Source organism: Cellulosimicrobium sp. 4261, assembly GCF_040546915.1.
Lineage (GTDB): Bacteria > Actinomycetota > Actinomycetes > Actinomycetales > Cellulomonadaceae > Cellulosimicrobium > Cellulosimicrobium cinnabarinum.
Map to the genome: position 1 here is coordinate 1 of NZ_JBEPOQ010000019.1, position 57341 is coordinate 57341.

The 57341-nt window shown below is 75.0% G+C and carries 53 protein-coding genes; 10 read left to right on the forward strand and 43 right to left on the reverse strand.

Annotated features, from left to right (window positions below):
* Positions 1–135: 135 nt before the first annotated feature.
* Positions 136–1119, reverse strand: coding sequence for a 30S ribosomal protein S2 (gene rpsB, locus ABIE39_RS17135; protein ID WP_034652460.1), 984 nt, complete (start codon positions 1117–1119; stop codon positions 136–138).
* Positions 1120–1716: 597 nt separating this feature from the next.
* On the opposite strand from rpsB, the gene ABIE39_RS17140 reads away from it, so the two are divergent.
* Entirely contained in the window at positions 1717–2253 is a 537-nt protein-coding gene (locus tag ABIE39_RS17140) for a peptidoglycan DD-metalloendopeptidase family protein (RefSeq protein ID WP_175009605.1), read from the forward strand.
* 97 nt (positions 2254–2350) lie between these two features.
* Here ABIE39_RS17140 and ABIE39_RS17145 read toward each other — a convergent pair whose 3' ends face one another.
* From ABIE39_RS17145 to ABIE39_RS17300, 32 genes are all read right to left on the reverse strand, one after another.
* A complete protein-coding gene (locus tag ABIE39_RS17145) occupies positions 2351–3247 on the reverse strand; it encodes a tyrosine-type recombinase/integrase (protein WP_354052790.1) in 897 nt (298 codons plus the stop codon).
* 273 nt (positions 3248–3520) lie between these two features.
* On the reverse strand, positions 3521–4900 hold the full coding sequence (gene dprA / locus ABIE39_RS17150; protein ID WP_354052750.1) for a DNA-processing protein DprA: 1380 nt from the start codon (positions 4898–4900) through the stop codon (positions 3521–3523).
* A 31-nt stretch (positions 4901–4931) separates the two neighbouring features.
* Positions 4932–6470, reverse strand: a complete 1539-nt coding sequence (locus ABIE39_RS17155; RefSeq protein ID WP_175009606.1) for a YifB family Mg chelatase-like AAA ATPase — start codon at positions 6468–6470, stop codon at positions 4932–4934.
* A complete protein-coding gene (locus ABIE39_RS17160; protein ID WP_021483325.1) occupies positions 6470–6829 on the reverse strand; it encodes a YraN family protein in 360 nt (119 codons plus the stop codon). The genes ABIE39_RS17155 and ABIE39_RS17160 overlap by 1 nt, the downstream gene beginning before the upstream one ends.
* Before the next feature lie 113 nt (positions 6830–6942).
* Entirely contained in the window at positions 6943–7242 is a 300-nt protein-coding gene (locus ABIE39_RS17165; protein ID WP_024840525.1) for a DUF2469 domain-containing protein, read from the reverse strand.
* Between the two features lie 50 nt (positions 7243–7292).
* Positions 7293–8027 carry a ribonuclease HII gene (rnhB, locus tag ABIE39_RS17170; protein ID WP_354052792.1) on the reverse strand — a complete coding sequence of 245 codons (735 nt, stop codon included), beginning with the start codon at positions 8025–8027 and terminating at the stop codon, positions 7293–7295.
* A gap of 92 nt (positions 8028–8119) precedes the next feature.
* On the reverse strand, positions 8120–8935 hold the full coding sequence (gene lepB, locus ABIE39_RS17175; protein WP_502914890.1) for a signal peptidase I: 816 nt from the start codon (positions 8933–8935) through the stop codon (positions 8120–8122).
* 143 nt (positions 8936–9078) lie between these two features.
* Positions 9079–9438 (reverse strand): 50S ribosomal protein L19, encoded by a 360-nt coding sequence (rplS, locus tag ABIE39_RS17180; protein WP_074809982.1) that lies wholly within the window; start codon positions 9436–9438, stop codon positions 9079–9081.
* A 274-nt stretch (positions 9439–9712) separates the two neighbouring features.
* Positions 9713–10531 carry a tRNA (guanosine(37)-N1)-methyltransferase TrmD gene (gene trmD / locus ABIE39_RS17185; protein ID WP_175009607.1) on the reverse strand — a complete coding sequence of 273 codons (819 nt, stop codon included), beginning with the start codon at positions 10529–10531 and terminating at the stop codon, positions 9713–9715.
* 1 nt (position 10532) lies between these two features.
* Positions 10533–11123, reverse strand: coding sequence for a ribosome maturation factor RimM (rimM, locus tag ABIE39_RS17190; protein WP_354052752.1), 591 nt, complete (start codon positions 11121–11123; stop codon positions 10533–10535).
* 137 nt (positions 11124–11260) lie between these two features.
* Positions 11261–11500: an RNA-binding protein gene (locus ABIE39_RS17195; RefSeq protein WP_061268928.1), complete on the reverse strand. Its 240-nt coding sequence runs from the start codon at positions 11498–11500 to the stop codon at positions 11261–11263.
* Positions 11500–11937, reverse strand: a complete 438-nt coding sequence (rpsP, locus tag ABIE39_RS17200; protein ID WP_021482888.1) for a 30S ribosomal protein S16 — start codon at positions 11935–11937, stop codon at positions 11500–11502. Before rpsP ends, ABIE39_RS17195 begins: the two co-directional genes overlap by 1 nt.
* Before the next feature lie 179 nt (positions 11938–12116).
* On the reverse strand, positions 12117–13238 hold the full coding sequence (locus ABIE39_RS17205; RefSeq protein WP_175009609.1) for an amidohydrolase family protein: 1122 nt from the start codon (positions 13236–13238) through the stop codon (positions 12117–12119).
* 147 nt (positions 13239–13385) lie between these two features.
* Complete coding sequence (ffh, locus tag ABIE39_RS17210; protein ID WP_074809977.1) at positions 13386–14999, reverse strand: signal recognition particle protein; 1614 nt, start codon at positions 14997–14999, stop codon at positions 13386–13388.
* A 111-nt stretch (positions 15000–15110) separates the two neighbouring features.
* The gene (locus ABIE39_RS17215; protein ID WP_354052754.1) at positions 15111–16958 is read right to left on the reverse strand and encodes a [protein-PII] uridylyltransferase; all 1848 of its coding nucleotides are present in this window, start codon (positions 16956–16958) and stop codon (positions 15111–15113) included.
* Between the two features lie 16 nt (positions 16959–16974).
* Positions 16975–17313, reverse strand: a complete 339-nt coding sequence (locus ABIE39_RS17220) for a P-II family nitrogen regulator (RefSeq protein ID WP_209827574.1) — start codon at positions 17311–17313, stop codon at positions 16975–16977.
* Positions 17310–18623 (reverse strand): ammonium transporter, encoded by a 1314-nt coding sequence (locus tag ABIE39_RS17225; RefSeq protein ID WP_354052756.1) that lies wholly within the window; start codon positions 18621–18623, stop codon positions 17310–17312. Before ABIE39_RS17225 ends, ABIE39_RS17220 begins: the two co-directional genes overlap by 4 nt.
* Positions 18624–18772: 149 nt before the next feature.
* Positions 18773–19954 (reverse strand): signal recognition particle-docking protein FtsY, encoded by a 1182-nt coding sequence (gene ftsY, locus ABIE39_RS17230; protein ID WP_175009612.1) that lies wholly within the window; start codon positions 19952–19954, stop codon positions 18773–18775.
* 29 nt (positions 19955–19983) lie between these two features.
* The gene (locus ABIE39_RS17235) at positions 19984–20367 is read right to left on the reverse strand and encodes a hypothetical protein (RefSeq protein WP_074809973.1); all 384 of its coding nucleotides are present in this window, start codon (positions 20365–20367) and stop codon (positions 19984–19986) included.
* A 150-nt stretch (positions 20368–20517) separates the two neighbouring features.
* Positions 20518–24072 carry a chromosome segregation protein SMC gene (gene smc / locus ABIE39_RS17240; RefSeq protein WP_354052758.1) on the reverse strand — a complete coding sequence of 1185 codons (3555 nt, stop codon included), beginning with the start codon at positions 24070–24072 and terminating at the stop codon, positions 20518–20520.
* Between the two features lie 135 nt (positions 24073–24207).
* A complete protein-coding gene (gene ndk / locus ABIE39_RS17245) occupies positions 24208–24660 on the reverse strand; it encodes a nucleoside-diphosphate kinase (protein WP_074809971.1) in 453 nt (150 codons plus the stop codon).
* Positions 24661–24738: 78 nt separating this feature from the next.
* Positions 24739–25233 carry a DUF4233 domain-containing protein gene (locus ABIE39_RS17250; RefSeq protein WP_342779604.1) on the reverse strand — a complete coding sequence of 165 codons (495 nt, stop codon included), beginning with the start codon at positions 25231–25233 and terminating at the stop codon, positions 24739–24741.
* 4 nt (positions 25234–25237) lie between these two features.
* Entirely contained in the window at positions 25238–26956 is a 1719-nt protein-coding gene (locus ABIE39_RS17255) for a DHA2 family efflux MFS transporter permease subunit (protein ID WP_175009614.1), read from the reverse strand.
* A 134-nt stretch (positions 26957–27090) separates the two neighbouring features.
* Positions 27091–27789, reverse strand: coding sequence for a TetR family transcriptional regulator (locus tag ABIE39_RS17260; RefSeq protein WP_175009615.1), 699 nt, complete (start codon positions 27787–27789; stop codon positions 27091–27093).
* 65 nt (positions 27790–27854) lie between these two features.
* A complete protein-coding gene (gene dhaM / locus ABIE39_RS17265; protein ID WP_354052761.1) occupies positions 27855–28592 on the reverse strand; it encodes a dihydroxyacetone kinase phosphoryl donor subunit DhaM in 738 nt (245 codons plus the stop codon).
* The gene (gene dhaL, locus ABIE39_RS17270; protein WP_061269007.1) at positions 28589–29233 is read right to left on the reverse strand and encodes a dihydroxyacetone kinase subunit DhaL; all 645 of its coding nucleotides are present in this window, start codon (positions 29231–29233) and stop codon (positions 28589–28591) included. Before dhaL ends, dhaM begins: the two co-directional genes overlap by 4 nt.
* A gap of 69 nt (positions 29234–29302) precedes the next feature.
* The gene (dhaK, locus tag ABIE39_RS17275) at positions 29303–30298 is read right to left on the reverse strand and encodes a dihydroxyacetone kinase subunit DhaK (RefSeq protein WP_175009618.1); all 996 of its coding nucleotides are present in this window, start codon (positions 30296–30298) and stop codon (positions 29303–29305) included.
* A gap of 144 nt (positions 30299–30442) precedes the next feature.
* Positions 30443–31864, reverse strand: coding sequence for a glutamate ligase domain-containing protein (locus ABIE39_RS17280; RefSeq protein WP_175009619.1), 1422 nt, complete (start codon positions 31862–31864; stop codon positions 30443–30445).
* Positions 31861–35313: an isoleucine--tRNA ligase gene (ileS, locus tag ABIE39_RS17285; protein WP_354052795.1), complete on the reverse strand. Its 3453-nt coding sequence runs from the start codon at positions 35311–35313 to the stop codon at positions 31861–31863. The genes ABIE39_RS17280 and ileS overlap by 4 nt, the downstream gene beginning before the upstream one ends.
* A 245-nt stretch (positions 35314–35558) precedes the next feature.
* Positions 35559–35810 carry a hypothetical protein gene (locus tag ABIE39_RS17290; protein WP_137280294.1) on the reverse strand — a complete coding sequence of 84 codons (252 nt, stop codon included), beginning with the start codon at positions 35808–35810 and terminating at the stop codon, positions 35559–35561.
* A gap of 356 nt (positions 35811–36166) precedes the next feature.
* On the reverse strand, positions 36167–37735 hold the full coding sequence (locus ABIE39_RS17295) for a molybdopterin-dependent oxidoreductase (RefSeq protein WP_354052764.1): 1569 nt from the start codon (positions 37733–37735) through the stop codon (positions 36167–36169).
* Between the two features lie 88 nt (positions 37736–37823).
* Positions 37824–38663, reverse strand: a complete 840-nt coding sequence (locus ABIE39_RS17300; RefSeq protein ID WP_354052766.1) for an SDR family oxidoreductase — start codon at positions 38661–38663, stop codon at positions 37824–37826.
* A 195-nt stretch (positions 38664–38858) separates the two neighbouring features.
* Here ABIE39_RS17300 and ABIE39_RS17305 point away from each other — a divergent pair, with 195 nt between their 5' ends.
* Genes ABIE39_RS17305 through ABIE39_RS17315 form a run of 3 tightly spaced genes read left to right on the forward strand, consistent with a single transcriptional unit; the run spans position 38859 to position 41823 of the window.
* On the forward strand, positions 38859–39914 hold the full coding sequence (locus tag ABIE39_RS17305; protein ID WP_209827553.1) for a putative F420-0 ABC transporter substrate-binding protein: 1056 nt from the start codon (positions 38859–38861) through the stop codon (positions 39912–39914).
* Positions 39911–41005 carry a putative F420-0 ABC transporter permease subunit gene (locus tag ABIE39_RS17310; protein ID WP_186810471.1) on the forward strand — a complete coding sequence of 365 codons (1095 nt, stop codon included), beginning with the start codon at positions 39911–39913 and terminating at the stop codon, positions 41003–41005. Before ABIE39_RS17305 ends, ABIE39_RS17310 begins: the two co-directional genes overlap by 4 nt.
* A 14-nt stretch (positions 41006–41019) precedes the next feature.
* Positions 41020–41823, forward strand: coding sequence for a putative F420-0 ABC transporter ATP-binding protein (locus ABIE39_RS17315; protein WP_502914891.1), 804 nt, complete (start codon positions 41020–41022; stop codon positions 41821–41823).
* Positions 41824–41830: 7 nt separating this feature from the next.
* Here the strand turns inward: ABIE39_RS17315 and ABIE39_RS17320 are convergent, their stop codons facing one another.
* From ABIE39_RS17320 to ABIE39_RS17335, 4 genes are all read right to left on the reverse strand, one after another.
* Complete coding sequence (locus ABIE39_RS17320; RefSeq protein ID WP_354052769.1) at positions 41831–42256, reverse strand: TIGR03667 family PPOX class F420-dependent oxidoreductase; 426 nt, start codon at positions 42254–42256, stop codon at positions 41831–41833.
* A 2-nt stretch (positions 42257–42258) separates the two neighbouring features.
* Positions 42259–42702, reverse strand: coding sequence for a CoA-binding protein (locus tag ABIE39_RS17325; protein WP_354052771.1), 444 nt, complete (start codon positions 42700–42702; stop codon positions 42259–42261).
* 66 nt (positions 42703–42768) lie between these two features.
* Entirely contained in the window at positions 42769–43236 is a 468-nt protein-coding gene (locus ABIE39_RS17330) for an anthrone oxygenase family protein (RefSeq protein WP_354052773.1), read from the reverse strand.
* Positions 43233–44171 (reverse strand): Rossmann-fold NAD(P)-binding domain-containing protein, encoded by a 939-nt coding sequence (locus ABIE39_RS17335; protein WP_354052775.1) that lies wholly within the window; start codon positions 44169–44171, stop codon positions 43233–43235. The genes ABIE39_RS17330 and ABIE39_RS17335 overlap by 4 nt, the downstream gene beginning before the upstream one ends.
* 137 nt (positions 44172–44308) lie before the next feature.
* On the opposite strand from ABIE39_RS17335, the gene ABIE39_RS17340 reads away from it, so the two are divergent.
* Positions 44309–45259, forward strand: a complete 951-nt coding sequence (locus ABIE39_RS17340; RefSeq protein ID WP_074809959.1) for an AraC family transcriptional regulator — start codon at positions 44309–44311, stop codon at positions 45257–45259.
* A gap of 6 nt (positions 45260–45265) precedes the next feature.
* Here ABIE39_RS17340 and ABIE39_RS17345 read toward each other — a convergent pair whose 3' ends face one another.
* Positions 45266–45769: a metallophosphoesterase family protein gene (locus ABIE39_RS17345; RefSeq protein ID WP_354052777.1), complete on the reverse strand. Its 504-nt coding sequence runs from the start codon at positions 45767–45769 to the stop codon at positions 45266–45268.
* A gap of 50 nt (positions 45770–45819) precedes the next feature.
* Here ABIE39_RS17345 and ABIE39_RS17350 point away from each other — a divergent pair, with 50 nt between their 5' ends.
* The 4 genes from ABIE39_RS17350 to ABIE39_RS17365 all read left to right on the forward strand — a co-directional run bounded on the left by ABIE39_RS17350 (position 45820) and on the right by ABIE39_RS17365 (position 48604).
* On the forward strand, positions 45820–46242 hold the full coding sequence (locus tag ABIE39_RS17350) for a PNPOx family protein (RefSeq protein ID WP_209827542.1): 423 nt from the start codon (positions 45820–45822) through the stop codon (positions 46240–46242).
* 7 nt (positions 46243–46249) lie between these two features.
* The gene (locus tag ABIE39_RS17355; RefSeq protein WP_209827540.1) at positions 46250–46843 is read left to right on the forward strand and encodes an HhH-GPD-type base excision DNA repair protein; all 594 of its coding nucleotides are present in this window, start codon (positions 46250–46252) and stop codon (positions 46841–46843) included.
* A 61-nt stretch (positions 46844–46904) separates the two neighbouring features.
* A complete protein-coding gene (locus ABIE39_RS17360; protein ID WP_354052780.1) occupies positions 46905–48134 on the forward strand; it encodes an AI-2E family transporter in 1230 nt (409 codons plus the stop codon).
* A gap of 104 nt (positions 48135–48238) precedes the next feature.
* Positions 48239–48604, forward strand: a complete 366-nt coding sequence (locus ABIE39_RS17365; protein WP_175010205.1) for a VOC family protein — start codon at positions 48239–48241, stop codon at positions 48602–48604.
* A 30-nt stretch (positions 48605–48634) separates the two neighbouring features.
* Here ABIE39_RS17365 and ABIE39_RS17370 read toward each other — a convergent pair whose 3' ends face one another.
* The 4 genes from ABIE39_RS17370 to ABIE39_RS17385 form a co-directional block, all read right to left on the reverse strand.
* Entirely contained in the window at positions 48635–49024 is a 390-nt protein-coding gene (locus ABIE39_RS17370; protein WP_209827529.1) for a hypothetical protein, read from the reverse strand.
* A 63-nt stretch (positions 49025–49087) separates the two neighbouring features.
* A complete protein-coding gene (gene cofE / locus ABIE39_RS17375; RefSeq protein ID WP_354052782.1) occupies positions 49088–50011 on the reverse strand; it encodes a coenzyme F420-0:L-glutamate ligase in 924 nt (307 codons plus the stop codon).
* A complete protein-coding gene (locus ABIE39_RS17380) occupies positions 50008–51006 on the reverse strand; it encodes a TIGR03557 family F420-dependent LLM class oxidoreductase (protein ID WP_021482522.1) in 999 nt (332 codons plus the stop codon). Before ABIE39_RS17380 ends, cofE begins: the two co-directional genes overlap by 4 nt.
* A 99-nt stretch (positions 51007–51105) precedes the next feature.
* Positions 51106–53034, reverse strand: coding sequence for a DUF4914 family protein (locus ABIE39_RS17385; protein ID WP_354052784.1), 1929 nt, complete (start codon positions 53032–53034; stop codon positions 51106–51108).
* A gap of 207 nt (positions 53035–53241) precedes the next feature.
* Here ABIE39_RS17385 and valS point away from each other — a divergent pair, with 207 nt between their 5' ends.
* Entirely contained in the window at positions 53242–56049 is a 2808-nt protein-coding gene (gene valS / locus ABIE39_RS17390) for a valine--tRNA ligase (RefSeq protein ID WP_354052786.1), read from the forward strand.
* Between the two features lie 76 nt (positions 56050–56125).
* Here valS and ABIE39_RS17395 read toward each other — a convergent pair whose 3' ends face one another.
* Positions 56126–57325 carry a baeRF2 domain-containing protein gene (locus ABIE39_RS17395; RefSeq protein WP_175010211.1) on the reverse strand — a complete coding sequence of 400 codons (1200 nt, stop codon included), beginning with the start codon at positions 57323–57325 and terminating at the stop codon, positions 56126–56128.
* Positions 57326–57341 lie beyond the last annotated feature (16 nt).

The window sequence follows — 57341 nt, forward strand, 5'->3', positions numbered from 1 at the left end:
GGTGGGGCCGTGTGGGTTGTTGGCGTGGTGTTCCCCCCCCCGCCCCGGGGGGGGGGGGCGGGGCGGGCCCCGCGGGGGGGGCGGGGGGGGGGGGGGGGGGGGGCCCCCCCCCCCCCCCCCCCCCACCCCGGGACGTCACTTGGTCTCGTCGGCCTCGGCGTCGGCGACCACGGCCTCGGCGTCCGCGACGACGGCAGCCTCGGCGGCGGCCTCCTCGACGACCTCGGCGGTGGCGTCGCCCGGCTCCTCGGCGGCGACCTCGGCGGCAGCCTCGGCCACGCCCTCGGCCGCGGCGGCCTCGACGTTCGCCTCGGCGGCCTTCTCGTCCGCCTCGAGCTGCTGCTCGGCGCCGGCGAGGAGCTCGCGCTCCCACTCGGCCAGCGGCTCGGCGGAGGCGCCCGCCTCGGCCTCCGCGCCCGAGCGGCCCGAGTGACGCTGGAGCAGACCCTCGGCGACGGCGTCCGCGATGACACGCGTGAGCAGCGTCACGGAGCGGATCGCGTCGTCGTTGCCCGGGATCTTGTAGTCCACGACGTCGGGGTCGCAGTTGGTGTCGAGGATCGCGACGATCGGGATGTGGAGCTTGCGCGCCTCGTCGACCGCGAGGTGCTCCTTGTTCGTGTCGACGATCCACACGGCGGAGGGGACCTTCGCCATGTCGCGGATGCCGCCGAGCGTGCGGGCGAGCTTGTCCTTCTCGCGACGCAGGACGAGGAGCTCCTTCTTCGTGAGCGCCGAGCCGGCGACGTCGTCGAAGTCGATCTCCTCGAGCTCCTTGAGGCGCTGGAGACGCTTGTGCACCGTGGTGAAGTTCGTGAGCATGCCGCCGAGCCAGCGGTGGTTCACGTAGGGCATCCCGACGCGCGCGGCCTGCTCGGCCACGGGCTCCTGGGCCTGCTTCTTGGTGCCGACGAAGAGGATGGAGCCGCCGTGCGCGACGGTCTCCTTGACGAACTCGTACGCGCGGTCGATGTACGACAGCGACTGCTGGAGGTCGACGATGTAGATGCCGTTGCGCTCGGTGAAGATGAAGCGCTTCATCTTCGGGTTCCAACGGCGGGTCTGGTGCCCGAAGTGGACACCGCTCTCGAGGAGCTGGCGCATGGTCACGACGGCCATGACACGTCCTTTCGCCGTGCGGCCCGGGATCCACCCGGTGCGCGCACGCTTCTGGCGGCCCCTCCCGTGGGACGGGCCGCGGTGCGGTTGTCGGTGACGACCCTGGTGGTCGCACCCCTGGCGCCACCCGTGCCGACGCCTGCGACGCACCGTGGACGGTGCGAGCAGGACCGACGCCGGACGCGGCCCCGCCCGGGACCCGGACGGACCGGGAGACGAGGGCGAGGACGTGACGCGCGAAGTCGACCGGCTCCGTCCTCGGCCGAGGTGGTCCCTCGGGCCGGGCACGGCGAACGCGCCGGTCGCAGCGGCAAGTCTACCCGACGGCAGAGCCGACCACAGCCGCCGTCGTGCGCCGTCGCACGGACCGCTCGTCCACAGCCGGGGCCGCCGCGCCCGCGCCTGCTCGCGTTCCTCCGGCACGCTGGCGCAGTGACCGTCGACCACGCCCGTGTCCCGTCCGCCCGCTCGTCCGCCCGCGCGTCCGGCCGTCGCCCGGCGCATCCGCCCGATCGGCCGCGGGGCGGTGGCGTCGGGCGCTCGCACGGCCACCTGGCCGGCCTCCCGCCCGGCCGCGCCACCCGGCGTCGTGCCCGGGTGCGCGGGGCCGTCCTGGCGCTCGGCGTGATCGTCACCCTCGGCACGCCCGTCGCCGGGGCGGCGACGGCCCCGGACGCCGGGTCTGGAGCTGCGTCGACCGGGTGGGTCCCCCCGCTCGACCGGGACGTCGCCGATCTGGGCGTGCTCGCACCGTTCGACCCGCCCGAGCACGACTGGCTGCCAGGACACCGCGGCGTCGACCTCGCGGCCGCCCCCGCCGAGACCGTCCTCTCGCCTGCTCCCGGCGTGGTGTCGTTCACCGGGCCCGTGGCGGGCCGCGACGTGGTCGTCGTCCTGCACGACGACGGGCTGCGCACCTCGCTCGAGCCGGTGACGGCGTCGGTCGGGCGCGGCGAGCGTGTCGCGCCCGGCTCCGTGCTCGGCACGGTGCAGCGCGCGGAGAGCGCCCCGGGGAGCCACTGCGCCGCCACGTGCGTGCACTGGGGCGTGCGTCGCGGCGAGCGCTATCTCGACCCGCTGGCTCTCCTCGGCGACCGGCCCCCGATCGTGCTGCTGCCCCTCGGTGAGGGCTGACCGGGCCGTCCGCGACGACGCGCTCACGCGCGCGGGAACCCCGGTCGTGCCGCTCCCCCCTCGGCGACGGCCGACCGGGGCTCCCACGAGGACGCGCTCAGGCGCGCGGAAACGCCTGCTCGAACGAGCTGCGCAGCCGCTCCGCCGTCACGTGCGTGTAGCGCTGCGTCGTCGCGAGCGAAGAGTGCCCGAGGATCTCCTGCACGCTGCGCAGGTCCGAGCCTCCCGCGAGGAGGTGCGTCGCGGCGCTGTGCCGCAGGTCGTGCGGAGCGACGTCGTCGACGCCCGCGGCCGCCGCGAGGCGGTGCACCGCCTCGCGGACCTGCCGCTGCCCCCAGCGTCCGCCGCGGTCGCCCAGCAGGAGCGCGGGGCCCGAGCGCGCGGTGACGAGGGCGGGCCGGCCCACGTCGAGCCAGCGGGTCACCGCGCGCGCCGCCGGCACGCCGAACGGCACGACGCGCTCCTTGTCGCCCTTCCCGAGCACGCGTACCACCCGCTGCGCGAGGTCCACGTCGTCGACGTCGACCCCCGCGAGCTCGCCGACGCGGATCCCCGCCCCGTAGAGGAGCTCGACGGCGACCCACTCGCGCAGCCGGGCCGGCTCGCCCTCGACGGCGGACTCGCGTGCGGCGTCGAGCATGCGCGCCGCCGCGTCGACCGCGAGGACGGTCGGCAGGGTGCGGGGCACGCGCGGGCTCGCGAGCCGCGCCGCCGGGTCGGAGTCGACGCGTCCGGTGCGCCGCGCCCAGTCGAAGAACGCCCGCGCCGCCGCACCACGTCGGGCGAGGGTCGCGCGAGCCAGCCCGCGCTCCGACTGCGTGGTGAGCCACGCACGCAGCGCCGCGAGGTCGACGTCACGCGGCACCGACGCACCGTGGCGGACGGCGTGCCGAAGCAGCGACTCGACGTCGCCGGTGTAGGCGCGGACCGTGTGCGCCGACGTCCCCTGCGCCACCTCGAGGTGCACCGCGAAGTCCGCGAGCGCGGCACGCATCGCCTCGGGCAGCGCGACGCCGGGCGCCGCGGTGCGCTCGTCCGCGGCACGTTCCTCGGTGGGGTCGGCTCGTGTCACTCCCCCAGTCTCGCGCGCGGCGGGCCCGGGCCCGCGGAGGCGCTCCGCTCACCGTGCACTGCTCACCACCCGTGGCTCACGGCGCACCGCCTACGACAGTCTGCCCGCGAGGCGCCGCGCGGCGCGAGGCACGAGGCGGCGCGAGGCGCGAGGCACGAGGCGGCGCGAGGCACGAGGCGGCGCGAGGCGCGCGGCTCATGGCTCACGCACCCGCCGCCAGCCGACAGGCGCCCGCTCGGCGAGGCCGCGGGCCTCGAGTCTCCCCAGCGCACCGACCACGTCCGTCACGGCAAGACCGGCGGCGCGAGCCATCGCCTCGGTCGTGGCTCCGGCACGCAGCGGGAGCGCGTCCCAGGTACGTGTCTCGACAGGGTCCAGGTCGTCGTACGGGGCGGAGTGCGCCGCACGCCACGAGCTCGGGGCGGGTGCGGCCGGTGCCGCGTCCCGCGCGAGGTCGCCCGCGAGCTCGACGACCTCGTCCACGTCGGTGACGCACACCGCCACGCCGTCGCGCAGCAGCCGGTGGCACCCGGTCGACGCCATCGACGTCACGGGCCCGGGCACGGCACCCACCGGTCGCGAGAGCTCCGCGGCGCGCGACGCCGTGCTGAGCGAGCCCGAGCGCCAGGCCGCCTCGACGACGACCGTCGCGCTCGCGAACGCCGCGATCAGCCGGTTGCGCAGGAGGAACCGCACCCGGCTCGGGACCGATCCGGGCGGGACCTCCGAGACGACCGCGCCGCCCGCCTCGACGACCGAGCGGAGCAGGTCGGCGTTCCCGGCCGGGTAGAACCGGTCCACGCCGCCCGCGAGGAACGCGACCGTCGGTCCGCCGGAGAGGATCGCCGCCCGGTGCGCCGCCGCGTCGATACCGTACGCACCGCCGGACACGACGGTGAAGCCCCGCGCCACGAGCCCCGCCGCGATCTCACCCGTCACGTGGCGGCCGTAGTCGGTGCAGGCGCGGGCGCCGACCACCGCGACCGAGCGCGCGGCGAGGTCCTGCACCCCCGCGCTCCCTCGCACCCACAGCGCGAGCGGGCGCACGGGGCCGAGGTCGTCGAGGCCGGATGGCCACCGGTCGTCGCCCGGCACGACGAGAGTGCCGCCGAGGCGATCGAGCACGCGCAGCTCACGGCGAGGGTCCAGCCCGTCGAGGCGCGGCGCCCACCGCCCGACGGCGCGCAGGAGCCGGGCCACCGACCGGGCGCGCGGGTCGTGCTCCGTCACGCGCGCGTCGGTCGACCGGCCCACCGGGTCGCGCGCGGTCACTCCCGGGTCGGTCGAGCGCACCACCGGGCCGGTCCCGTCCTCGCACGTGTCGGGAGCGGGTCCGACCGCGGGGACGCTCGTCGGCCCTTCCCGGGCCGGAGGGAAGCCGACGGGCGCGCCGTCGTCCGCGAGCCGGACCAGCGCGCGACGCGCACCGGCCGGGTCACGGGCCGCCTCGTGGAGCCACTCGAGCGCGGGACCGGCGCCGAGCTGGTCGACGAGCGCGACCGCGACCTGGTCGCCCGGTTCCGCGACGCGCGACCACGCCGCGCGCGCGAGGCGTTCGTCGAGGACGTCGAACACCGGGCGCCCGTCCCCGGTGCCCGACCCGCGCTCAGGCACGGTAGCCCCGGGTGCGCAGCGCGAGCCCGGTCCCGACGTCCGCCCGGGTGGGCGCGGCGCGCCCGGCCAGGTCGGCGACGGTCCAGGCGAGGCGCAGGACGCGGTCCGCGCCCCGCAGGCTCAGTGTGCCGCGGTCGAGCGCGCGGTCCACGTCCGCCAGGAGGCCGGAGTCGGGGCCGAGCTGCTCGCGCAGCCAGGTGCCGGGCACCTCGCCGTTGGTGCGCCACGGCGTGCCGCCGAGGCGGGACGCGGCCGCCTCCCGGGCCGCGGCGACCCGCGCCGCGACGACCGCGCTCGGCTCCGGGGCCGCTGCTCGCGCGCGCTCGACCCGGGTCACCGGCCGGACCTCGACCTGCACGTCCACGCGGTCGAGGAGCGGGCCGGAGAGCCGCCCGAAGTACCGTCGCTGCGCCACCGACGAGCACGTGCACTCGAGGCCCTTGCCGACGCCCTGGCCGCACGGGCACGGGTTGGCGGCGAGGACGAGCTGGAAGCGTGCGGGGTAGCGCGCCGTCCCGCCCGCCCGGTGGATGACGAGCTCGCCGTGCTCGAGCGGCTGGCGCAGCGTCTGGAGGACGCGGGCGCCGAACTCGGGTGCCTCGTCGAGGAAGAGCACGCCCCGGTGCGCGCGCGACGCGGCCCCGGGGCGCGGCAGGCCGCTGCCCCCGCCGACGATGGCGGCGGGCGTCGCGGTGTGGTGCGGGTCCTCGTAGGGCGGGCGGTGGACCAGCCCCGCGCCGGGGTCGAACACCCCGGCCACCGAGTGGACGGCGGTGACCTCGACCGCCTCGCTCTCCGTGAGGTCCGGCAGGATCCCCGGGAGCCGCGACGCGAGCATCGTCTTGCCCGCACCCGGCGCCCCGACGAGCAGCAGGTGGTGGCCGCCCGCGGCCGCCACCTCGAGCGCGTGCCGCGCCTCGTCCTGCCCGACGACCTCCGAGAGGTCCCCGGGGCGGGCCACGGGCACGACGGGGCGCGGGACCACGACCGGCGCGGCCGCCTCGTCCGCACCCTCCAGCGACGCGCCGTGGAGCCGCGCGACGTCCGCGAGGCTCGCCGCCCCGACCACCCGGGCACCGGGAACGAGGCGCGCCTCCGCCACGTCCGCCGCCGGCACCACGACGTCCGGGAACCCGGCGGCGACCGCCGCCGCCACGGCCGGCAGGACCCCGCGGACCGGCTGGAGCCGGCCGTCGAGCCCGAGCTCGCCCAGGTGCACGACGCCGTCCGCCGCACCCGCGGGCAGCACCTGGGCACCGGCGAGCAGCGCGACGGCGATCGCGACGTCGAAGCCCGTCCCGGACTTGGGCAGCGCCGCCGGCGAGAGGTTGATCGTGACCTTGCGCTGGGGCCACGCGATGCCCGAGGAGGTCACCGCCGCGCGCACACGGTCGCGCGACTCGCTCAGGGCGGTGTCCGGCAGCCCCACGAGGACGAAGCCGGGGACGGACGCCGCGAGGTGGGCCTGCACCTCGACGACGTGACCGGAGAGCCCGACGAGCGCGACCGCGCGTGTGGTCCCGAGCCCCATCAGGCGCTCACCCCGACGAGGTGCTCGACCCGTGCCGCACCGGCACGCGCCACGAGGACCGCGACGACGTCGATCCGGACCGATCGGGCGCGGACGTCGTGCGTCGCGAGCCACTCCCCCGTGAGCCGGCGCAGGCGGCCGAGCTTCGCGGGCGTGACGGCCTGGGCCGGGTGCCCGAACCCCGTGCCGCGCCGGGTCTTGACCTCGACGGCCACGAGCACGTCCCCGTCGAGCGCGACGACGTCGAGCTCGCCGCGCGTCCCGCGCCAGTTGCGGTCGAGGAGCGTCCAGCCCGCCTCGACCAGGTGGGCCGCGGCCACCTTCTCCCCGTACCGCCCGACGGCGTCGTTCGCTCCCATGGGCTCACCTCCGCGGCCCACCGTGGGGCAGGGCGCGGGGGCGGCGCCAGGGGCGCCGGGCGGCCTGTGGAGCCGCCGTCAGGCAGCGGTCCTGTGCACGGCCACGACGGGCGTCAGAGCTGGAGCTCCGCCTTCGCGAGCTCCTCGACGTTCACGTCCTTGAACGTCACGACGCGCACCGACTTCACGAACCGCGCGGAGCGGTAGACGTCCCAGACCCACGCGTCGGCGAGCCGCAGCTCGAAGTAGACCTCACCGGCGGCGGATCGCACCTGCAGGTCGACCTGGTTCGCCAGGTAGAAACGGCGTTCGGTCTCCACCACGTACGAGAACAGGCCCACCACGTCGCGGTACTCGCGGTACAGCGCGAGCTCCATCTCGGTCTCGTAGTTCTCCAGGTCTTCGGCGCTCACGGCTCCATCATGGACCATCGGCGGCCACCGGACCGGTCGGAGGGCACCGCTCAGCTCGTCGGCAGACCGGCCTCGGGGTCGAGCTCGAGCACGTCGACCGGGTCGCCGTACGCCGGGATGTCGATGCCCGCGTCACCGCGCTCGGGCAGCCGCCAGGACCGCCGGTGCTGCGGCGTCGGACCGTGCTCGCGCAGCGCCTCGACGTGCGCCGCCGCCCCGTAGCCCTTGTTCTGGTCCCACCCGAAGGCCGGGTACTGGCGCGCCAGGCTCGTCATGAGGCCGTCGCGCTCGGTCTTCGCGAGCACGCTCGCGGCAGCCACCGACGCGCACTGCAGGTCCGCCTTCACGAGGGTGCGCACGCGCGGGTCGACGAGCCGGACGTCGTCGTGCGGGTCGAGGTCGAACGCCTCGAAGAGGTCGACCGCCGAGGGGCGGCTCAGCCAGTCGTGCTTGCCGTCGAGCAGGACCGCGTCGACATCGCCGACCGTCCGGCGCACCTGAGCGAGCGCACGGCGGCCCGCGAGCCGGAGCGCGCCCACGATCCCGTGCGCGTCGATCTCCGCCGGACCCGCGTGACCCACGGCCCACGCGACGCACCACGAGCGCGCGAGAGGCACGAGCGCCTCGCGCGCCGCCGCGGTGAGGAGCTTGGAGTCGGTGAGCCCGGGCGGGCAGGGCTTCGTCGCGAGGTCGACGACGACGACCCCGACCGACACGGGCCCGGCGAGCGCGCCACGACCGACCTCGTCCATCCCGGCGACGAGCCGCGCGCCGTCGCGGAGCATGGCGCGCTCCTGGCGCAGGTCGGGCCGACGACGGGCGGGTGCGCGGCGCGCCGGAGCCCGCGCGGGCTCCGACCGGGCGACGGCGTCGAGCGTCACGGCTCCACCTCGGGGACGTCGGCGAACACGTCGCCGGGGTTGCCCAGCAGACCGACGTGCGACAACGGCCACACCTTGACGAACGCCGTGCCCACGACGTTGCTCATCGGCACGAACCCACCCCCGGGCTTGCCGGTGTTGTAGCGCGAGTCCGCGGAGTTCTGCCGGTTGTCGCCCATGACGAACAGCATGTCGGCAGGGACCGTGTGGTCGAACGCGTCCTGGCTGGGGATCGACCCCGGCTTGATGTACGTCTCGTCGATGGGCACGTCGTTGACGCTCACGCGGCCCTCGGCGTCGCAGCACACGACGTGGTCGCCCGGGACGCCGATGACGCGCTTGATGAGGTGCTCCCCCGTGTCCTGCGGCAGCAGGCCGACGAACGTCAGCGCCGCGCGGACGGCCTTGGACACCGGGCTCTCGTCCTGGGGCTCCTGCGGCGGCAGCCAGCCGCCCGGGTCCTTGAACACGACGATGTCGCCGCGGTGCACGTCGAACGCGCCGGGCACGAGACGGGAGACCATCACGCGGTCGCCCTCGACGAGCGTGTCCTCCATCGAGGCGCTCGGGATGAAGAACGCCTGCACGAGGAACGTCTTGATGAGCAGGGAGAGCACGAGCGCGCTGACCACGATGATCGCGGTCTCGCGCAGCAGCGACGACTTGCGCGGGCGCTCGCGCGGGGCGCTCTCCGCCCCCTCGGCCGCCAGGTGCTGGCCGTGCGGGGAGCGCCCGTCGTCCTCGGGGCCGAGCGCCGCACGCTCGGTGCCGGCGTCGGGCTGCGGGCCGCGGGGCGGGGCGCTGTCGGTCACGCGTTCACAATGCCACCTCGGGCGGCGATCCGGGAAACGGAACCGGCCCGCGGACGGCGGACGGCGGGTACGCCGACGGCGGCCGCCCCGGGAGGGACGGCCGCCGTCGGACGAGCGGAGCGGCGGTGTCGGTCGACAGCCGATCAGCGGTTGGGCGCGGTGTCGCGCTTCTCCTTGATCTTCGCCTTCTTGCCGCGCAGCGCGCGCAGGTAGTACAGCTTGGCGCGACGCACGTCACCGCGCGTCACGACCTCGACGGAATCGATGGACGGCGAGTGCACGGGGAACGTGCGCTCGACACCCACGCCGAAGCTGATCTTGCGGACCGTGAACGTCTCGCGGACGCCGCTGCCCTGACGGGCGATGACGACACCCTGGAACGCCTGGACGCGGGAGCGGGTGCCCTCGACGACCTTGACGTTGACCTTGAGCGTGTCGCCGGGACGGAACTCCGGGACGTCGCTGCGCAGCGATGCTGCGTCGACGCTGTCCAGCGTGTGCATGGTGCTTCTCCTCGCCCGCCACAGGTCGGACGCGTGCTCGTGGGCCCGGACAGGCCGGGCCGTCGTCGAATCGGTGGGGTGTGCCGTGCTGCGCGTGGACGGTCGTCGACCTCGCGGTCGTCGGGTCCGTCGTGCCAGTCCGCCCGAGGATCGGGCGCGGGCTCCCCTGTGGCAGAGGTCCGGGGCGGCACACACCGATCGACCATTCTGCCACACCGGAGGGTCGGCGCGGCAGCCGCGGACGACCGCGCGTGCCCGCGCCGCACGGCCCGGCTCAGCGCGCGTCGTCGGCGGGGCGCTCCAGGTGTCCGTCGACGACGTCCCATCCGACCTCCGCGAGGACCGCCAGGTCGTGCCGGTCGAGGGCCGCGACGTCGAGCGCGCGCACCATGTCCGGGCGGCGGCCGGCGGTACGACGCAGGGCCTGGTCCCGGCGCCAGCGCCGGATCCGGGCGTGGTGCCCGGACAGCAGGACGTCGGGCACCTCGAGGTCGTCCCACACGGGCGGCTTCGTGTAGACGGGGTACTCCAGGAGCCCCGCGGCCCCGTGCGACTCCTCGACGAGCGACTCCGGGTTGCCCACGACGCCGGGCAGCAGCCGCCCGACGGCCTCGATCATCACGAGCGCCGCCACCTCGCCGCCGTTGAGCACATAGTCGCCGATCGAGAGCTCGCTGACGCGCATCCCGGCGGCACGGTAGTGCTCCGCCACGCGCGCGTCGATGCCCTCGTAGCGTCCGCAGGCGACGACGAGGTGCTCCTCCGTCGCGAGCTCCTCCGCGGTGCGCTGGGTGAAGGTCGCGCCCGACGGCGTCGGCACGACCAGGTGCACCGCGCTCGCCTCGCCCCCGGGCGCCTCGGCCGACAGGCCGGACACGTCGTCGATCGCCCGCCCCCACACGTCGGGACGCATGACCATGCCCGCGCCGCCGCCGAACGGCGTGTCGTCGACCGTGCGGTGCCGGTCCGACGTCCAGTCGCGCAGGTCGTGGACGCGCAGGTCGAGGATCCCGGCCGTGCGTGCCTTGCCGACGAGCGACAGGTCCAGCGCGGCGAGGTAGTCGGGGAAGATCGTGACGACGTCGATCCGCACGTCAGGCCTCGCCGTCGGCCGGGGCGTCCTGCGGCCCGGGCGCGTCCGCCGCGTCGCCGGCGCTCGGCGCCGCGACCTCCAGGCGCTCCACGTCCGACGCGAGCAGGCCGCCCGGCGGGTCGAGCACGACCCGGCCGCCGGCCACGTCGACGACGGGCACGATCTGCCGGACGAAGGGCACGAGGGTGCGGGCGCCGTCCGGCTCGCGCAGCACGAGCACGTCGTGCGCGGGCAGGTGCTCGAGGCCCTCGACGCGCCCCAGCACGCGCCCGTCCGTGCTCTCGGCACGCAGCCCGGCGAGCTCGTGCGGGTACCACGCGTCCTCCTCGTCGGAGGCCTCGACCTCGACGACGAGCTCGACGCCCCGCAGCGCCTCGGCGCCCGTGCGGTCGCGCACGCCCTCGAAGCCGACGAGCCAGCGGCCCTGGTGGACGCGCACGGTGGCGACGGTGAGGGGGCCGGCGTCGGCGGGTCGCGTCTCCAGACGCTCCCCCACCGCGAGGCGCTCCTCCGGCTCGTCGGTGCGCAGGTCGAGGGCGACCTCGCCTCGCAGCCCGTGCGCCTTGCCGACGCGCGCGACGGTCAGCTCCATCGTCGTGACTCCTCGTGTGGTCCTGGTCGGGACAGGTGTGCGCCGGTCCTCCGGCGGCGGACGCAGGAAGGCCCGGCCCGCCGGTGGCGGACCGGGCCTTGCCCGTCGCCCCTCGCGGGGCGTCGTCGGTGCGGGCCTCAGCGGCGGTCGACGTCCACGACGTCGACGCGGACCGGCCCGTCGGTCGCGAGCGCGCCGATGACCGTGCGCAGGGCACGGGCGGTGCGCCCGCCGCGACCGATGACGCGGCCGAGGTCCTCCGGGTGCACCCGGACCTCGAGCAGGTCACCGCGACGCAGCGTCTTCGTGGCCACGCGGACGTCGTCCGGGTTGTCCACGATGCCGCGCACGAGGTGCTCGAGGGCCTCGGCGATCATCAGGCCTGCTCGTCGGCAGCGGCCTCGTCGGCCGCGTCGGCGGTCTCCTCGGCCGGAGCCTCGGTCTTCTTCTCGGCAGCCTTGGCCTTGACCTTCTCGGCGTCCGCGGCGGCGGCCTCGATGGCGGCGGTCGGGTCGACCTTCTCGCCCTTGACCTTGAGCGTGCCCTCGGCGCCGGGCAGGCCCTTGAACTTCTGCCAGTCGCCGGTGACCTTGAGGAGCGCGAGCACCTGCTCCGTCGGCTGCGCGCCGACGCCGAGCCAGTACTGGGCGCGGTCCGAGGTGATCTCGATGAACGAGGGCTCCTCGGTGGGGTGGTACTTGCCGATCTCCTCGATCACACGACCGTCGCGCTTGGTGCGCGAGTCGGCGACGACGACACGGTAGTACGGCGCACGGATCTTGCCGAGACGCTTCAGACGAATCTTGACGGCCACAGTGGTGGTCTCTCCTGGTTCTGGTTCGGGCGAACCCGCGATCGTCCCGTGGGGACAGGACGAGGAAGGGGTTCAGGACACGGCACGCGCCGGAGAGAGGGGCCGGGGCACGCCGAGTACCGGGACATTGTGCCAGACGGCGAGGGCATCGACCAACCTGCGGGCGACGCCGGACCCCGTCAGGTGGCGGGCGCCACGATCTCGCCGCGCAGCACGACGGCGGTCGGGGCGCGCAGGACGCCGACGTCCTGGCGTGGGTCCTGCGGGTAGACGACGAAGTCGGCCGACGCGCCCTCGACGAGCGACGTGTAGCCGAGGTACTCCCGGCCCTGCCAGCTCGCGGCCGCGACGACCGCGGCGTCGGGGATGCCCGCGGCGACGAGCTCGGCGCACTCGTCGGCGAGGCGACCGTGCCCGATCGTCCCGCCCGCGTCGGTGCCGACGAGGATCTGGATGCCGGACTCGTACAGCGCCCGCGCCTGCTCGTACCGCCGCTCGTGCAGGCGCCGCATGCGGGCCGCGAACACCGGGTAGCGGGCGTCGGCCTGTCGCGCGATGTTCTCGAACTGCCCGATCTGGAGCAGGGTCGGGGTGACCGCGACGCCCCGCTCGGAGATCTCGTACATGAGGTCGGGGTGGATCCCCGTGCCGTGCTCGATCCCGTCGACGCCCGCGGCGAGCAGCGACGGGATCACCTCGTCGGAGAACGCGTGAACGGTCACACGGGCGGCCTCGGCGTGCGCGGCCGCGACCGCCTCGGCGAGGACGTCGTCGGGCCACAGCGGTCGCAGGTCGCCGTCCGCGCCGAGGTCGCGGTCGATCCAGTCGCCCACGATCTTGACCCACCCGTCGCCCTGGCGCGCCTCGCGGCGCACGGCCTCGGGGAGCTGGGCGACGTCGTCGAGCTCGAGCCCGTAGTGGCGCAGGTAGCGCTTGGGCCGGGCGAGGTGGCGGCCCGCGCGCACGAGGCGCGGCAGGTCACGACGGCCGTGCACCCACCGCGTGTCGAGCGGCGAGCCGGCGTCGCGCACCAGGAGAACCCCGCTGTCGCGGTCCGTCAGCGCCTGCTCCTGCGCGGTCGTCGCGTCGACGGCGCCCTGGGCGCCCAGCCCGACGTGGCAGTGCACGTCGACGAGGCCGGGCAGGGCCCAGCCCTCGAGCTCGACCATGTTGGTGCCCTGCGCCGACGGCCGGGTGAGGCTGATCCGCCCGTCCTTGACCCACAGGTCGCCCACCTCGCGGTCGTCGCCGACGATGACGTGGCCGCGGACGTGCAGCGTGGGGCCTTCCAGCGCGGACATGCGGCTCCTGGGTGAGGACGGACGGGACGGGAGACGGCCCGGTCGGGGGCGCGGTGCGGCACCGGGCGGGTGCCACGGACATAACCTAGCGCCCGGGCGGCTGCGGGTCGCACCCGGGCGCGGGCGGCTGTCCGGGACGGCCGCGGCTCAGCGGCCGCCGAGCAGCTTCTCGAAGCCGGGCGGCAGCTGCAGGTCGTCCGGGGTGGCGGACGGCGGCGCGTCCGTGGGCCCGACGCCGAACGCGGAGCCCGACGGCGCCGCGGGACCGGTGAGCTCCCCCGCCGCGCGCGCGGCGGCCGCGCGCTCCTGCGCGGCCCGCTTCGCCGGGTTGCCCGACTTGCCCTTGACCTTGCGCTGGGGCGCCTGGCGGCCCCGGGCCTTCTTGCCGCCCATGCCCGGGAGGCTGCCCATGCCCGGCATCCCCGGCATCCCGCCGCCGCGGCTCATCTGCCGCATCATCTTCTGCGCCCCGGCGAAGCGCTCGAGAAGCTGGTTGACGTCGCTCGTCGTCACGCCGGAGCCGCGCGCGATGCGCGCGCGCCGCGAGCCGTTGATGATCTTGGGGTTGTCCCGCTCCGCGGGGGTCATCGACCGGATGATGGCCTCGATGCGGTCGACCTCGCGCTCGTCGAAGTTCTCGATGGCCTCGCGCATCTGGCCCATGCCCGGCAGCATGCCGAGCATCTTCTTCATCGAGCCCATGTTCTTCATCTGCTGCATCTGCACCAGGAAGTCCGCGAGCGTGAAGTCCTGCCCCGTGGCGACCTTCTCGGCCATCTTCGCGGCCTGCTCGGCGTCGAACGCCTTCTCGGCCTGCTCGATGAGCGTGAGGACGTCACCCATGTCGAGGATGCGCGACGCCATGCGGTCCGGGTGGAACGCCTCGAAGTCGGTGAGCTTCTCACCCGTGGAGGCGAAGAGGATCGGGCGGCCGGTGACCCCGCGGACCGACAGCGCGGCACCACCGCGCGCGTCGCCGTCGAGCTTCGTGAGCACGACGCCCGTGAAGTCGACGCCTTCCTCGAAGGCCTTCGCGGTCGCGACGGCGTCCTGTCCGATCATCGCGTCGATGACGAACAGGACCTCGTCGGGCTGCACGGCGTCGCGGATGTCCGACGCCTGCTGCATGAGGACGGCGTCCAGGCCGAGGCGGCCCGCGGTGTCGACGATGACGACGTCGTGCTGGCGCTGGCGCGCCGTCTCGACGCCCTCGCGCGCGACGGCGACCGGGTCGCCGATCACGTCGTCGACCTCGACGCCGCTCTGGTTGCCGGGGTGCGGCGCGAACACGGGGACGCCGGCGCGCTCGGCGACGACCGAGAGCTGGGTGACGGCGTTCGGGCGCTGCAGGTCGGCGGCGACGAGGAGCGGCGTGTGCCCCTGCTCACGCAGGTGCAGGGCGAGCTTGCCCGCGAGCGTCGTCTTCCCGGCACCCTGGAGGCCCGCGAGCATGATGACGGTCGGCGGTGTCTTGGAGAACCGCAGCCCGCGGCTCTCGCCGCCGAGGATGCCGACGAGCTCCTCGTTGACGATCTTGACGACCTGCTGCGCCGGGTTGAGCGCGCCCGAGACCTCGGAGGAGAGCGCGCGCTCGCGCACCGTCGCGCTGAACTCGCGCACGACGGGCACCGCGACGTCGGCGTCGAGCAGCGCGCGCCGGATCTCCCGGATCGTCGCGTCGATGTCCGCCTCGGACAGCCGGCCCTTCGCACGCAGGTTCTTGAAGGTCGAAGTCAGTCGGTCCGACAGCGTGTTGAACACCGCGTCATCCTCACCAGTCGTCGGAAGTCTCGTGCGCGTCGGCCCTCCGTCGTCCCCGCTCCCCGGCAGACGTGGGGCGGGCACGGGACGGGCCGTCCGCGAGGGTCTAGCCTACCCGGCGGCGCCCGGTCCCCCCGGCACGGCGCCCAGCGCGCGGAGCGTCTCCCCCACGAGGTCGTCCACGAGGCGCGCGCGCCACGCCGTCCACGCGCTCGGGCCGAGCGACGACGCGTCCGCCTCCGTGAGCGCGCGCAGCACCACGAGCAGGTCGGCGCGGTGGTCGACGGCGTCCGCGAGCTCCGCGACCGTCGCCGGGTCGTCGGGGTCCTCGCTCACGGCGAGGCGCGAGAGGGTGAGGTGGTGGCGGACGAGGCGCTCGACGTCGGCCACGACGTCCGGCTCGAACCCCATGCGGCCGAGGATCGCGGGCACGAGCCGCGCGCCCTCGACGGAGTGGTCGGCGGCTCCGGCGCGCTTGCCGATGTCGTGCAGGACCGCGGAGAGCAGCAGGAGGTCGCTGCGCTCGACCTCCTTGCGGGCGCGCGCGGCGCGCGCCACGACCTCGACGAGGTGCCGGTCGACGGTGTGCCGGTGGACGGCCGCGCGCTGCGGCCGGTTGCGCACGCCGGCCCACTCGGGGATCCACGTCGTGACGACGCCCGCGAGGTCGAGCGCCTCCCAGACCGCGACCTGCGCCTGACCGGACCCAAGCAGGGCGAGGAACGCGGACCGCGCGGCGCGCGGCCACGGCTCCGGCAGGGCGGGGCAGCGCGCGAGGCTGGCGACGGAGACGGGCGAGAGCGTCAGCCCCGTGCGCGCCGCCGTCGCCGCGGCGCGCAGCGACAGGAGCGGGTCCGCCTCCGGGTGGGCGTCCACGGCGAGCACGAGCTCGCCGTCGTGCTCGACGAGCCCGTCGCCGACCGACCGCAGCCGTGGCGCCGCGCGTCGTCCCCGCACGAGCACCGGGCGGCGCGCGACCGACGGCCGCTGGAGCGCCTGCCGCGCCCGGCGGACGGTGGTGTCGAGCGCGTAGGAGATCTCGCGGCCCGCCGCGGCGAGGCTCGCGAGCAGCTCGTCGGGGTCGTCGTACCCGGACAGCGCGGCGACCTCGTCGAGGTCGGCGAGCAGGAGACGGCTCGTGTGGCGGCCCGTGACGACCTGGAGCGTGTCGCGGACGTCGAGCAGGTGGGCGTGCGCCCGGTCGACCGTCCCGTGCGGGCGGTCGGTGAGCCACGTCGCCGCGAGCGCCGAGAGCACGACCGCGTCCCGGATGCCGCCGCGCGACTCCTTGAGGTCGGGTTCGATGAGGTAGGCGAGCTCGCCGGACCGCTCGGCGCGCTCGCGCGTCGAGGAGAGCAGGTCGGGCAGGCGGCGGCGCGAGGCGGACCGCCAGTCGGTGAGCACGGCGGAGGACGCGCGGTGCACGACGAGCGCGTCCCCCGCGACCGCGCGCACGTCGAGCCACCCGACGGCGGCGGGGACGTCCTTCGACGCCACCTGGCGGCACTGCGAGAGGGAGCGCACGGCATGGTCGAGGTCGACGCCCGCGTCCCAGAGCGGATACCAGAGCCGCTCGGCGACGTGGGCGACCTCGTCCGGGGAATGGGTACGGCCGTCGTGGACGAGGACGAGGTCGAGGTCGCTCGCGGGGCCCATGTCGCCCCGCCCGAGGCTCCCGACCGCGGCGAGCGCGAGCCCCTCGGGCGCGACGCCGTCGGTCGCGTCGAGCCAGAGGCCCGCGAGCGAGGAGGTGACGAGGTCGACGACGGCGGCGCGGCGCGCGACCCCGCTGCGGCCGGGTCCGCTCATGGACCGCGCGACCTCGAGCATCCGCGCACGCAGGTCCCGCACCCCCTCGGGGTGCGGGACCTGCGTGCCGTGCTCACCCGGCCCTGCCGGGCGCCCCGCCGATCCCCCTGCGACCCCGCCCGTGGTCGGGGTGTCGGCGTGGTGGGTCATCCGATGGTCCGTCTCCTCACAGGGCGCCGGGGCCGTGCTCGCCCGTGCGCACCCGGGCGACGTCGTCCACGCTCACCGTCCAGACCTTGCCGTCGCCGATCTTGCCGGTCTGCGCCGCCTTGACGATCACCTCGGTGACCGCGGTGGCGTCGGCGTCGTCGACGAGGACCTCGATGCGGACCTTGGGGACCAGGTCCACCGTGTACTCGGCCCCGCGGTAGACCTCGGTGTGGCCCTTCTGACGGCCGTACCCGCTGGCCTCGCTGACCGTCATGCCCCGCACGCCCGCGGCCTCGAGCGCCGACTTCACGTCGTCGAGCCGGTGCGGCTGGATGATTCCCGTGACGAGCTTCATGCCCGCACCTCCCTGATGACGCTGCCCTGCTGGATGGACTCGTACGCCGTCTCGCCGTGGACCGCGAGGTCGATGCCGCCGACCTCGGCGTCCTCGCTCACGCGCCAGCCCATCGTGACCTTGAGGATCAGGCCGATGACCGTCGTCGTGATCGCGGTGAAGACGATCGCGACGAGCGCGATGAGCACCTGGACGACGAGCTGCTGCGCGCCGCCCCCGAAGAAGAGGCCCGTGTCGGTCGCGAGGAAGCCGATCGCGACGGTACCCCAGAGGCCGGAGACGAGGTGGACGCCGACGACGTCGAGCGAGTCGTCGTAGCCGAAGCGGTACTTCAGGCCGACCGCGAGCGCGGAGAGCGCGCCGGCGACGACGCCCAGGACGATCGACGTGACCGGGTTGAGCGCGCCGGCCGCGGGCGTGATCGCCACGAGGCCCGCGACGACGCCGGACGCGGCACCGAGCGACGTGGCGTGACCGTCGCGGATCTTCTCCGTGACGAGCCAGCCGATGATGCCGGCCGCCGTGGCGCTCGTGGTGTTGATCCAGGCGAGGCCGGCCGTCTCGTTCGCGCCGAACGCGGAGCCCGCGTTGAAGCCGAACCAGCCGAACCACAGCAGGGCCGCGCCCAGCATGACGAACGGCAGGTTGTGCGGGCGCATCGGCTCGGTGCCGAAGCCCTTGCGCTTGCCGATGAGGAGCGCGAGCACGAGCGCCGCGACACCGGCGTTGATGTGGACGACGGTGCCGCCCGCGAAGTCGATCGGCGCGACCGTGGCGGCGCCGTCGGTCACCCCGAACACCTTCGCGGCGAGACCGTTCTCGTTGGCCGAGAGGAAGCCGCCGCCCCACACCATGTGGGCGAGCGGGAAGTACGTGACCGTGACCCAGATCGCCGTGAACGTCAGCCACGTGCCGAACTTGACGCGGTCGGCGAGCGCACCCGAGATGAGCGCGACCGTGATGATCGCGAACGTCACCTGGAACGCGATGTCGACCACGTTCGGGTAGTTGCCGAGCGTGCTCGCGACGGCGCTGCCGTCGGCGTCCGTGATCGCCCCCTTGAGACCGAACTGCGCGAACGGGTTGGCGAACAGGCCACCCGTGCCGGCCTCGCCGTAGGACATCGACCAGCCCCACAGCACGTAGACGACGCCCACGACGGCCATCGCGCCGAACGACATCATCATCATGTTCAGCACGGACTTGGCGCGGACCATGCCGCCGTAGAAGAACGCCAGTCCGGGCGTCATCAGGAGCACGAGGGATGCTGAGGTCAGCATCCACGCGGTCGCCCCGGTGTCCCACTCCATCGGATCATCTCCCCTCGCCGGCCGGGCGGCCGGTCGGGGACTACGGTGGTGCGGGCGGGTTTCCCCGGCGGTGTCGCCGCGTTACGCCGGCGTGACAAGGGCGGCCCGGACGTAAACGTTCGGTTTCGCCGCACCGCGCGGCCGGTGCCTCAGGCCCCGAGGAGCCCGTCGACGAACTGCTCCGGGTCGAACGGGGCGAGGTCGTCGGGCCCCTCCCCCAGGCCGACGAGCTTGACGGGCACGCCCAGCTCGCGCTGGACCGCGACGACGATGCCGCCGCGCGCCGTGCCGTCGAGCTTCGTCAGCACGATGCCCGTGACGCCCGCGACCTCGCCGAAGACGCGCGCCTGGTTGAGGCCGTTCTGGCCCGTCGTCGCGTCGAGCACGAGGAGCACCTCCGACAGCGGGGCCTCCTTGGTGATGACGCGCCGGATCTTGCCCAGCTCGTCCATGAGGCCCTGCTTGTTCTGCAGGCGCCCGGCGGTGTCGACGAGCACGACGTCCGCACCCTCGGTGCGGCCGCGGCGCACGGCGTCGAACGCGACCGCCGCCGGGTCGGCGCCGTCGCGGTCGGACCGGACGGTCGGGACCCCGACGCGCGAGCCCCACGTCTCGAGCTGGTCGGCGGCCGCGGCGCGGAAGGTGTCCGCCGCGCCCAGCACCACGCTGCGGTCCTCGGCGACGAGCACGCGCGCGAGCTTGCCGACGGTCGTCGTCTTGCCTGTGCCGTTCACGCCGACGACGAGCACCACGGCCGGCACCGTCGACCCGTCCTCGGCGGTGCGCGGGGAGGTCGCGAGCGAGCGGTCGAGCGTCGGGTCGACGAGCGCCACGAGCTCGGTGCGCAGGAGGTCGCGCACGCTCGCGGCGTCGCGCACCCCGAGGACGCGGACCTTGGTGCGCAGCGCGTCGATGAGCTCGCCGGCCGGCCCGGCGCCGACGTCTGCGAGGAGGAGCGTCTCCTCGAGCTCGTCCCAGTCGTCCTCGGTGAGGTGGTCCCGGGAGAGGACGGAGAGCAGGCGCGCCCCGAGCGGCGAGCCGGAGCGCGCGAGGCGCTCGCGCAGGCGGACGAGCCGGCCGCCGACGGGCTCCGGGCGCTCGAGCGCGGGCGGGGCGGCGACATCTGGCTCCGGCGGCGCCGCGGTGGTCGCCGTGCCGGGCGGTGCCTCGACGGCGTCGGGCGCCGTCGCGGGAGGCGCGGCGGGGGCCGTGGGCGGGGGCTCGACGAGGTCGCGGCGACCGCGGCGACGGACCGACACGGTCCCGGCGGTGACGAGGCCGACGACCAGGAGGACGCCGAGGACGATCCAGAGCGGGAGGAGGTCGTTCACCCCGGAAGTCTCTCAGACCGGCGCGGTGCTCACGCCTCGGGAGGACGCTCCCCCGGGTGCAGCGGGCGCACGCGCTCGCGCGCGCGGTGCAGGACGTCGGTGAGCTCCTCGGCGTCGACGTACGCGTTGGACGTCACCTGCGTGGCGGTGAAGAAGTCGTCGATGCTCGTGTCCACGGGCCGCGGCATGCGCACGGTCGCGACGTGCTGGCCCGGGTTGTCGCCACGGCGGCGACGCCGCCGCAGCCCCGAGCGGAAGTCGCGCCAGAAGGCGCGCATCCCCTGCTCGCCGTCCCGTCGGTCACCCGTCGCACCGGTCGACTGCGCCTCGGCGCGCGCGACGACGCTCGCGAACAGGAACACGACCGCGGCGACGCCGAGCGTGAGTCCCAGCCACACGAACATCCAGACCATGCCCACCAGTATCCGGGCGCCGCAACGTGTCGCGACCGCAGCCACGCCGGGGCTCGTCGATCAGCACCACATCTTCACAAGGCCCGGAATTGCAACGATCCTGGAGGTTCCGCCCAGGTCCGGACGAGGCGGACGGACTGCCCGCGACGGTCAGGCGAGGACCCCCTCGCGGGCCTCGGACATGCGCTGGCTGATCACCGTCGTGACGCCGTCGCCGCGCATCGTCACCCCGTAGAGCGCGTCGGCGATCTCCATGGTGCGCTTCTGGTGCGTGATGACGATGAGCTGCGAGTCCTCCTGGAGCTCGCGGAAGATCTCGAGCAGACGGCCGAGGTTCACGTCGTCCAGGGCGGCCTCGACCTCGTCCATGACGTAGAACGGCGAGGGCCGGGCCTTGAAGATCGCGACGAGGAGCGCGACGGCCGTGAGCGAGCGCTCGCCACCCGACAGCAGCGACAGTCGCTTGACCTTCTTCCCCGCGGGCCGGGCCTCGACCTCGATGCCGGTGGTCAGCATGTCGTCCGGGTCGGTGAGCACCAGTCGGCCCTCGCCGCCCGGGAACATGCGCGCGAACACGCGCTCGAACTGCTCGGCGGTGTCGCGGTACGCGTCCGAGAACACCCGCTCGACGCGCTCGTCGATCTCCTTGACGATCTCCAGCAGGTCGGCGCGCGACTTCTTGAGGTCGGCCAGCTGGTCGGCGAGGAACTTGTGCCGCTCCTCCAGCGCGGCGAACTCCTCCAGCGCGAGCGGGTTCACCTTGCCGAGCCGGCCGAGGTCGCGCTCCGCGGCGCGCAGCCGCTTCTCCTGCTGGGCCCGGTCGTACGGGACGGTGCGCGGCTCGTCGTCGTCGGAGGGGACGGGGACCTCGCGGTGCGGGCCGAGCTCCTCGACCAGGACGGCCGGGTCGAGCCCGAGCTCGTCGACGCTGCGCGCCTGGAGCTGCTCGATGCGCAGCTGCTGCTGCGCGCGCGCCACCTCGTCGCGGTGCGCGACGTCGGTCAGCTCCCGCAGGCGCGACGCCAGGTCGTCGACCTCGCGGCGCGCAGCCGTCACCGCGGTGTCACGCTCGGCCCGTGCCGCCTCCGCCGCGTCCCGCTCCGCGCCCGCCCGGGCCAGGGACCGGTCGATCGCCGCGAGGGCGAGCGTCGCGCCGTCGCGCACCGCGGACGCGCGCCCCGCCTGCCGCACCCGCGCCGCCTCGCGCCGGGCGGCCCGCTCGCGCGCGTCGCGCTCCGCGGCAGCCGCCCGCGCGAGCGACTGCGCCCGGCCGGCCACCGCGCGCGAGCGCTCCTCGCTGGTGCGCAGGGCGAGCCGCGCCTCGGTCTCGGCCGTGCGCGCGGCCGAGGCGCGCGCGAGAAGACGGTCGCGCTCGGCGCTCGCCTCCGCCACCGCGTCCTCGGACTGCTCGGGCGCCGCCTCCGCGACCTCGAGCCGCTCGACGAGCCCCGCGAGCGTCTCGCGCGCGTCGTCGAGGCCCTGGGACGCCCGCTCCAGCGACGCGCGCACGCGCTCCGCCTCCGCGGCGGCCGAGCGCGCCGTCGCCCCCAGGTGCCCGAGCTGCTCCGCGACCGCGGCGAGCTGCGCGTCGGACTCGTTGAGCCGGTCGAGCGTGTCCTCGTACCGGGCGCGCGCCTCCTGCGCCGCCTCGCGCGCGCCCACGAGGGCGAACCGGGCGCGCTCGGCGCGGGCCGTCGCGTCGGCGTGCGCGGTGCGCGCCTCGTCGAGCGCCGACTGCAGGTGCAGCACGCTCGGCGCCGACGCCGATCCGCCCCACGCGCGCGTCGTCGCGAGGAGGTCCCCGCCCCGCGTCACGACGGCGATGCCCGGGTGCCGCGCCACGAGCGCGCGCGCCTGGCCCAGGTCGTCGACGACGGCCACGCCCGCGAGCAGCGACCGCACCGCCTCGCCGACTCCCCCGGCGGCGGTGACGACGTCGACGGCCCAGCGCGCGCCGTCGGGCAGGTCGACGGCGGCGGGGCCGGGTCCGGTCTCCCCGGTCGCCACGACGAGGCCCGCGCGCCCGGCGTCCTCGGTGCGCAGGTATCGCAGCGCGTCGACCGCGGCGTCGACCGACTCGACCGCGACCGCGTCGGCGGCCGGGCCCAGGGCCGCGGCGACCGCGTCCTCGTAGCCCGTCTCGACGCCGAGCAGGGCGGCGAGCGACCCCACGACGCCGACACCGTCCGTCGCGAGGAGCGCCCCCGCGCCGTCCTTGCGGTCGAGGCTCAGCTCGAGCGCCTCGATGCGCGCGCTCCACGTCGCGCGCTCCTGGTCCGCGGCGGACGCGTCCGCCTCCAGGCCCCTCACGGCGGCGGTCGTGCGCTCGACCGCGTCCGCCGCCGCCTCGTGCTCGGCGTCCAGGCCCTCCTCGCCCTCCTCGGCGCCGACCACCTGGGTCTCGAGCACCGCGAACTCGGTGCGCGCCTGCGTGCCCCGGTGCTCGGCCTCCGCGAGCGACTCGCGCAGCCGCCCGATCTCGGCCTCCGCGGCCTCGACGCGCGTGCGCTGCGCCGCGACCTGCCCCGCGAGCCGCGCGAGACCCTCGCGGCGGTCCGCGGCACCGCGCAGCAGCGTCGCGACGGCTCGCTCGGCCTCGCCCGCGGCCTGCTCGGCGTCCTCCCGGTCGGTGACCGCGGCGGCGAGCGCGTCCCGCGCGCGGGCGACCTCCGCCTCGAGCTCGGCCTCCGTCGCGCGCACGCGCTCCGCCTGCGCCTCGAGCTCGTCCGGGTCCTGCCCGCGGGGCGCCGCCTCGGGGCGCCCGAGGAGGCGCACGCGCTCCTCGGCGAGCGTGCGCGTGCCGCGCAGCCGCTCACGCAGCGACGACAGCCGGAACCAGACGTCGGTCGCGGCCCCGAGCGCGGGCGCGGCCTCCGCGGCCTCGCGCTCGAGCCGCCCGAGCGTGTCGCGCGCCGTCGCGAGCGCGCGCTCGACGTCCGCCTGCTGCGCGCGCAGGGCCGCCTCGTCGGCGATCTCCTGCTCGAGCGTCGCGGTGAGCTGGGCGAGGTCGTCGGCGAGCAGGCGGGCCCGCGCGTCGCGCAGGTCGGCCTGGATCGTGGCGGCCTTGCGCGCGATCTCCGCCTGCCGCCCCAGCGGGCCGAGCTGGCGCCGGATCTCCGTGGTGAGGTCCGCGAGCCGCGTGAGGTTGGCCTGCATCGCGTCGAGCTTGCGGAGCGCCTTCTCCTTGCGCTTGCGGTGCTTGAGGACGCCCGCGGCCTCCTCGACGAAGCCGCGGCGGTCCTCGGGCGTCGCGCGCAGGACGGCGTCGAGCTGCCCCTGCCCGACGATCACGTGCATCTCGCGGCCGAGGCCCGAGTCGGAGAGGAGGTCCTGGATGTCGAGCAGGCGGCACGCGCTCCCGTTGATCGCGTACTCGGACCCGCCGCTGCGGAACAGCGTGCGGGAGATCGTCACCTCGGTGTAGTCGATCGGCAGGGCGCCGTCGGTGTTGTCGATCGTCAGGGACACCTCGGCGCGCCCGAGCGGGGGCCGGCCGGACGTCCCGGCGAAGATGACGTCCTCCATCTTGCCGCCGCGCAGAGTCTTCGCGCCCTGCTCCCCCATCACCCACGCGAGCGCGTCGACCACGTTCGACTTGCCCGACCCGTTCGGCCCGACGACGCACGTCACGCCGGGCTCGAAGCTCAGCGTCGTCGCGGACGCGAACGACTTGAAGCCGCGCAGCGTCAGGGTCTTGAGGTGCACGGACCCGAGCCTAGTGCGGTGCTCCCACGATCCTGCGGACGTCCGGGACCGGTCGTGGCGGACCGCGGTCACCGCTGCCGGGACGCGAACGCCCCGCCCCGGAGGACCGGGACGGGGCGGGAGCGGAGGTGCGGGTCAGCCGAGCTCGGGGAACCAGAGCGCGATCTCGCGCGCGGCGGACTCGGGCGAGTCCGACCCGTGCACGAGGTTCTGCTGGACCTTGAGGCCCCAGTCGCGGCCGAGGTCGCCGCGGATCGTGCCGGGCAGCGCCTCGGTCGGGTTGGTCGCGCCGGCGAGCGAGCGGAAGCCGGGGATGACGCCCTGGCCCTCGGCCACGACCGCGAGGACCTTGCCCGAGAGCATGAAGTCGACGAGCGGCTGGAAGAACGGCTTGCCCTCGTGCTCGGCGTAGTGGGCGGCGAGCAGCTCGGGCGTCGCGTCGAGCAGGCGCACGGCGGTGAGCGTGTAGCCCTTGGCCTCGACGCGCCGGAGGATCTCGCCGGACAGGCCGCGGCGGACGCCGTCGGGCTTGACGAGGATGAGGGTGCGCTCGATGGTCTCGGTCAGTGCGGGTGCGACGTCGGTCATGGTCGCCGAGCCTACCGGCCGCCGGGACGTGGGCCGCGCCCGGCGGGCGGCCGCCCGGCCGCGTGCGCGCCGTGCGGGTCAGCCGGCGTTGGGCGCGGTCTCGGGGTGCTCGGCGTCGTAGGCCGCGCGCTCGCGGTCGATGCGCCCGCCGAGGCGGATCGAGACGATCCACAGGACGACGAAGAGGCCGCCCACGAGGAACATCATCGGCACGACCAGCCCGAGCGCGAGCACGGGCACCTGGACCACGGACCCGGCGACGTACCCGCCGGGGGTCCCCACCGTGCGCGACAGCACGACGAGCACGACGGCGAGCACCCCGCCCACGACCCAGATCGACGACGCGGAGGGCAGCTCGAGCGGGCCGCGCGAGTACGGGACGTCGCGCAGGCCGTAGGCCACGAGCGTCGCGAACACGACGAGGAACGCCTCCAGCAGGAGCGTGGTCGACGCGAACTGGACCTTCGCGGGCTTCTTGGGCTTGATGCGGTCGCCCGGGGACGGGCGCACCGGGCCCGCCGCGCGGCCGTGGCGGGACGGCTGCGCGGCGGGCTGCGACGGCGAGGTGCTCACCCGGTCAGGATACCGGCGCGTCGTCACGCTCCCGGCTGCCGGGGCGCTCGTCGTCCGGTCCCCCACCGCCCGCGGGCACGACGACCGCGGCGCCCTCGGCGTCGCCCGTCGCGGGGGCGTCCTCACGCAGGTCGCCGTGGTCGGCGACGGCCTCGCCGCGCGCGACCATCCCGGCGACGTCGGAGAGCTTGACCTCGCGCAGGAACAGCGCGAGCACGAACCCGACGAGGACGAGCGGGACCAGGTACCAGAACGCGGGGGCGAGCGCGTCGGTGAACGCGTCGACGACGCCCGTGTGGATCGGCTCGGGGAGCTGCTGGACCATCTCGGGCGTGAGCGACGAACCCTCGGCGCCGGCCGGGGCACCCCCCGGCACGCCCCCGAAGACCCCCTCGAGGTTGTCGGCGAGCCGCGACGTGAAGATGGTGCTGAACAGCGCCGTCCCGACGGCCGCGCCGATCTCGCGGAAGAAGTTGTTCGCGCTCGTGGCGGTCCCGATCTCGTGCGGGTCGACCGAGTTCTGCACGGCGAGCACGATCGTCTGCATGACGAGGCCCATGCCGGCGCCCATGACGAAGATCATCGCGCCGAAGAGCCACATCGACATGTCGCCCGTGATCCGCGTGAGCCAGACCATCCCGGCCGCGGTGATCGCGAGACCGACCACGGGGTAGATCTTGTACCGCCCGGTCTTCGTGATCGCGACACCGGACCCGATCGCCGTGATCATGACGCCGACCATCATCGGGAGCATGAGGAACCCGGACTCGGTGACCCCCGCGCCCGTGGACATCTGGAGGAACGTCGGCAGGAACGCGAGCGCCGAGAACATGCCCATGCCGAGCACGAGGCCGATGAGCGTCGCGATGGTGAAGGTCCGGTTCTTGAACAGGTGCAGCGGGAGCAGCGGCTCCTCGGCGCGGTTCTCGACGAGGACGAACGCGGCGACCGACACCACGACGGCCGCGACGAGGCCGAGCAGCCACGGGTCGGACCAGTCGTAGCCCGACGACGTCGTGAGCGACTCCCAGCTCGTCACCAGGACGATGCCGGACGTCGCGACGACGAGGAAGAAGATGCCCGCGACGTCGATCTTGCGGCCCGCGCGGTGCGACGGGAGCTTGAGCGCGACCCAGGCCACCACGAACGCGGCGACGCCGATGGGGACGTTGATCCAGAAGGCCCAGCGCCAGCCCGGGCCCTCGGTGAACCAGCCGCCCAGGAGCGGGCCGATGACCGCGGCGATGCCGAAGAGCGCGCCCATGGGGCCCATGTACTTGCCGCGGTCCTTGGCGGGCACGATGTCGGCGATGATCGCCTGCGACAGGATCATCAGGCCGCCGCCGCCGAGGCCCTGCACACCGCGCCAGGCGACGAGCTCCGGGAACGACTGCGCGAACCCGGCACCGGCCGACGCGACCGTGAAGAGGCCGATCGCGACGAGGAACGGCCAGCGGCGGCCCCAGAGGTCGCCGAACTTGCCGTAGAGCGGCATGACGATGGCGATCGCCAGGATGTAGGCGGTGATGACCCAGCCCTGGTGCTCGACGCCGTGGAGCTCGCCGACGATCGTCGGCATCGCCGTGCCGACGATGGACTGGTCGAGCGAGGACAGGAACATCGACGCCATGAGCGCGCCGAAGATCACCCACACGGTGCGCGGGGTGAGCACGACGAGCGGCTTGCCGCCGTCGACGGGTGGTGCTGCGGTGGAGGAGGCCATGAGGATCCGGTTCGGTCGGGACGGACGGGCGCACGCCGACGGGCGCGGCCCGTCGTCGGGTGGGGGCTGGTGAGGTGCGGGAGGTCGGGTGGGAGACCCGAGCGGTGGTGTCCCCGGGCGGGGCGAGGAGGCGGTCAGGTGCCCGCGGGATCGGGGGCGCGCGTGTCGTGGAGCAGCGCGCGGAGCTGGTCGACGACGCCGGCCAGGTGGTCCACCGGCTCGTCCTCGCAGCCCTGCTGCTGCCACTCGACCGTGCTCGCCCGCAGGAGGCTCATGACGACGAGCGCCAGGAGCTCGGGGTCGGGGACGAACGGGCGGACCGCGCGTCGTGCGACGAACATCTCGACGAGCTCGGCGCGGTGGCCCTCGACCCACGCGACGTGGCGGGCGACGAGGTGCGGCTCGCGCTGCACGAGCTCGAGCGTGCGCGCCATGCGCTGCGGGGTGACGACCTCGTGCGCGAGCACGTCGGCCACGACGACCTCGAGGTCGTCGAGGAGCGCGCCCGTCGGACCGCCCGCGACGAAGGCCGCGACGACCTCCGGGCGGACCGAGAAGTCCTCGAGGCCGAGCACGGCGTCGTCCTTGGCGGGGAAGTAGTTGAAGAACGTGCGCGGCGAGACGCCGACGGCCGCGCAGATGTCCTCGACCGTCACGGCGTCGAGGCCGCGCTCGAGGACGAGGGTCTGCGCGGCGTCGACGAGAGCCTCGCGACGCGCGCGCTTCTTGCGCTCCCGGAGCCCGCCGGACGACGGCGCGAGGCACGCCGCGGCCCGCTCGGCCACCGAGGGGCGAGCGGGCACGTCAGGCGGGGTCGTCGGCACGAGGACCATTCTTGCATCCTCTGCAATTTTGCATCAACTGCAACATCGGGTGACGGAGGTCACACCGCACCGGGTCAGACCTCGCCGAACCCGCCCTCCACGGCCTCGACGACCGCGCGCACGGCGTCCGCGGCCTGCGGCCCCTCCCCCGTGACCGTCAGCTCCTGCCCCCCGGTCGCGCCGAGCTTCATGAGCTCGAGGACGCTCGCCCCGTTGACGCCGTCGATCGCGACGCTCGCGTCGAACCCCGCGACCAGGCGGGCGAGCACGGCGGCGGGCCGGGCGTGCAGGCCGAGCGGGTTGCGCAGCGTCACGACGGCGCGGGCCTCCCCCGCCGGTACGGTGCCGTCCGCCGCGGGCTCCTCCCCGGCCTCCGGCGCGGCGGCGGGGACGGCGAACGTGCCGCCCGCGTGCTCCGCGGACGCGAGGACCTCCGCGACGTCGCCGCCGCCGTGCGCGGTGACGGCCGCCGCGACGGCACCCTCGACGAACGGCGCGTCCGCGAGCAGCACCCGGCCGTCGAAGCCGTCCTCCAGGTCCAGCACGGACTCGACCGTCATCACGGCCGACCCCAGGTCCGCGAGCACGACGACGCCGTCCGCGACGCGCAGCGCCTCCTCGATCGCCCCGGAGACGCGGTCGTAGCTCGTGCCCAGACCGCCGTCGTCCGTCCCGCCCGCCGCGAGCAGCAGGACCCCGGGGGCCATCTGCGCGGACAGCTCGACGGCCCCCTGCGCGAGGCGCTGCGAGTGCGAGACGAGGACGAGCGCGACCCGGGCCCGGGTGCCGACCGGTCCGGCCACGCCGCTCACGCCGCCGCCGCGTCGCGCGCGGCCTCGAGCAGGATCGCGGTCGACGTCGCACCCGGGTCCTGGTGGCCCGCGCTGCGCTCGCCGAGGTAGCTCGCCCGGCCCTTCGTCGCCACGAGCGGCACGGTCGCCTCGGCACCCTCGCGCGCGGCCCGGGCGGCGGCCGCGAGGACGTCGGCCGTCGAGCCGCCCGCGTCGGCCGCGGCCTCCGCCGCGTCGACCGCGGGCTGCCAGGCGTCGACCATGGTCTTCTCGCCGACCTGCGCCTTGCCGCGCGCGGAGATGCCCTCGAGCGCTCCCTCGAGCAGCGCGACGACGCCGTGCGCGTCGAGCTCCGCGAGACCGGTCACCTTCGCGGCGCGCAGGTACGCGGTGCCGTAGAGCGGGCCCGAGGCGCCGCCGACGGACGACATGAGCGTCGTGGCCACGAGCTTGAGCACGTCGCCGATCTGACCGGGCGGCTGCTCCCCGGCGGCCGCCCCGTCGAGCTTGGCGACCACCGCGCGGAAACCCCGGTCGAGGTTCTCGCCGTGGTCGCCGTCACCGATCTGGCGGTCCAGCTCCGTCAGCTCGTCCCGTGCCGCCGCGATCCGCTCCGCGCTCAGCCGGGTCCATCGCTCGGCCCAGGCCACGTCCAGCGTCATGCCCCACCTCTCCTCGCCGTCGAGCCGGCGGTGCGCCGGCTCCCGGAGACTGCACGAAAGGGCACCCGCTCACCAGCGCAGCGCGGCCGTGTGGACGGGAGCGTCCCACAGGGCGGTGAGCTCGTCGTCCAGGCGCAGCACGGTGACCGACGCACCCTGCATCTCCAGCGACGTGACGTAGTTGCCGACGAGCGAGCGCGTCACGCGTACGCCGCGCCCTTCGAGCAGCCTCCTCGCCTGACGATAGACGACGTACAGCTCGGACAGCGGGGTACCGCCCATTCCGTTAACGAACAGCAACACGTCCTCGCCGTGGGCGAGGCCCAGGTCGTCCGCCACGGGGTCGACCAGCCGCTGCGTGATCTCGTCCGCCGACGCGAGCGGGATCCGGTGCCGCCCGGGCTCGCCGTGGATCCCGATGCCGATCTCCACCTCGTCGTCGGCGAGGTCGAAGCTCGGCCGGCCCACGTGCGGCACCGTGCACGCGGTGAGCGCGACGCCCATCGAGCGCACGTTCGCCACGACGCGCCCCGCGATCTCCGTCACGGTGCCGAGGTCGTCGCCGCGCTCGGCCGCCGCGCCCGCGATCTTCTCGACCGCGACCGTCCCGGCGACGCCGCGCCGTCCCGCGGTGTAGAGCGAGTCCTCGACCGCGACGTCGTCGTTGACGAGGATGCTCGTGACCTGCGTGCCCTCCGCCTCGACGAGCTCGACCGCAGTCTCGAAGTTCAGCACGTCGCCCGTGTAGTTCTTGACGATCGCGAGCACGCCGGCGCCCGAGTCGGCCCCGAGGATCGCCGGCACGATCTGGTCGGGCGTCGGCGAGGTGAACACCGCGCCCGGGACCGCGGCGTCGAGCATGCCCGGGCCGACGAAGCCCGCGTGCAGCGGCTCGTGGCCCGAGCCGCCGCCCGAGACCAGCCCGACCTTGCCGGCCACCGCGCCGCCGGCGCGCGACACGTACGGGGGCGCGAGGTGCACCTGCACGAGGTCGGCGTGCGCCTGGCCGAAGCCCTCGAGGGACTCCGTCACCGCGTCCTGGGGATCGTTGAGCAGCTTCTTCACCGGTCATCCCTCCATCGGTCCGTGCGCCCGGTGCTCCGGGCGCCCACAGCCCCCGCGACGTCGGCTGGCCGCGCCCGGCGCGCCCGCCGCCGTCGTCGCCTCCATCAAACACCCGGCCGCCGCGCGCCGCGCGGCGGCCGGGCGTCAGCCGCGACCGAGCAGGACGCGCGCGTCGGCCACCGTCACGACCGAGCCCGTGACCAGGACGCCCGTGCCCGTGCCGACGCCCACGGCGTCGTCGCGCTCGACGAGGTCGACCGCCACCTGGAGCGCCTCGTCGAGGCGCTCGGTGCTGTGCACGCGGTCCTCGCCGAAGACGTCGGCGGCGAGCTCGGCGAGCTCCGTCGGGTCGGCCGAGCGCTCCGAGCTGTTGCGCGTCACGACGATCTCCGCGAGCACCGGCTCGAGCGCCGCGAGGAGCGGCTCGGCGTCCTTGTCGGCCATGATCGCGACGACGCCGACGAGGTGGCGCAGGTCGAACGCCTCGCCGAGCGCCGTCGCGAGCGCCTCGGCCCCCGCGGCGTTGTGCGCCGCGTCGACGAGGACGGTCGGGCTGGACCGCACGACCTCGAGCCGGCCGGGCGACGTGACGTCCGCGAAGGCCGCCTCGACGAGCGGGCCGTCGAGCGCCCGGCCGCCGAGGAACGCCTCCACCGCGCCGAGCGCGAGCAGCGCGTTGTGCGCCTGGTGCTCGCCGTGCAGCGGGAGGAACACCTCGGTGTAGAGCGCCGCGGGCGTGCGCAGGTCGAGGAGCTGGCCGCCGACCGCGACCTGGCGCGCGGCCACGTCGAGGTCGACGCCCTCGCGCAGCAGGCGCGCGCCGACGCGCTCCGCCCGGGCGCGGAGCACCTCCTCGACCTCGGGGCGCTGCGCCGCCGAGACGACGGTCGCGCCCTCCTTGACGATGCCCGACTTGACCGTCGCGATCTCCTCGAGCGTGCTCCCGAGCCACCGCTCGTGGTCGAGCGCGACGGGCGTCACGACGGCGACCTCCGCGTCGACCACGTTGGTCGAGTCCCACTCGCCGCCCATGCCGACCTCGACGATCGCGACGTCGACGGGCGTGTCCGCGAACGCGGCGAACGCCACGGCCGTGAGGACCTCGAAGAAGCTGAGCTGCGACTGCCCGGTCTCCGCGAGCTCCGCGTCGACCACCTGCACGTACGGGTAGACGTCCTCCCACACCTCGACGAACCGGCGCGGCGAGAGCGGCTCGCCGTCGACGACGATCCGCTCGGTGACGCTCGTCAGGTGCGGGCTCGTGAACAGGCCGGTGCGCAGGCCGTGCTCGCGCACGAGGCGCTCCGCGACGCGCGCGGTGCTCGTCTTGCCGTTGGTCCCGGTGAGGTGGATCGTCCGGAACGCGTGCTGCGGGTCCCCCAGCAGCTCGAACAGACGCCGGACGCGGTCGATCGTCGGGTCGAAGTCGTGCTCGGGAGCACGCGACACGATGTGCTGGTAGACGCGTTCCAGGTCCGCCTGGGCGGCGGCGTCCTCCGCGGCCGCACGGGCGTCCTTCGTGCTCTGCCGGCGTGCGGCGCCGGGGTCCTTGCGCGCGGCGCTCACAGGATCACCGCCGTGTCCGGAACGGTGCCGTCGGCCTTCTCGACGCGCACGGACCGCACGTCGGTCGGCGACGTCTCGACGACGACCTCGACCGCGAGCGTCTCGCGCGCGACGAGGTCGCGGTGCTCCTCGACCGCCGCGAGCCACTCGCCCGGCACGTCGAGCCAGAGCCGGATGCGGTCCGCGACGTCGAGCCCGGCGGCCTTGCGGGCGTCCTGCACGTCGCGGATGACGTCGCGCGCGTACCCCTCGGCGAGCAGCGCGTCGTCGAGCGCGAGGTCGAGGACGGCGAACCCGCCGCTCGCGAGCACCGCGGCGGCGACGCTCGGCGCCTCGCCCGCAGCGACGCCGCGGTCGGCGACCACCGTCGTCAGCTCGTACTCCGCCGGCAGGAGCGCGATGTCGCCGTCGTCCGTCGTCACGACGACCTCCCCGGCGTCGTCCACGCGCCACGCGCCGGCCTTCGCGGCCTTGATGACGGCCTGGACGCCGCGGCCCAGGCGCGGGCCCGCGGCGCGCGCGTTGACCGCGAGGCGCTGCGTGATGCCGAAGCGCTCCGCGGCGTCCGAGTCGGTCGACTCGAGCTCGACGGCCTTGACGTTGAGCTCGCGCGCCAGCAGGTCCGTGTAGGGCGCGAGCGCCTCCGGGTCGTCCACGACGACCGTGAGCCGCGCGAGCGGCTGGCGCACCCGGAGCTGGTGCGCCTTGCGCAGGCCGAGCGCGGCCGACGCGACGGCGCGCACCTCGTCCATCGCGGCGACGAGCGCCGGGTCGGCGACGAGGGACGCGTCCGGGACGTGCCGCACGGCCCCGGCGGACGAGCCGTCCTCGCCGACGAGCCGCTCCCCGACCTCCTCGGTGGACGCCGGCCAGTCGGTGAGGTGCACCGAGCGCCCGCCGGTCAGGCCGCGCCACACCTCCTCCGCGAGCAGCGGGGCGAGCGGCGCCATGACGCGCGTGAGCGTCTCGAGCGCCGTGTACAGCGTGTCGAACGCGTCCGCGTCCTCGGACCAGAACCGGTCGCGCTGGGTGCGCACGTACCAGTTCGTCAGGACGTCGAGGTGCTCGCGCACGGTCTCGCACGCGCCCGCGATGTCGTACGCGTCGAGCTGCCCGGTCACGCGCACCACGAGGTCGTGGGTGCGCGCGAGCAGGTAGCGGTCGAGCGCCGGGAGCCCGGCCACGCGCTCGGGCGCCACGCGCTGCGCGACGTACCCGCCGCCGTCGGGCACCGCGCCGCCGCTCCGGGCCTGCGCCTTCGACGTGTTGGCGTACAGCGTGAAGAAGTAGTACGTGCTCCACAGCGGCAGCAGCACCTGGCGCACCGCGTCGCGGATCCCGTCCTCGGTGACGACGAGGTTGCCGCCGCGCAGGATCGGCGAGCTCATGAGGAACCAGCGCATCGCGTCGGAGCCGTCGCGGTCGAAGACCTCGTTGACGTCCGGGTAGTTGCGCAGCGACTTGCTCATCTTGCGGCCGTCGGAGCCCAGCACGATGCCGTGCGAGACGGCCGAGCGGAACGCCGGGCGGTCGAACAGCGCGGTCGCGAGGACGTGCAGCGTGTAGAACCAGCCGCGCGTCTGGCCGATGTACTCGACGATGAAGTCGCCGGGGTTGTGGTGCTCGAACCAGTCGGTGTTCTCGAACGGGTAGTGCACCTGCGCGTAGGGCATCGACCCCGAGTCGAACCAGACGTCCATGACGTCCTCGACGCGGCGCATGGTCGAGCGGCCCGTCGGGTCGTCCGGGTTCGGCCGCGTGAGACGGTCGACGAACGGGCGGTGCAGGTCCGGCTCGCCCTTCTCGTTGCGCGGGAGCGTGCCGAAGTCGCGCTCGAGCTCGGCGAACGAGCCGTACACGTCGACGCGCGGGTGCTGCGGGTCGTCCGAGCGCCACACCGGCACCGGGCTGCCCCAGAACCGGTTGCGCGTGATCGACCAGTCGCGCGCGTTCTCCAGCCACTTGCCGAACTGGCCGTGCTGGATGTGCTCGGGCGTCCAGGAGATCTGCTCGTTGAGCTCGACCATGCGGTCCTTGAACTTCGACACCGCGACGAACCACGACGACACGCCCATGTAGATGAGCGGCTGCCGGCAGCGCCAGCAGTGCGGGTAGGAGTGCGCGTACGACTCGCGACGCAGCAGCACCGTGCCCGGGCTCGTGGCACCGAGGGCCATGTCCGGCGCCGCCTCCCCCTGCGCGGCCGCGGCGTCGTGCCGCGTCCGACCCTTGAGGTGGTCGATGATGAGCGCGTTCGCGTCGAAGACCTGGAGGCTCTCGTAGTCGACGACGGGGAACACGAACTTGCCGTCGGACGCGACCGGCAGCACCGGCTCGACGCCCTCGCGGTCCGAGACGACCTTGTCCTCCTCGCCGAACGCGCCGGCGTTGTGCACGAGCCCGGTGCCGTCCGTGGTCGTGACGAAGTCCGCCTCGACGACGCGGTGCGCGCCGGCGTGCCCGGCGAAGTAGGAGAACGGCGGCGTGTACGACCGCCCGACGAGGTCGGCACCCGTGAGCCGCTCCACGACCTGCGTCGTCACGTCCTCGACGCCCTCGTCGGCGAGCTCGCGCGCGTACGCGCCGAGGCGCTCCGCCGCGATGACGTAGCGCTCCTTCACGCCCGTGAACGACGACTCCACGACGACGTACTCGACGTCGGGCCCGACCATGACGAACAGGTTGGACGGCAGCGTCCAGGGCGTCGTGGTCCAGATGAGCGCGAGCTCGCCCGTCTCGAGCCGGAAGCCGACGGTCACCGCGGGGTCCTGGCGGACCTGGTACACGTCCTCGTCCATGCGCAGCTCGTGGTTGGACAACGGCGTCTGGTCGTTCCAGCAGTAGGGCAGCACGCGGAAGCCCTCGTAGACGAGGCCCTTGTCGTAGAGCTGCTTGAACGCCCACAGGACCGACTCCATGAACGTCGGGTCGAGCGTCTTGTAGTCGTGCTCGAAGTCGACCCAGCGCGCCTGGCGGGTCACGTAGTCCTGCCACTCGCTCGTGTACTTGAGCACCGACGCGCGGCACGCGTCGTTGAACCGCTCGATCCCCAGCTCGAGGATCTCCTCCTTGGTCTTGATCCCCAGCTGGTCCATCGCCTCGAGCTCGGCGGGCAGGCCGTGCGTGTCCCAGCCGAAGCGACGCTCGACGTGCTTGCCGCGCATCGTCTGGTAGCGCGGCACGACGTCCTTCGCGTAGCCCGTGAGCAGGTGCCCGTAGTGGGGCAGGCCGTTGGCGAACGGCGGGCCGTCGTAGAAGACGAACTCGTTGCTGCCGTTCTCCCCGGCGGGGTTGCGCTCAACCGAGGCACGGAACGTGTCGTCCGCCTCCCAGTAGGCGAGGACCTCGCGCTCGATCGCGGGCAGGTCCGGGGAGGCGGGGACGCCGAACGCGGCTCCGGGGTGCGCGTCGGCGGCGGACGAGGGTGCGCGGTGCAGCGGATAGGCCATGGTCTCGAGGGCTCCGGTGAGGTAGCGGTCGGCGGGGTGTCCGCCCTGGTGGTACGGGTCGGTCGTGCTCTCCTGCGAGGACGACTCCCCCACCTGGGGCGGGCTCGCCGCGGTACCACCTCGCTTGCCGGCGCCGTGCCCGCGGGTGCCCGACGGCGTCGGGCACCACGGGCGGTCGCCGACCGCTCGTCGCAGGCTGTGACGGGCCCACCCGTCCGGGTCTAGTGAGGACCTGCCGCGGGCCGTCAGGCCTGCCCCGCGGCGCGGGTCCCGTTCTTCCGGAGGCTCGCCGGTGATGGCCGGGTCGACGCCTGTGCCTCCATGGTAGCCGCCGCCCGGCGGCGCGCGGTGTAGGCGTCGATGTCGCGCGCGACGAGCCACTCGAGCGTGAGCGGCGGCCCGGCGGCGGCCGACGGGGCGGGAGCGGCGGGGAGGGCGGGCGCCGACGACGGCACCGTGGTCGGGCGGTAGCGGGGGAAGTGCGGGGGAACGTACATGGTGGTCTCGCGTCCTGTGCTCGGCTGGCGTCCGTGGGTGCAGACCCGGTCGTGGCGTCGGACTCATCGCTGAGCCGTGGCGCGGGACCGGCGACCGTCACGCCCCGTCGCAGGGAGGGAGGGGCGGGAGGCTGCTCGCGGACACCAGGTCGAGGCTGCGCAGGGCGCCGCGAGCCCTCAACAACAGGTGGCGGAGACGACCCGCGGGCGCGCGAGGACGAGCGTGCTGCTCGTGGGGCGCGCGGGGGTCACGAGCACATGGTGCCAGCGCGTCCGCGGCGGGACAACCTCCGGTCCACCACCCGGACCCGGAGGCGCTCCGTCGTGCCGTGCGCCCGGCCCTTCGCCCGGGCCGCTCACCGCACGCGGACGGCGACCTCGTGCCAGCCCGACGCGCCGTCGGGCGCGGGCGGGGCGACGTCGGCCGTCTGGGTGCGCCCGTCGGCGTCCGTGGCGCGGACCGTCAGCCGGTGCTCCCCCGGCGTCGCGTCCCACGCGTACGACCACTGCCGCCACGTGTCCGGGCCGACGGTGGCGGCGAGCATCGCGGCGCGCCACGGGCCGTCGTCCACGCGCACCTCGACGCCCTCGACGCCCGTGTGCTGGGCCCACGCCACGCCCGCGACGACGACGTCCCCCGCGTCCACGGCCGCACCGTCGCGCGGCGTGTCGACGCGCGACGCGAGCTTGATCGGCCCGCGCTCCGACCACCCGCGCGTGGACCAGTAGGCGACGTCGTCGGCGAACGTCGTGACCGTGAGCTCGGTGACCCACTTCGTCGCGGACACGTAGCCGTACAGCCCGGGCACGACGAGCCGGGCGGGGAAGCCGTGCTCGGCCGGCAGCGCCTCGCCGTTCATCCCGACGGCGAGGAGGCTCGCCCGGTCGGGGTCGGTGAGGGCGTCGAGCGGCGTGCTCGCCGTCCACCCGTCGGCGCTCGTGGAGAGCACCATGTCGGCGCCGTCCTGCACTCCGGCGCGCGCGAGCAGCTCGCGGACCGGGTACCCGAGCCACCGCGCGTTGCCCACGAGGTCCCCGCCGACCTCGTTGGACACGCACGTGAGCGTGAGGTCGTGCTCGACGAGCGGGAGCGCGAGCAGCTCGTCGAGCGTGATCTCGAACGGGTCGTCGACGAGCCCCGAGACGCGCAGCGTCCACGACGCCGGGTCGACCTGCGGCACGCGCAGCGCCGTGTCGATGCGGTAGAAGTCCGCGTTCGGGGTGACGTACGGCGCGAGCCCCGGGACGCGCAGGTCCGCCCCGGCGGGCACGGCGGGGGCCGGGGTCGCGGGGGCGGGCAGCCGCAGCGCGTCGCGCGCGGCCGTCACCGCACGCGAGCCGGCGGACACCGCGCGCGACGTCGCGAGCGCGACGACGCCCGCCGCCGCGGCGAGTCCCGTGACGAGGAGGAAGCGGCGGCGGTCGAGGCCGTCGGGCGTCGTCGCCGCGTCGTCGGAGCCGGAGGGCGCGGCCGGGCCGCGCAGCGTCCGGAGCGTCGCGCGCAGCAGCAGCACGGCGACCCCCACGCCGACCAGGCTGGGCAGCGCCCAGGCCGCGTCCCCGCCCGGCCGGGTGGCGGCGACGACCGCCCCGACCGCCCCGACGGCGGCGAGGAGCAGCGTGCCGGACGGCGGACGGCGGAGCTCGAGCCAGCCGCTGAGGGCCGCGCCCGCGGCGAGCACGACGCCTATGACCCCGAGCAGCACCGCCTTGTCCGCGGTGCCGAAGGTCGCCACGGCCCAGTCCTTGAGCGGCCCCGGCACCGCGTCGACGACGCCCGCCCCGGCGGCGAACAGCGGGCTCGACCCGGGCGCGACCACCGCGGCGACGAGCTCGGCGACGGCGAACCCGACGGCCGCCGCGACGACGCCCGCGAGCGCCGCCCGTCCGCCCGCGTGCCCGGCTGCCTGCCGCTGCCCCGTCATGCGCGTCCTCCCGTGGTCCAGTAGACGCCGGGCCGGCCCCGGGCGCCATCGTCGGTTCGGAGCGGCGCCGCTCCCGGACGGGTCGGGGTCAGCGGGCGGGCGCGTCGGCGTCGGGCACGGGCTCCACGCCCTTCGGGACGAGCGGCGCGCGCCACAGGGAGTACGTGGAGGCCTGCGCGACGGGCCGCAGGATCAGCGAGTCGATGTTCACGTGGTGCGGGCGCGTGACGGCGAACGTCACGACGTCCGCGACGTCGTCGGCGGTGAGCGGGTCCACGACGCCCGCGTAGACGGCGTCGGCCCCGGCCTGGTCGCCGTGGTAGCGGTTGAGCGAGAACTCGGGCGTGTGCACGAGGCCGGGCGCGATCTCGATGACCCGGATCGGCTCGCCCACGAGCTCGAGGCGGAGCGTCTTCGCGACGCCGAGCAGCGCGTGCTTGGACGCGACGTAGCCGGAGCCGCCGACGTACGTGTCGTGGCCCGCGGTCGACGTCATGAGCACGATGTCGCCGCGGCGCGACGCGCGCAGGAGCGGGAGGAACGCCTGGGTCACGCGCACGGTGCCGAGCACGTTCGTCTCGTACATCGCGCGCCACTCGTCGATCTTCGCCTCGTCGACGGGGTCGACCCCGAGGCCGAAGCCCGCGATGTTGAGCAGCGCGTGCACGGTCCCGCGGGCGCCCGCCTCGGCGACGAGGCGCGCGACGTCGTCCTCGGAGGTCACGTCGCCCACCACGGGGTGGGCGCCCGTGCGCTCCGCGACCTCGGCGAGCCGGTCCGCGCGGCGCGCGAACGCGACGACGTCCCAGCCGCGGTCCCGCAGGAACCGCACGCACGCCTCCCCGATGCCCGACGACGCGCCGGTCACCACGGCGCGCAGGGGCGAGGTCGCAGGGGCGGGGGCGGGCGGGTTCGACGGCTCGGTCACGACGCACACTCTGTCACGGTCGCGTGTGTAGGCTGGACGACGGACCGCGAACCCCTCGATCGTTCGCCGGAGCGACCTCGTCCTTGGGTCGCGGGTCCGCCCGACGCGAGATGGCGCGTCCGACCTGGAGAGCCCGCGTCCCCGCCCGGGGACCGCCGTCCGGCTCTCTCCCCGCCTCGCCCCCGGAGCAGCTCCGTGCCCTCGCGCCTCACGCCGTCCCCTGCCCCTCGCCGACCCGTCCGCGCCGCCGTCGGCGCGGCGGCCCTCGCCCTCGCGCTCGCCGCCTGCTCGTCGGGCACGACGCCCGGAGGCGACCCGACCGGGGAGGGCGGCGCGACGTCGTCGGGCACGCCCGGGAGCACCACGTACCCGCTCACGCTCGACGACTGCGGGTTCGAGGTGACGTTCGACGCCGCGCCCGAGCGCGTCGTGACGATCAAGTCGAGCACCACGGAGATGCTGCTGGCGCTCGGGCTCGGCGACCGGATCGTCGCGAGCGCGTTCGCCGACGGGCCCGTGCCCGAGTCGCTGGCCGACGCCGCCGCGGACGTCCCCGCGGTCGCGGAGCCGCTCTCGGACCAGGTCCCGGGCGCGGAGGCGGTCCTGGAGACCGAGCCCGACCTCGTCTACGCCGGCTGGGAGTCCAACCTCACGGCCGACGGCGCGGGCGACCGCGAGACGCTCGCGCAGCTCGGCGTCGCGACCTACGTGTCCCCCGCCGCGTGCAAGGCGCCGGAGTACATGCCGGACCCGCTGACGTTCGACGACGTGTTCGCCGAGATCACCGAGGTCGGCACGATCTTCGACGCGCAGGACGCCGCGTCGGACCTCGTCGCGGAGCAGCGCGCGACGCTCGACGGCGTCGTCCGCGACGACCGCGGCCTGACCGCCCTGTGGTACTCGTCGGGCGACGACATCCCGTACGTCGGGGCGGGCATCGGCGCGCCGCAGATGATCCTCGACGCGGTCGGGCTCGAGAACGTCGCGGGCGACGTGCACGACACCTGGACGTCGTACGCGTGGGAGGAGGCGGTCGCCGCCGACCCGGACGTGCTCGTCCTCGTCGACGCCGCCTGGAACACCGCCGAGGCGAAGATCGAGCGGCTCGAGTCCAACCCGGCCACGGCCGAGATGACGGCCGTGCGCGAGGGCCGCTACCTGACGATCCCGTTCCCGGCGACCGAGGCGGGCGTGCGCAACGTCGACGCCGTCGTCGACCTCGCCGCGCAGCTGGAGGCGCTCGACCTGTGACGACCCTGCGCACCCGGCCCGCACCCGCCGCGGCCGACCGTCGCCCGGACCGCACCGGCCCGGCCGGTCGCGCGCGGCGCGGCGCGGCCTGGTGGGTGCCGGCCGGCGTCGTCGCGCTCGTCGCCACGGTGCTCGTCACGGTGACGATCGGGCCCGCCGACCTCGCCGTCGGCGAGGTGTGGCGCTCGGTCGCGACGCACCTCGGGCTCGGCGGGCTGCTGGGCCTGGAGCCGCTCGGCGCCCTGCAGGACGGCATGGTGTGGCAGCTGCGGCTCCCCCGCGTGCTCACCGCCGCGGCCGTGGGGGCCGGGCTCGCCGTGTGCGGCGTCGTCATGCAGTCGCTCACGCGCAACCCGCTCGCCGACCCCTACCTGCTCGGGCTGTCGTCCGGCGCGTCGCTCGGCGCGGTGCTCGTGCTCGTCGCGGGCTGGACGGTCCTGCTCCCGGTCGCGGCGTTCGGCGGCGCGGTGCTCGCGCTCGTCGCCGCGCTCGGGCTCGCGGGCGCGCTCGGGGCGCTCACGCCCACGCGGACCGTGCTCGCCGGGCTCGCGGTGAGCCAGCTCGCGGCGGCCGCGACGAGCTTCGTCATCTTCTGGTCGGCCACCGGCGACTCGTACCGCGAGATCCTGTCGTGGCTCATGGGTTCGGTCGCGGGCGCGACGTGGACCTCGGTCGCGGTCGCGGGCGGCGCGACGCTCGTGCTCGGGACGCTGCTCGCGTCGACCGGCTCGGTGCTCGACGCCTTCACGTTCGGCGACACCGCGGCCTCCGCGCTCGGGGTCGACGTCGCGCGCGTGCGCTGGACGCTCCTCGTGGGCGTCGCGCTGCTCACCGGCGCGCTCGTGTCCCAGTCGGGGTCCATCGGGTTCGTCGGCCTGATCCTGCCGCACGCGGTGCGGCTCCTCACCGGCGCCCGGCACCGGCTGCTCCTGCCGCTCTCGGCGCTCTTCGGCGCGACGTTCCTCGTCTGGGCCGACACGCTCGCGCGCACGGTCTTCGCGCCGCGCGAGCTGCCCGTCGGCATCGTCACCGCCGCGATCGGCGCCCCGGTGTTCGCGCTCCTGCTGTGGCGTGGCCGGAGGGTCGCGTGAGCGCCCCCGCGGTCGTGGGGACGGCCGGGCTCGACGCGGAGCGCGTGTCCTGGTCGGTCGACGGTCGCCTCATCCTCGACGGCGTCGACTGCACCGCGCCCGCGGGGTCGGTGAGCGGGCTGCTCGGCCCGAACGGCTCCGGGAAGTCCACGCTCCTGCGCGTGCTCGCGGGCGTCCGGCCGCCGTCGACGGACCCCGACCGGGACGGCGCCCGCGTGCGGTTCGACGACGCCGACCTGCTCGCGCTGCCGCGCCGGCAGCGGGCCCGGGTGCTCGCGCTCGTCGAGCAGGACGCGACGACCGACCTCCCGCTCTCCGTGCTCGACGCGGTGCTGCTCGGCCGCATCCCGCACCGCTCGCTCCTCACGGGCGACTCCGCGACCGACCGCGAGCTCGCCCGGGCGGCGCTCGCGCGCGTCGGGATGGCGGGGTTCGCGGACCGCGAGGTCGCGACGCTCTCCGGCGGCGAGCGCCAGCGCGTGCACCTCGCGCGCGCCCTCGCGCAGGAGCCCGCGCTCCTGCTGCTCGACGAGCCGACCAACCACCTCGACATCGCCGCGCAGCTCGACACGATGCGCGTGCTGCGCGACCTCGCCGACGACGGCGTCACCGTCCTCGCCGCGCTGCACGACCTCAACCTCGCGGCCCAGACGTGCGACCACGTCGTCGTGCTGGCGGACGGCCGGGTCGTCGCGGCGGGCGACGTGCACGACGTGCTCGTGCCGGACGTGCTGGACCCGGTCTACGGCGTGCGGTGCGAGGTGCTCACGCACCCGCGCACCGGCAGGCCGGTGCTGACGTTCGAGCCCCCGGTCTGAGGAACCCTCAGAAGCCGCGCAGTCGTTCGAGGCGCACGCGCAGCGTCACGGCGTAGTCGTCGTGGAAGCCGTCGGGCGTCGTGCCGAGGCCGCGGATGCCGTCGTCGTACTTCGCGTCGTACGCCGCGCGCTCCGCGGCCGAGAGACCGTCGTCGTCGACCGACGCCGTGCCGGTGAGCACCACGACGTCGCCGCCCGACGCCGTGCTGTTGAGGTGCACCGCGACGCGGGGGTTCGCGCGGACGTTGCGCAGCTTGGCCGTGCGCGGCTGGGACTTCACGACGATCTCGTCGGCACCGTCCCAGCGGAACCAGACCGGCGTCGGCTGCGGCGTGCCGTGCGGGTCCACGGTGGCGAGCCACACGACCTGCTCGTCGGCGAGCCGCGCCGCGGCGCGTGCGCCGAGGCGCGTCGCGGTGTCGACCGCCGGCACCGTCAGGCCTCCTCGGACGCGGCGAGGCGGGGCAGCTCGATCGCGGGGCAGCGGTCCATGACCATGTCGAGCCCGGCGTCGCGCACGCGCCGCGCGGCGTCCTCGTCGATCACGTCGAGCTGGAACCACACCGCCTTCGCGCCGATCGCGATCGCCTGGTCGGCGACGTCGCCCGCGAGCTCGGAACGCACGAACACGTCGACGACGTCGACGGGGAACGGGACGTCCGCGAGGCTCGCGTACCCCTGCTCGCCGTAGACGGTCTCCGCCGACGGGTGCACGGGCACGACGCGCTTGCCGTGCTGCTGCAGCACGCGCGCGACCCCGTAGGCCGCGCGCGCGGTGTTGTCGGACAGGCCGACGACGGCCCAGGTCTCGGTGCCCTCCAGGACCCGACGGACGGTGTCCTGCTCGTCGGCCGGCGCGGCCGCTGTGACGTCGCTCATGTCGTGCGCAACCGGGTCCCGCCCGCGGCTATTCCGGGCGGGACCCGAGGCCCGCATCCGGACACCTCAGACCAGCGCGAGGGCGAGCAGCGCGGTGGACGCCGCGCCGGCCACCGTCCGCACGTGGTTCCACGCGAGCCAGCGGGGCAGGAACGCCGCCCACACCGCCGCCAGGTCGCCCTCGCCTGCCGCGGCGTCCAGGCGCTCGTTGAGCGGGACGTTGCCCACGGCCGTCACGCCGAGGATCCCGACGAGCGCGACGACCGCGCCCGCGAGCGCCCACCCCGCCCCGGCCGCGCCGGTGACGAGCCCGACGACGGCCGCCGCCGCCGGGAGCAGGACGCTCGCCGCGAGCAGCAGCATCAGCGGCGGCCGGAGCGCGTCGCGGTTGATCGCGACCATCGCGGCGCCGCCCTCGCCCGGCGGGAGGCGGCGCAGCCCGCCCGTCACGAACGTCGAGAACGCGAAGAGCACGCCGCCCGCGAGCCCCGTCGCGACGGCGGCCGCGACGACGAGCGCCGCGAACGCGGTCACGGCGTCGTCTCCGCCGTGCGGGTGCCGGCGCTGCTGCCCGAGTCCCACGCGTCTGCCTCCCGCGCCGCGAACTCGCGGAAGTCCCGCGGCTCGCGGCCGAGCGCCGCGCGGACGCCGTCGGTCACGGGGGTCCCGCGCCCGTCGAGCACCTCGGTGAAGAGGTACCGCATGAGGTCGACGACGTCGTCGGGCAGCCCGGCCGCGGCGAGGCCCGCGACGAACGCGTCCATGCCGACGGGCTCGTAGCGGACGTCGCGCCCGCTCGCGGCGGCGATCTCCGCGACCGCCGCGCGGAACGTCAGCGCGCGCGGCCCGGTGAGCTCGAGGACGCGGCCCGCGAGGGCGTCGCCCGTGAGGGCCGCGACCGCGACGTCGGCGACGTCCTCGAGGTCGACGAACGGTTCCGCGACCTGGTCGACCGGGAGGGCGAGGACGCCGTCGAGCACGGGCTCGAGAAGGAAGCTCTCGCTGAAGTTCTGGTCGAAGAACGCGCACCGCACGACCGTGCGCGCCGGGAACGCCGCGCCGACGAGCTCCTCCGCGCGCTGCGCCTCCTCCTCGCCGCGCCCGGAGAGCAGCACGAGGCGGTGCACGCCGGCGTCGTGCGCGCGCGCCGCGAGCCGGGCCACGGTCTCCGGCGCGCCGGGCACCGCGAGGTCGGGCGCGTACGCGACGTACACGGCCGCGGCGCCCGCGAGCGCAGGACCCCACGTCGTGTCGTCGTCCCAGTCGAAGCGCACGTCGCCGGAGCGTGACGCCCGACGCACAGGGACGCCGGCCGCGTCGAGCCGGTCGGCGACCCGGCGGCCGGTCTTGCCGGTCGCGCCGAGCACGAGCACGGTCCCGGACGCGGGTGCCGGTGCGGCGGAGGGCGCGGCCGCGCGGGCGGGAGCCAGGGTCGGGGTGGTGGCGGTGGGCGGGGTCGAGGCAGTCATGGTGTCTCCCGAGGTGCGGCGGCTGGAGCGGTACGGGTCCCACCCAACCCACCCACCGCGAGACGTTCCATGGCCGTCCGGCTCGCCCGCATACGCGATCGTCTCGTCGTGCGGGGTGAGCGGCGTACGCTGGCGCGATGGACGTCGTCGCCGGGCTGCTCGACGGGCCGCGCGCCCGCGGGGCCTTCCTCCTGCGGAGCCACCTGCGCGCGCCGTGGGGCATGCGCATCGAGGACGAGGCGCCGCTGACGATCGTGCCCGTCCTGCGGGGCTCCGGCTGGGTCGGACCCGGGGCCGGGGGCACGTCGTCCGACCCGGGCGAGCACGTCAGCGCGGGCGACGTCGTGCTCCTGCGCGGCCCGGACCACTACGTCGTCGCCGACGCGCCGACCACCGCGCCCCAGGTCGTCGTCGGCCCGGCGTCGGACATGTGCCGCGCGGTCGACGGCGGCCCCTCTCCCATGACCGTGCTCGGCGTGCGGTCGTGGGGCAACGACCCGGACGGCGAGACCGTCATCGTCACGGGCACGTACCCGCTCGACGGCGAGGTCGGGCGCCGGGTGCTGCGCGTGCTGCCCCAGCGGGTGGTCCTGCGCCGCGGGGACGTGGACGGGACGCTCGTGGAGATGCTCGCGCGGGAGGTCGTGCAGGACCTCCCCGGCCAGGAGGCGGTGCTCGACCGGCTCCTCGACCTCCTCCTCATCTCGTGCCTGCGCACCTGGCTCTCGCGCGACGACGCACCGGGCTGGTACCGGGCCGACGCCGACCCCGTCGTCGGTGCCGCGCTCCGGCTCGTCCACCACGACCCGGCGCGCGCCTGGACCGTCGACACGCTCGCGCGGGAGGTCGGGCTGTCGCGCGCCGCGTTCTCGCGCCGCTTCACGGCGCTCGTCGGCGAGCCGCCGATGGGCTACCTCACCGGCTGGCGCCTGGACCTGGCCGCCGACCTCCTCCTCGAGCCGGACGCGACGCTCGCCTCGGTCGCGCGCGCCGTCGGGTACGCGACGCCGTTCGCGCTGAGCGCCGCGTTCAAGCGCGTGCGCGGCGTGAGCCCGGCGGCGCACCGGGCGCGCGCCGGCGCGGCGTGAGGTCGTTCAGCGCGCGACGGGCACGAGCTCGACGTCCCGCAGCGCACCGTCGTCGACGACGGCCGTGAGGAACGTCCCGACCGGCTGCCGGCGGCGGTCCGTCGGCGAGCCGGGGTTGAGGAGACGCAGGCCGCCCGGCGACGTCGTGTCCCAGGGGATGTGGCTGTGCCCGAACACGAGCACGTCCACGTCGGGGAACGCGGCGTCGGCGCGACGTTCGCGCCCGTCCTTCCCGCCCGTCTCGTGCACGACGGCGAGCCGCAGCCCCTCGACCGTGGTGCGCGCGACCTCGGGCAGGCGCACGTGCAGGTCGGGGCCGTCGTTGTTCCCCGCGACCCCGACGAGGCGCGCCGCGCGCGCCTCCAGCACGTCGAGCAGCTCGGCGCTCACCCAGTCGCCCGCGTGCACGACGACGTCCGCGTCGTCGACCGCGCGCCACACCTGGTCCGGGAGCGCCCGGGCGCGGACCGGGACGTGCGTGTCGCTGAGCAGCAGGAGTCGGGTGGGCACGCCGCCACGATAGGTCGCGGTCCCGGGGCGCGCCGGGTGACGATGGGCCCATGCCGATCCCGCACTGGGTGACCCGCAGCAACAAGCGCTTCCTCAATCCCGTCGTGCTCCGCGTCGCGACGGGCGTCGGGCCGATGGCCGTCGTCCGCCACGTCGGTCGGCGCAGCGGTCGCGAGTACCGCACGCCCGTCTTCGCGTTCGCCTACCGCGACGACCCGACCGGTCCGGTGCGCGTCGCGTTCGCCCTCACCTACGGCCCCGACGTGGACTGGGTCCGCAACGTCGAGGCGGCCGGGGAGTTCGTCCTCGAGCGCCGCGGCGTGGAGTACGCCGTCGACGACGTGCGTCGCGTGACCGGCGCGGACGGCCTGCGGCTCCTGCCCGGCTGGACGAGCGCGATCCTGCGGCGCGCGGGCGTCGACGAGCTCCGGACCGGACGCCTGCGCCGGGCACAGGGCAGCCGGCTGCCATGATGGGGGCATGACCGACCAGCTCTGGATCACCGGCGACCCCGACGCGGACGCGCTGCTCAGCGACGACGCGTTCGCGCTCCTCGTGGGGATGCTGCTCGACCAGCAGTACCCGATGGAGCACGCGTTCGCCGGGCCGCGCAAGATCCGCGACCGCCTCGGCTCGATCGACCCGCGCACCGTCGCGGACACCGACCCCGACGCGTTCGTCACGCTCGCCACGACGCCGCCCGCGATCCACCGCTACGGGCGCTCGATGGCGGGCCGGGTGCAGGAGCTCGCCCGCGTCGTCGTCGACGAGTACGACGGCGACGCGACCCGGATCTGGACCGCGCCGGGCGCGGACGGCGAGCCGACGGGCGCGGAGGTCCTCGCGCGCCTGCGGGCGCTGCCCGGGTTCGGCGACCAGAAGGCGCGCATCTTCCTCGCGCTCCTCGGCAAGCAGCGCGGCGTGCGGCCCGCGGGGTGGCGGGAGGCTGCCGGCCACTACGGGGATGACGGCTCGCGCCGGTCCATCGCCGACGTCACGAGCCCCGAGTCGCTCGCCGAGGTCCGCACGTTCAAGAAGGCCCAGAAGGCGGCGGCCAAGGCCGCGAAGGGCTGACCTGCCGCGCCGCGCGCGGACGCCCGGGTGCGCGACGCACCCCGGCGGCTATCGTCGGCGCGTGACCACGACGACGCCTCCCGCACCGGGGCTCCCGCCCGCCACGCGCACGCTCCTAGCCCTCGCCGCCGGCGTCGTGGTCCTCGCCGGGGTCCACGCCGCCCGCGAGGTCCTCGCCCCGATGTTCCTCGCGGCGGTCATCGTCATCATCTGCCACCCGGTGCGCCTCCCCCTGGAGCGCCGTGGCTGGCCGCGGTGGGCCGCGACGACGGTCGTCGTCACGGTCGCCTACCTCATCCTCGCGGCGCTCGTCGCGATGCTCGCGTTCGCGGGCGTCCGGTTCGTGGACCTCGTCCGCGAGTACCTCCCGGCCCTCGTGCGCGCGGTCGACGACGTCGTGGACCAGCTCGCCGCGGTCGGCATCGACACGGACATCGCCGAGGCGGCCACGTCGTGGCTCGACCCGGGACGCGTCGTCAGCCTCGCGGGCAACGTGTCCGGCATGGCCCTCGGCATCGCGACCGCGTTCTTCTTCGTGCTCGCCTACGCGATCTTCATGGCCGCCGACGCCGCGCGGTACTCGACGGCGGGCTCCGTCTTCGGGCCCGAGCGCGCCGCGACGGTCGACCGGGCGACCCGGTTCAGCGGCGGGGTGCGTCGCTACTTCGTGGTCAACGCGTCGTTCGGTGCCGTCGTCGCCGTGATCGACGGCGTCGCGCTGTGGCTCCTGTCCGTCCCCGCGCCGACGGTGTGGGCGATCCTCGCGTTCGTCACGAACTTCATCCCGAACATCGGCTTCGTCCTGGGGCTCGTGCCACCCGTCGTCATGGCGTTCGTGGTCGGGGGCTGGCAGCTCGCGCTCGCCGTCGTCGCGGTCTACTGCGTGGTGAACGTCGTGCTCCAGGTGCTGGTCCAGCCGAAGTTCGTCGCCGACGCGGTGAACCTCAGCCTCACGTTGAGCTTCGTCTCCGTCGTCTTCTGGACGTTCGTCATCGGGCCGCTCGGCGCGATCCTCGCCATCCCCCTCACGCTGCTCGTCCGGGCCCTCGTGCTGGAGCCGGACCCGGGCTCGGGCTGGCTGCGCTGGCTCTCCGGGGACGACGCGCCGCGGCCCGCGGAGGAACCGCGGAGCACGGACTCCCCTCCCGCCCCCGACGCCGTGCCGGGCGGGGACGTCGTGCCCGGCGGGGACGACGCCGCCCCGTCGGAGCGCAGGGACCCCGGGGCCGACTCTCAGGTGGAGCCTGAGGGTTCCCCCGCCGACCGCTCCCCCGCGCCGGACGAGCGCTGACCCCCGGGTCGCACGGTCCGGCCCGGGCCCTGGTGCGCGCGGCACCGCCGTCCCTAGGCTGGTGCTCGGCGGGTGCCCGCCCGTCACCGGCACGGGGAGGAACCATGGCGCACGGAGACATCACGCACATCGACATCCCGGTGAGCGACAACGGCAGGGCCACGCAGTTCTACGGCGAGCTGTTCGGCTGGCAGATCGCAGAGGTGCCCGGATTCGAGGGCTACCCCATGTGGCAGGCCCCGAACAAGATCAGCGGCGGCGGCCTCGCCCCGCGCTCCGAGGGGTTCACGAGCCCGCGCAGCTACGTCGAGGTCGACTCCATCGAGGAGACGCTCGCCAAGGTCCGCGAGCTCGGCGGGCGCGTCGTCCTGGAGAAGTCGGAGATCAGCCCCTCGTCGTGGTGGGCCGCGTTCGAGGACGCCGACGGGAACCAGATCGGTCTCTACGAGGGCACGACGGACGCGGGCTGACGCCCTCCGGCGCCCGCACCCGGACGGTCGTCACGACCGGGACGACAGCACGCGTCCGTCCGGGTCGTCGGGCCGCCGCGGCCGCAGCGTCGGCGGGGGCGGCCACGGGAGGTCGTAGCGCTCGACCGGGACGTCGATCGCCCCGAAGTCGTCCGTCTGCACGACGACGCCGTCCGGCGTGACCTCGACGAGCCGGACCCGCAGCGGCGGCCCGCCGTCCTGCTCGAGCACCCAGACGTCGGCGAGCCACGCGAGGCTGCTCGCGTCGAGGGCCTCCTCGGCCTCGAGCCAGTCGACCGGCCCGGTGAGCTCGTGCCCGAGCAGCGACACGGCCACCCAGGCGTCGCCCTCGGGGCGGATCCAGCCCACGTGCTCGCGGTCGTCGGGGCGGCGGTGCGCGATCCAGTCGGAGGGGAGCATCCGGGCAGGCTAGCGGCGACGGCGGGCGCGGGCCAGAGGTTTGGACCGGACGACGTCCCCGCCTCAGTCCGTGACCGGCTCGTTCCCGGAGCCCTCGCGGTACCCCTCGGCGAACCCGGCGCGGTAGCCGTCGGCGTACGCGGCCTCCCGCGCGGCGTCGTCCCCCTGCTCGCGGCGCGCGTCGGCGCGGCCGCGGGCGTACGCCTCCGCGCTGCCCTCGCGGAACAGGTCGTCGCCCGAGCCGCGCACGAGCACGCGGGCTCCGGGGCCGTCCTCGCTCCCGACGTACCGGCCGAGCCCGCGCACCACGGCGACGGGCCGGCCCGCCGCCTTGCCGCGCACGAGCTCGCTCGCGGCCGCCACCTCGTCGACGACGGCGGTCACGGTCACCGACAGCGGCCGCCCGTGGGAGTCCACGCCGCCGCGCAGGTCCTCCGCGACGACGACCCCCGCGGCCCCGATGCCGATGTCGACGAGGCCGTCGCGCCACGCCCGGCCGGAGGTGTCCGTCACGACGACGCCCAGCCGGTCGAGGCCGAACCGCTCGCGGAGCGCGCCGCGCAGCGCCCGCGCGGAGGCGTCGGGGTCGAGCGGGAGCAGCAGGACCGTGCCCTCCGGGGTGTTCGACGCGTCGACGCCCGCCGCGGCCATGACGAGGCCGAGCCGGTTCTCGACGATGCGCAGCGGCGGCTGGCCGGGACGCTCGCGCGTCGCGACGACGCGCACCGTCTCGTCCGTGATCGCCTGCTCGCGGTCGGCCGCGGCGACGACGCGACCCTCGGCCTTCGAGACGACCTTGCTCGTCACGACGACGACGTCGCCCTCCGCGAGCGCCTCGCCCGCGAGCAGGTCGCCCACGAGCGCGGCGAGGTCGTCGCCCGGCCGTACCTCGCCGAGGCCCTCGGGCGCCCACACCGTGAGGCGCACGGACCGGTCGGGGCTCGCGCCGCCGTCGGGCCCGCCGGCTGCGGCGCCGTGCTCGCTCATCGCGTGAGCTTCGGGAGCACCTCGCGGCCGAAGACCTCGATCCACTCGCGCTGGTTGCGGCCGACGTTGTGCAGGTAGATGCGGTCGAAGCCGAGGTCGACGAACTTCTGGATGTACGCGCGGTGCTCGTCAGGGTCGGCGGAGATGACCATGCGGCCCTCGAAGTCCTCGGGACGGACGAGCTTCGCCATCTGCTCGAAGTCGTGCGGCGAGCGGATGTCCGCCTTGGGGAACTTCATGCCGCCGTTGGGCCACTCGGTCATCGCGTTCGCGAGCGCCTCCTCGTCGGTCGCGGCCCAGGAGAGGTGGAGCTGGAGCACCTTGGGCATCGCCTCGGGGTCGCGGCCGGACTCGCGCACGCCGTCGTCGAACTTGCCGAACAGCATGGAGATCTTCTCGAGCGGCGCTCCCACCGTGATGAGGCCGTCCGCGTGGCGGCCGGCGCGCTTCGCGGTCACGGGGCCGGCGGTCGCGACGAGGATCTCGGGCGCGACCTCGGGCATGGTCCACAGCCGCGTGGACTCCATCTTGTAGAACTGCCCGGAGTGCTTGACGTCCTTGTTGTCGAGCCCGGACTGGAACAGCTTCTTGATGACGTCGATCGCCTCGAACATGCGGTTGATGCGCTCGGGCGCCTCGGGCCAGTAGCCCGCGACGACGTGCTCGTTGAGCGCCTCGCCGGAGCCGAGCCCGAGCCAGTGCCGCCCGGGATACATCGCGGCGAGCGTCGCCGACGCCTGGGCGACCATCGCGGGGTGCCAGCGGAACGTCGGCGCGGTGACGCCCGGGCCCAGGTCGCCCCGCGTCCGCTCGCCGAGCGCCGTGAGCACGTTCCACACGAACGACGACTCGCCCTGCGCCGGGACCCACGGCTGGAAGTGGTCGGCCGCCATGGTCCCGGAGAAGCCGTGCTCCTCCGCGTAGGCCGAGAGCGCGACGGCCTCGGTGGGGTGGAACTGCTCGAGCATGGCGGCGTAGCCGATCGTCAGACCCATGGGCCGACCTTAACCCTCCGCGGACGGTCCTGGGCGAGCGGGTCCCGGACCCCGTCCGGCACCGGTCCGGCCCTCGCCGCGAGGACCGGACCGGGTGCGTCAGACGAACAGCGGCGTCAGCGCCGCGTACTCCTCGACGGAGCCGCCGCGCAGGCAGACCTCGATGATCTGCCGTCCCAGCGGGTCGAGGTCGTCGGTGAGGAACTGCCGGAGCTCGCTCGCGAAGAACTCCGTGATGATCCGCGCCCCGGCGTCGTAGGCCTCGACCCCCACCTGCGACTGCAGCTCGGGCCGCAGGAAGGTGGGCCGCACGAGCTGGCCGTCGATCTTCATCTCCGTGAGCGTGTAGCCGAACAGCGGGCAGCGGGCGGGCGTGAGCTCGTCCGGCCGCAGCCGTCCCCCGCCGCGGCGCGCGAGGTACTCGCGCGTGAGCCACTCGGCCGCGAAGTCCACCCGGTAGGCACCGATGTGCTGGTTGGGCGTGAGGACGTAGCGCGTCCGGTCCGTCTCCACGAGCTGGCGCAGCAGGAGGTTCGCCGCCGCGACCTTCGTCCCCGTCGCGAACGGCCAGTACGACCCGACGCCCTCCGCGACCATGCCCCCGTGGGCGAGCGCCTCCGTCGCCGTGCGCGACTCGCCGATCGACGGGTTCTTGTCGCCGCGCGGCGCGACGAGCCGCCAGATCCAGGCGAGCGACGCGGGCACGACGTGGGTCATGCCCATGATCCCGTAGGTCGGGTGGTCGCGCGTGCAGGCGGGCATGCGGGCGCCGAACGTGCGCACGTCGACCTCGGCCGGCCCGGCGACGTCGGTGAGCAGGTGCCGCGGCACGACGACGCGCGGGTTCGGGCAGCGTCGGCCGTCGGCGTCGAGCGAGTGCTCCCAGGGCAGCACGGTCGCGTCGGGGACGCCGTCGATGTTGAAGAACACGAGCGGCACGTCGGGGTGGATGCACGCGCGCTCGAGGTGCGCGTCCTGCCCGTACCCGGTGAGGTTGTCGACGCGCACGAACCAGCCCTCCTCGGCGTCGGTCACCACGAGGCGGCCGTCGCCGGTCTGGAGCGCGGCGTGGCACAGGGTCATGTCGTCGGTGACCGGGGCGAGCGCGCTCGTCTCCCCCAGCGTGATGACGTACGGCTCGCGCGTGACGACGTTCGTGCCGAGCAGGATCCGGCCGTCCTCCTGACGCCGCAGGTCCTGGCACATCTCCGACTTTCCGCCGCCTGAGGCGCCCTCGTGCATGATCACGGTCTCGTTCTCGTAGGGCGTGGTGACGCGGACCGACGACGCGTGCGCCGTGACCCAGCCCTCCCGCTCGCCGACGTCGAGCAGGACCGAGAACACGCCCTTCTTGGCGCTCGGCCCCGGGTAGAGGTTGTAGGCGAACACCTCGTGGAGCGTCTCGGAGCGGTCGTGCACGACCACCTGGCGCCCGTCGAACCGGGTGTGGCGCAGCGGCGGCGCGACGTAGAGGATCGAGCGCGGCGCGAACGGGCCGAGCTCGTCGAACGTGGTCCAGCCCTGGAGGTCGACGAGGGCGAGGGCGAAGAACGCCGCGTTGACGGGGCAGACGGCGAGCGACGGGTACCCGTGGGTGCGCCCGCCGGCGCGGAACGGCACGACGACGAGCTCCTGTTCGGCGAGCCACGCGAGGGTCGCGTCCTTGACCGGGCCGAACTCCGCGCCGAAGACGTCGCGGTAGCGCGGCTTGTCGGTCGGCAGGTCGTCGGCGATCCGCATGCAGTCCGGGTCCCGGCGGCGCATGTAGTCCTCGGGGTAGTTCACGGCGATCCCGTTGCGGCACCGCACGACCTCCGCCTCGACGACGCGCTCGCCGCCGGCGTCGTACTCGACGGCGAACCGCGGGCCGCCGTCGGGGCCGAGCGCGAGGCGGTACAGCTCCTCGCGCGAGGCCGGGACGACGAGGCGCGGGCAGGCCGCGAGGGCGGCGGCGAGGGCGGGCGGCAGGACGACGCCGGGCGGGAGCGCCCCGGCGGCGCGCGTACGGTCGGTGGTCGTGACGGTCATGGGTGCTCCAGGGGTCGGCGCGGGGATCGGGTCGAGGTGCGCCCACGAGCACCTGTCGCTTTGCGTGCAGATTACGACTCGATGACCATTCGCCCCAGGGACCTTCGACCCGTCTCGGTCCGCACGGTGCGGACGGCCCGCGGCGACGCCTGCCGGACCCCGAGACGGCGTCCGGCACGGCCCCGGGATCTGGGAGAATGGACGACCATGAGCGACTTCCCGACGAACGCGCCGACGGGCGCGGCCGAACCCGCTGCAGCAACGACCTCCTCCGCCGGGCACGTAGCCGGTGACGTCGTCCGCGCGGTGGTCGCGGGAGTACCCGACCGGGTGAGCCTCGACGGCCTCGAGGACACCTACGACGCGCGCTGGGCCGAGCAGGGGACGTACGCGTTCGACCGCTCGAAGACCCGCGAGCAGGTCTTCTCCATCGACACCCCGCCGCCGACCGTCTCGGGCTCGCTGCACGTGGGCCACGTGTTCTCCTACACGCACACCGACGTCGTCGCGCGGTTCCAGCGCATGCGCGGCCTCGAGGTGTTCTACCCGATGGGCTGGGACGACAACGGCCTGCCCACCGAGCGGCGCGTCCAGAACTACTACGGCGTCCGCTGCGACCCCACGCTCCCCTACGTCGAGGGCTTCGAGCCCCCGCACGAGGGCGGCGAGGGCAAGTCCGTCAAGGCCGCCGACCAGGTGCCGGTGAGCCGCCGCAACTTCATCGAGCTGTGCGAGCGGCTCACGGCCGAGGACGAGAAGCAGTTCGAGGCGCTGTGGCGCCGGCTCGGGCTCTCGGTCGACTGGGCGCAGCACTACCAGACGATCGACGCGCGGTCCCGCACCGCGGCGCAGCGCGCGTTCCTGCGCAACCTCGCGCGCGGCGAGGCGTACCAGGCCGAGGCGCCCGGGCTGTGGGACGTGACGTTCCAGACCGCCGTCGCGCAGGCCGAGCTCGAGGCGCGCGACTACCCGGGCCACTTCCACAAGGTCGCGTTCCACCGCGTCGCGCCGGGCACCCCGGACGACGGCGCGCCCGTCCACATCGAGACGACGCGCCCCGAGCTGCTCGCCGCGTGCGTGGCGCTCGTCGCGCACCCCGACGACGAGCGGTACCAGCACCTGTTCGGCACCTCGGTGCGCTCGCCGCTGTTCGACGTCGAGCTGCCCGTCCTCGCTCACCCCGCCGCCGAGCGCGACAAGGGCGCGGGCATCGCGATGTGCTGCACGTTCGGCGACCTCACCGACGTGCAGTGGTGGCGCGAGCTGCGGCTCCCGACGCGCTCGATCATCACGCGCGACGGTCGGATCACGCGCGACACCCCGGACTGGATCACGTCCCACGCGGGGCAGGGCGTGTTCGCCGAGCTCGCGGGCAAGACGACGTTCTCCGCGCGCCAGGTCGTCGTCGACGCGCTGCGCGACGCGGGCGACCTCGACGGCGAGCCCGTGCCGACCCAGCGCAAGGCGAACTTCTTCGAGAAGGGCGACAAGCCGCTCGAGATCGTCACGTCGCGCCAGTGGTACATCCGCAACGGCGGCCGCGACTGGACGACGGCCGACGGCACGACGCGCGACCTGCGCCAGGAGCTGCTGAACCGCGGCAAGGAGCTCGCGTTCCACCCCGACTTCATGCGCGTGCGCTACGAGAACTGGGTCGGTGGCCTCAACGGCGACTGGCTCATCTCGCGCCAGCGCTTCTTCGGCGTCGCGATCCCGCTGTGGTACCCCGTGCTCGAGTCGGGCGAGATCGACCACGACCACCCGATCGTGCCGTCCGAGGACACGCTGCCCGTCGACCCGTCGTCCGACGTCCCGGCCGGGTACACCGAGGACCAGCGCGGCGTGCCGGGCGGGTTCGTCGGCGAGAACGACATCATGGACACGTGGGCGACGTCGTCGCTCACGCCGCAGATCGCGGGCGGCTGGGAGGTCGACCCCGACCTGTTCGAGCGCGTCTTCCCCATGGACCTGCGCCCGCAGGGCCAGGACATCATCCGCACGTGGCTCTTCTCCACGGTCGTGCGCTCGCACCTCGAGTTCGGCTCGCTGCCGTGGAAGAACGCGGCGATCTCGGGCTGGATCCTCGACCCCGACCGCAAGAAGATGTCGAAGTCCAAGGGCAACGTCGTCACGCCCATGGGCCTGCTCGAGGAGCACGGGTCGGACGCCGTCCGGTACTGGGCGGCGTCGGCCCGCCTCGGCACGGACGCGGCGTTCGAGGTCGGGCAGATGAAGATCGGCCGTCGCCTCGCGATCAAGATCCTCAACGCGTCGAAGTTCGCGCTGTCGTTCGGGGTCGACGCCGAGACCGGGACGGGCGAGATCGTCCTCGACCCGGCGCTCGTCACGGAGACGCTCGACCGCGCGATGCTCGCGGGCCTCGCGACCGTCGTCGAGAAGGCGACCGAGGCGTTCGAGGCGTACGACCACACGCGCGCCCTCGAGGTCACCGAGACGTTCTTCTGGGCGTTCTGCGACGACTACCTCGAGCTCGTCAAGGACCGCGCGTACGGCGCCGGGGCCGCTGCCTCCGACGTCTCCCCCGAGACCCGGTCCGCGCGCGTCGCGCTCGCGATCGCGCTCGACACGCTCCTGCGCCTGTTCGCGCCGTTCGTGCCGTTCGCGACGGAAGAGGTGTGGTCGTGGTGGCGCGCGTCGGAGGGCTCCGTCCACCGCGCGCCGTGGCCCACGCCCGACGTCGCGCGCGCGGCCGCCGGCGACGCCGACCCGGCCGTCCTCACCGCCGCGGGCCACGCGCTCGCGGCGCTGCGCAAGATCAAGTCGGAGGCGAAGGTGTCGATGCGCACCCCGATCCTCGCGGCGCAGGTCGCGGTGCCGGCGGCGTCGCTCGCCGGCGTCGAGGCGTCGGTCGTCGACGTCCGCAACGGCGGGCGCGTCACCGGCACGCTCGACCTCGTCGCGGCGGCCGAGGGCCAGGGCGACCCGGCCGTCCAGGGCGGGATCGTCGTCGTCTCCTCCGAGCTCGGCGAGCCCGAGGCCCGCAAGAAGGGCTGACCCCGCACGACGGCACCGACGACGACGCCCTCCCCGGCCGCGGCCGGGGAGGGCGTCGTCGTCGGTGCCGGAGGTCCTAGATGATCTCGCCGCGCAGCCGCGAGTCGTCACCGGACATCGTCGCCGCGACCTCGCGCGGCGTCCCCTCGTCCGCCCAGCGCAGCGTGGCGCCCACGCCCTCGATGAGCTCGACGCTGCCCTCCGGCGCGAACGTCAGCCCGGCGTCCTGCCCGACGGCGGCCCGCACGAGCGCGACCGTGGCGGGCAGCTTCTCCAGGCCGTCGGTCACGCCGAGGGACTCGATGTCCTCGCGGGTCGCCGCGATGTGCAGCGGGCTGGGCCCGATCCACAGCGAGCGGTCGTCGAGCGCACCGTCCTGCCCGTACTCGTCCGCCAGCACGAGCTCCTTGACCTGGCCCCGGGCGAGCACCGCGACGACGTCCTCCACGGACGTCACCGCGCCGGACTCACGACCCTGCTCCTGGCGGAACTCCGCGAGGACCTTCTCGCGGCGGCGCTCCCGGTAGCTGTCGAGCGCGTCGGCCACGTTCGCCTCGAACGACGCCTCGTTGATGCCCGCGCCCCGGCCGCCGCCCGGGACCTCGACCACGAGCTCGGAGATCGCGTGGCCGAGCGCGCCGCGCACGAGCGGCACGGCACGCACGTCACCGGTGAGCAGCACGAGCTCGGGCCGGTACTCGGCCGCCTGGCGCTCCAGCTCCGCGGCGACCGCCTCGGCGTTGCGCTCCCACGAGTCCTCCGCGCGCGACTCGATGCGCTTGTGCGAGAGCCCGCCGGTGCGGACCTTGTTGATGACGTCGTGACCGCCCTCGACCGTGTCCGGCTCGCTGTAGGGCAGGTGGCCGCCCGCGACGGACCACGTGAGGTCGGCGCCCTGCCGGTCGACGACGACGCGCACGTAGTCGACCGACTCGTCCGCCGCGCGCGCCGCCTGGAGCAGCGCGGGCACGGGGCCCCAGGAGCCCTTCGTGAGCGCCGGCGGGTCCTTGACGACCCGGTCGACGAGCACGCCCGTGTCGTCGGCGATCAGCACGCGCCCGTGGGTGCCGCCCACCCGCGTCGGCCGCAGCACCACCTCCTCGAGGTCGTCGAGGACCGCGTCCGGCGCGCCCTCCTGGTGCAGCTGTCGCCGCACTCCCTTCCAGCGGTTCTCGACCTCGCGGTCCCCGGCCTCGTTGGCGCGCGTCGCGTCGATGTACACCGTCGCGAAGGGGCCAGGATGGCCGAGGAGGGGCTTGAGCCAATCGATCTTCATGCGAACACCTCATGAC

Coding starts and splice junctions, on each gene's coding strand:
- ABIE39_RS17220 (WP_209827574.1), bottom strand. CDS start 17,313: ATGAAGCTCGTCACGGGAATCATCCAGCCGCACCGGCTCGACGACGTG.
- ABIE39_RS17205 (WP_175009609.1), bottom strand. CDS start 13,238: ATGTCCGCGCTGGAAGGCCCCACGCTGCACGTCCGCGGCCACGTCATC.
- ABIE39_RS17365 (WP_175010205.1), top strand. CDS start 48,239: ATGGCGCACGGAGACATCACGCACATCGACATCCCGGTGAGCGACAAC.
- ABIE39_RS17325 (WP_354052771.1), bottom strand. CDS start 42,702: ATGAGCGACGTCACAGCGGCCGCGCCGGCCGACGAGCAGGACACCGTC.
- ABIE39_RS17255 (WP_175009614.1), bottom strand. CDS start 26,956: ATGGCCTCCTCCACCGCAGCACCACCCGTCGACGGCGGCAAGCCGCTC.
- ndk (WP_074809971.1), bottom strand. CDS start 24,660: ATGACCGACGTCGCACCCGCACTGACCGAGACCATCGAGCGCACCCTC.
- valS (WP_354052786.1), top strand. CDS start 53,242: ATGAGCGACTTCCCGACGAACGCGCCGACGGGCGCGGCCGAACCCGCT.
- ABIE39_RS17225 (WP_354052756.1), bottom strand. CDS start 18,623: ATGGAGTGGGACACCGGGGCGACCGCGTGGATGCTGACCTCAGCATCC.
- ABIE39_RS17215 (WP_354052754.1), bottom strand. CDS start 16,958: ATGACCCACCACGCCGACACCCCGACCACGGGCGGGGTCGCAGGGGGA.
- rpsB (WP_034652460.1), bottom strand. CDS start 1,119: ATGGCCGTCGTGACCATGCGCCAGCTCCTCGAGAGCGGTGTCCACTTC.
- ABIE39_RS17340 (WP_074809959.1), top strand. CDS start 44,309: ATGGACGTCGTCGCCGGGCTGCTCGACGGGCCGCGCGCCCGCGGGGCC.
- ABIE39_RS17290 (WP_137280294.1), bottom strand. CDS start 35,810: ATGTACGTTCCCCCGCACTTCCCCCGCTACCGCCCGACCACGGTGCCG.
- ABIE39_RS17395 (WP_175010211.1), bottom strand. CDS start 57,325: ATGAAGATCGATTGGCTCAAGCCCCTCCTCGGCCATCCTGGCCCCTTC.
- dhaL (WP_061269007.1), bottom strand. CDS start 29,233: ATGACGCTGGACGTGGCCTGGGCCGAGCGATGGACCCGGCTGAGCGCG.
- rnhB (WP_354052792.1), bottom strand. CDS start 8,027: ATGCTCCGCGACGGCGCGCGGCTCGTCGCCGGGATGGACGAGGTCGGT.
- ABIE39_RS17260 (WP_175009615.1), bottom strand. CDS start 27,789: ATGGTCCTCGTGCCGACGACCCCGCCTGACGTGCCCGCTCGCCCCTCG.
- ABIE39_RS17370 (WP_209827529.1), bottom strand. CDS start 49,024: ATGCTCCCCTCCGACTGGATCGCGCACCGCCGCCCCGACGACCGCGAG.
- ABIE39_RS17350 (WP_209827542.1), top strand. CDS start 45,820: ATGCCGATCCCGCACTGGGTGACCCGCAGCAACAAGCGCTTCCTCAAT.
- ABIE39_RS17295 (WP_354052764.1), bottom strand. CDS start 37,735: ATGACGGGGCAGCGGCAGGCAGCCGGGCACGCGGGCGGACGGGCGGCG.
- ABIE39_RS17160 (WP_021483325.1), bottom strand. CDS start 6,829: ATGGGAGCGAACGACGCCGTCGGGCGGTACGGGGAGAAGGTGGCCGCG.
- ABIE39_RS17235 (WP_074809973.1), bottom strand. CDS start 20,367: ATGGTCTGGATGTTCGTGTGGCTGGGACTCACGCTCGGCGTCGCCGCG.
- ileS (WP_354052795.1), bottom strand. CDS start 35,313: ATGGCCTATCCGCTGCACCGCGCACCCTCGTCCGCCGCCGACGCGCAC.
- rplS (WP_074809982.1), bottom strand. CDS start 9,438: ATGCACACGCTGGACAGCGTCGACGCAGCATCGCTGCGCAGCGACGTC.
- ABIE39_RS17385 (WP_354052784.1), bottom strand. CDS start 53,034: ATGACCGTCACGACCACCGACCGTACGCGCGCCGCCGGGGCGCTCCCG.
- ABIE39_RS17380 (WP_021482522.1), bottom strand. CDS start 51,006: ATGGGTCTGACGATCGGCTACGCCGCCATGCTCGAGCAGTTCCACCCC.
- ABIE39_RS17145 (WP_354052790.1), bottom strand. CDS start 3,247: ATGCGTGCCGCGCTCGCGGACTTCGCGGTGCACCTCGAGGTGGCGCAG.
- ABIE39_RS17155 (WP_175009606.1), bottom strand. CDS start 6,470: ATGGGGCTCGGGACCACACGCGCGGTCGCGCTCGTCGGGCTCTCCGGT.
- ABIE39_RS17335 (WP_354052775.1), bottom strand. CDS start 44,171: ATGACTGCCTCGACCCCGCCCACCGCCACCACCCCGACCCTGGCTCCC.
- cofE (WP_354052782.1), bottom strand. CDS start 50,011: ATGAGCGAGCACGGCGCCGCAGCCGGCGGGCCCGACGGCGGCGCGAGC.
- ABIE39_RS17195 (WP_061268928.1), bottom strand. CDS start 11,500: ATGATCGCCGAGGCCCTCGAGCACCTCGTGCGCGGCATCGTGGACAAC.
- rimM (WP_354052752.1), bottom strand. CDS start 11,123: ATGGAGCTGACCGTCGCGCGCGTCGGCAAGGCGCACGGGCTGCGAGGC.
- ABIE39_RS17355 (WP_209827540.1), top strand. CDS start 46,250: ATGACCGACCAGCTCTGGATCACCGGCGACCCCGACGCGGACGCGCTG.